This is a genomic window from Pseudomonas sp. P4795 (genome assembly GCF_048822895.1).
Lineage (GTDB): Bacteria > Pseudomonadota > Gammaproteobacteria > Pseudomonadales > Pseudomonadaceae > Aquipseudomonas.
This window is the reverse complement of sequence record NZ_JBMFBT010000002.1, coordinates 228,226-277,870: the sequence shown is the minus strand read 5'-3', so window position 1 is coordinate 277,870 and position 49,645 is coordinate 228,226. Positions and strand designations below refer to the sequence as shown.

General features: G+C 58.3%; 81 protein-coding genes, 2 tRNA genes and 1 pseudogene (1 of these 84 cut by a window edge). 53 read left to right on the top strand and 31 right to left on the bottom strand.

Translation table 11 applies throughout. The features are described from left to right. The first annotated feature begins 10 nt into the window (after positions 1-10). The 3 genes from ACOI8A_RS05700 (at position 11) to csrA (ending at position 1,560) form a co-directional block, all read left to right on the top strand. Positions 11-826 (top strand): SDR family oxidoreductase, encoded by an 816-nt coding sequence (locus ACOI8A_RS05700; protein WP_420646567.1) that lies wholly within the window; start codon positions 11-13, stop codon positions 824-826. Positions 827-889: 63 nt separating this feature from the next. Further along, complete coding sequence (locus ACOI8A_RS05695; RefSeq protein ID WP_420646568.1) at positions 890-1,222, top strand: YnfA family protein; 333 nt, start codon at positions 890-892, stop codon at positions 1,220-1,222. Between the two features lie 149 nt (positions 1,223-1,371). Next, the gene (gene csrA / locus ACOI8A_RS05690; RefSeq protein ID WP_420646569.1) at positions 1,372-1,560 is read left to right on the top strand and encodes a carbon storage regulator CsrA; all 189 of its coding nucleotides are present in this window, start codon (positions 1,372-1,374) and stop codon (positions 1,558-1,560) included. A gap of 5 nt (positions 1,561-1,565) precedes the next feature. Here the strand turns inward: csrA and ACOI8A_RS05685 are convergent, their stop codons facing one another. The 11 genes from ACOI8A_RS05685 to ACOI8A_RS05635 all read right to left on the bottom strand — a co-directional run bounded on the left by ACOI8A_RS05685 (position 1,566) and on the right by ACOI8A_RS05635 (position 10,998). Further along, complete coding sequence (locus tag ACOI8A_RS05685; protein WP_420646570.1) at positions 1,566-1,793, bottom strand: YheU family protein; 228 nt, start codon at positions 1,791-1,793, stop codon at positions 1,566-1,568. 59 nt (positions 1,794-1,852) lie between these two features. After that, complete coding sequence (locus tag ACOI8A_RS05680) at positions 1,853-3,043, bottom strand: osmoprotectant NAGGN system M42 family peptidase (protein WP_420646571.1); 1,191 nt, start codon at positions 3,041-3,043, stop codon at positions 1,853-1,855. 169 nt (positions 3,044-3,212) lie between these two features. Further along, positions 3,213-4,961 (bottom strand): N-acetylglutaminylglutamine synthetase, encoded by a 1,749-nt coding sequence (ngg, locus tag ACOI8A_RS05675; protein WP_420646572.1) that lies wholly within the window; start codon positions 4,959-4,961, stop codon positions 3,213-3,215. A gap of 3 nt (positions 4,962-4,964) precedes the next feature. Further along, complete coding sequence (locus tag ACOI8A_RS05670; RefSeq protein ID WP_420657735.1) at positions 4,965-6,737, bottom strand: N-acetylglutaminylglutamine amidotransferase; 1,773 nt, start codon at positions 6,735-6,737, stop codon at positions 4,965-4,967. A gap of 38 nt (positions 6,738-6,775) precedes the next feature. Next, entirely contained in the window at positions 6,776-7,957 is a 1,182-nt protein-coding gene (locus ACOI8A_RS05665) for a tyrosine-type recombinase/integrase (protein WP_420657733.1), read from the bottom strand. Positions 7,958-8,144: 187 nt separating this feature from the next. Further along, complete coding sequence (locus ACOI8A_RS05660; protein ID WP_420657731.1) at positions 8,145-8,366, bottom strand: hypothetical protein; 222 nt, start codon at positions 8,364-8,366, stop codon at positions 8,145-8,147. 46 nt (positions 8,367-8,412) lie between these two features. Continuing rightward, on the bottom strand, positions 8,413-9,204 hold the full coding sequence (locus tag ACOI8A_RS05655; RefSeq protein WP_420657729.1) for a DNA-methyltransferase: 792 nt from the start codon (positions 9,202-9,204) through the stop codon (positions 8,413-8,415). Between the two features lie 49 nt (positions 9,205-9,253). Continuing rightward, on the bottom strand, positions 9,254-9,679 hold the full coding sequence (locus ACOI8A_RS05650; RefSeq protein WP_420657728.1) for a hypothetical protein: 426 nt from the start codon (positions 9,677-9,679) through the stop codon (positions 9,254-9,256). Positions 9,680-9,728: 49 nt separating this feature from the next. After that, positions 9,729-10,058: a hypothetical protein gene (locus tag ACOI8A_RS05645; protein WP_420657726.1), complete on the bottom strand. Its 330-nt coding sequence runs from the start codon at positions 10,056-10,058 to the stop codon at positions 9,729-9,731. Between the two features lie 47 nt (positions 10,059-10,105). After that, positions 10,106-10,426 (bottom strand): hypothetical protein, encoded by a 321-nt coding sequence (locus tag ACOI8A_RS05640; protein ID WP_420657724.1) that lies wholly within the window; start codon positions 10,424-10,426, stop codon positions 10,106-10,108. 14 nt (positions 10,427-10,440) lie between these two features. Next, positions 10,441-10,998: a hypothetical protein gene (locus ACOI8A_RS05635; protein ID WP_420657722.1), complete on the bottom strand. Its 558-nt coding sequence runs from the start codon at positions 10,996-10,998 to the stop codon at positions 10,441-10,443. 81 nt (positions 10,999-11,079) lie between these two features. Here ACOI8A_RS05635 and ACOI8A_RS05630 point away from each other — a divergent pair, with 81 nt between their 5' ends. After that, positions 11,080-11,262 (top strand): hypothetical protein, encoded by a 183-nt coding sequence (locus tag ACOI8A_RS05630; RefSeq protein ID WP_420657720.1) that lies wholly within the window; start codon positions 11,080-11,082, stop codon positions 11,260-11,262. A 96-nt stretch (positions 11,263-11,358) separates the two neighbouring features. Here ACOI8A_RS05630 and ACOI8A_RS05625 read toward each other — a convergent pair whose 3' ends face one another. The 3 genes from ACOI8A_RS05625 to ACOI8A_RS05615 form a co-directional block, all read right to left on the bottom strand. Beyond that, the gene (locus tag ACOI8A_RS05625) at positions 11,359-11,616 is read right to left on the bottom strand and encodes a hypothetical protein (RefSeq protein WP_420657719.1); all 258 of its coding nucleotides are present in this window, start codon (positions 11,614-11,616) and stop codon (positions 11,359-11,361) included. A gap of 86 nt (positions 11,617-11,702) precedes the next feature. After that, positions 11,703-13,784: a DNA cytosine methyltransferase gene (locus ACOI8A_RS05620; RefSeq protein ID WP_420657717.1), complete on the bottom strand. Its 2,082-nt coding sequence runs from the start codon at positions 13,782-13,784 to the stop codon at positions 11,703-11,705. 6 nt (positions 13,785-13,790) lie between these two features. Beyond that, complete coding sequence (locus tag ACOI8A_RS05615; protein WP_420657715.1) at positions 13,791-14,279, bottom strand: HNH endonuclease; 489 nt, start codon at positions 14,277-14,279, stop codon at positions 13,791-13,793. Between the two features lie 77 nt (positions 14,280-14,356). Here ACOI8A_RS05615 and ACOI8A_RS05610 point away from each other — a divergent pair, with 77 nt between their 5' ends. Both ACOI8A_RS05610 and ACOI8A_RS05605 read left to right on the top strand, forming a co-directional pair. Then, the gene (locus tag ACOI8A_RS05610; protein ID WP_420657713.1) at positions 14,357-14,527 is read left to right on the top strand and encodes a hypothetical protein; all 171 of its coding nucleotides are present in this window, start codon (positions 14,357-14,359) and stop codon (positions 14,525-14,527) included. A gap of 73 nt (positions 14,528-14,600) precedes the next feature. Further along, complete coding sequence (locus ACOI8A_RS05605; protein WP_420657712.1) at positions 14,601-14,978, top strand: hypothetical protein; 378 nt, start codon at positions 14,601-14,603, stop codon at positions 14,976-14,978. A 146-nt stretch (positions 14,979-15,124) separates the two neighbouring features. Here ACOI8A_RS05605 and ACOI8A_RS05600 read toward each other — a convergent pair whose 3' ends face one another. The 15 genes from ACOI8A_RS05600 to ACOI8A_RS05530 all read right to left on the bottom strand — a co-directional run bounded on the left by ACOI8A_RS05600 (position 15,125) and on the right by ACOI8A_RS05530 (position 21,601). Beyond that, the gene (locus ACOI8A_RS05600) at positions 15,125-15,436 is read right to left on the bottom strand and encodes a hypothetical protein (protein WP_420657711.1); all 312 of its coding nucleotides are present in this window, start codon (positions 15,434-15,436) and stop codon (positions 15,125-15,127) included. A 75-nt stretch (positions 15,437-15,511) separates the two neighbouring features. Continuing rightward, on the bottom strand, positions 15,512-15,973 hold the full coding sequence (locus ACOI8A_RS05595) for a hypothetical protein (RefSeq protein ID WP_420657710.1): 462 nt from the start codon (positions 15,971-15,973) through the stop codon (positions 15,512-15,514). Continuing rightward, entirely contained in the window at positions 15,970-16,212 is a 243-nt protein-coding gene (locus tag ACOI8A_RS05590) for a hypothetical protein (RefSeq protein ID WP_420657709.1), read from the bottom strand. Before ACOI8A_RS05590 ends, ACOI8A_RS05595 begins: the two co-directional genes overlap by 4 nt. A gap of 7 nt (positions 16,213-16,219) precedes the next feature. Further along, the gene (locus ACOI8A_RS05585; protein ID WP_420657707.1) at positions 16,220-16,783 is read right to left on the bottom strand and encodes a siphovirus Gp157 family protein; all 564 of its coding nucleotides are present in this window, start codon (positions 16,781-16,783) and stop codon (positions 16,220-16,222) included. After that, positions 16,780-17,514, bottom strand: a complete 735-nt coding sequence (locus ACOI8A_RS05580; RefSeq protein WP_420657705.1) for a hypothetical protein — start codon at positions 17,512-17,514, stop codon at positions 16,780-16,782. Before ACOI8A_RS05580 ends, ACOI8A_RS05585 begins: the two co-directional genes overlap by 4 nt. A 153-nt stretch (positions 17,515-17,667) precedes the next feature. Next, positions 17,668-18,039, bottom strand: a complete 372-nt coding sequence (locus ACOI8A_RS05575; RefSeq protein WP_420657704.1) for a hypothetical protein — start codon at positions 18,037-18,039, stop codon at positions 17,668-17,670. Continuing rightward, positions 18,036-18,239, bottom strand: a complete 204-nt coding sequence (locus tag ACOI8A_RS05570; RefSeq protein ID WP_420657702.1) for a hypothetical protein — start codon at positions 18,237-18,239, stop codon at positions 18,036-18,038. Before ACOI8A_RS05570 ends, ACOI8A_RS05575 begins: the two co-directional genes overlap by 4 nt. Further along, positions 18,236-18,904: a hypothetical protein gene (locus tag ACOI8A_RS05565; RefSeq protein WP_420657700.1), complete on the bottom strand. Its 669-nt coding sequence runs from the start codon at positions 18,902-18,904 to the stop codon at positions 18,236-18,238. The genes ACOI8A_RS05570 and ACOI8A_RS05565 overlap by 4 nt, the downstream gene beginning before the upstream one ends. Then, positions 18,901-19,116: a hypothetical protein gene (locus ACOI8A_RS05560; RefSeq protein ID WP_420657699.1), complete on the bottom strand. Its 216-nt coding sequence runs from the start codon at positions 19,114-19,116 to the stop codon at positions 18,901-18,903. Before ACOI8A_RS05560 ends, ACOI8A_RS05565 begins: the two co-directional genes overlap by 4 nt. Beyond that, positions 19,113-19,406: a hypothetical protein gene (locus ACOI8A_RS05555; protein WP_420657697.1), complete on the bottom strand. Its 294-nt coding sequence runs from the start codon at positions 19,404-19,406 to the stop codon at positions 19,113-19,115. Before ACOI8A_RS05555 ends, ACOI8A_RS05560 begins: the two co-directional genes overlap by 4 nt. Positions 19,407-19,426: 20 nt before the next feature. After that, positions 19,427-19,627 carry a DUF551 domain-containing protein gene (locus ACOI8A_RS05550; protein ID WP_420657696.1) on the bottom strand — a complete coding sequence of 67 codons (201 nt, stop codon included), beginning with the start codon at positions 19,625-19,627 and terminating at the stop codon, positions 19,427-19,429. 21 nt (positions 19,628-19,648) lie between these two features. Continuing rightward, entirely contained in the window at positions 19,649-19,966 is a 318-nt protein-coding gene (locus ACOI8A_RS05545; RefSeq protein ID WP_420657694.1) for a hypothetical protein, read from the bottom strand. 446 nt (positions 19,967-20,412) lie between these two features. Beyond that, positions 20,413-20,673: a hypothetical protein gene (locus ACOI8A_RS05540; RefSeq protein WP_420657693.1), complete on the bottom strand. Its 261-nt coding sequence runs from the start codon at positions 20,671-20,673 to the stop codon at positions 20,413-20,415. A gap of 64 nt (positions 20,674-20,737) precedes the next feature. Next, on the bottom strand, positions 20,738-20,944 hold the full coding sequence (locus ACOI8A_RS05535; protein WP_420657691.1) for a hypothetical protein: 207 nt from the start codon (positions 20,942-20,944) through the stop codon (positions 20,738-20,740). A gap of 456 nt (positions 20,945-21,400) precedes the next feature. Next, on the bottom strand, positions 21,401-21,601 hold the full coding sequence (locus ACOI8A_RS05530) for a hypothetical protein (protein WP_420657689.1): 201 nt from the start codon (positions 21,599-21,601) through the stop codon (positions 21,401-21,403). A gap of 214 nt (positions 21,602-21,815) precedes the next feature. Between ACOI8A_RS05530 and ACOI8A_RS05525 the strand changes: the two genes are divergently transcribed. Next, a complete protein-coding gene (locus ACOI8A_RS05525; protein ID WP_420657686.1) occupies positions 21,816-21,968 on the top strand; it encodes a hypothetical protein in 153 nt (50 codons plus the stop codon). 126 nt (positions 21,969-22,094) lie between these two features. Here ACOI8A_RS05525 and ACOI8A_RS05520 read toward each other — a convergent pair whose 3' ends face one another. Further along, positions 22,095-22,820: a LexA family transcriptional regulator gene (locus ACOI8A_RS05520; protein ID WP_420657744.1), complete on the bottom strand. Its 726-nt coding sequence runs from the start codon at positions 22,818-22,820 to the stop codon at positions 22,095-22,097. A 108-nt stretch (positions 22,821-22,928) separates the two neighbouring features. Between ACOI8A_RS05520 and ACOI8A_RS05515 the strand changes: the two genes are divergently transcribed. The 20 genes and pseudogenes from ACOI8A_RS05515 to ACOI8A_RS05420 all read left to right on the top strand — a co-directional run bounded on the left by ACOI8A_RS05515 (position 22,929) and on the right by ACOI8A_RS05420 (position 30,788). Then, complete coding sequence (locus ACOI8A_RS05515; RefSeq protein WP_420657684.1) at positions 22,929-23,156, top strand: helix-turn-helix transcriptional regulator; 228 nt, start codon at positions 22,929-22,931, stop codon at positions 23,154-23,156. 28 nt (positions 23,157-23,184) lie between these two features. Further along, positions 23,185-23,385, top strand: a complete 201-nt coding sequence (locus ACOI8A_RS05510) for a hypothetical protein (protein ID WP_210704505.1) — start codon at positions 23,185-23,187, stop codon at positions 23,383-23,385. Positions 23,386-23,405: 20 nt separating this feature from the next. Further along, positions 23,406-23,612, top strand: a complete 207-nt coding sequence (locus tag ACOI8A_RS05505; protein ID WP_210704506.1) for a hypothetical protein — start codon at positions 23,406-23,408, stop codon at positions 23,610-23,612. Between the two features lie 84 nt (positions 23,613-23,696). After that, positions 23,697-24,512 carry a Rha family transcriptional regulator gene (locus tag ACOI8A_RS05500; protein WP_420657681.1) on the top strand — a complete coding sequence of 272 codons (816 nt, stop codon included), beginning with the start codon at positions 23,697-23,699 and terminating at the stop codon, positions 24,510-24,512. Further along, on the top strand, positions 24,509-24,829 hold the full coding sequence (locus tag ACOI8A_RS05495; RefSeq protein ID WP_420657680.1) for a hypothetical protein: 321 nt from the start codon (positions 24,509-24,511) through the stop codon (positions 24,827-24,829). Before ACOI8A_RS05500 ends, ACOI8A_RS05495 begins: the two co-directional genes overlap by 4 nt. After that, on the top strand, positions 24,826-25,605 hold the full coding sequence (locus ACOI8A_RS05490; protein WP_420657678.1) for a YdaU family protein: 780 nt from the start codon (positions 24,826-24,828) through the stop codon (positions 25,603-25,605). The genes ACOI8A_RS05495 and ACOI8A_RS05490 overlap by 4 nt, the downstream gene beginning before the upstream one ends. Further along, complete coding sequence (locus tag ACOI8A_RS05485) at positions 25,595-26,407, top strand: ATP-binding protein (RefSeq protein WP_420657676.1); 813 nt, start codon at positions 25,595-25,597, stop codon at positions 26,405-26,407. Before ACOI8A_RS05490 ends, ACOI8A_RS05485 begins: the two co-directional genes overlap by 11 nt. Continuing rightward, a pseudogene (locus ACOI8A_RS05480) lies at positions 26,407-26,553 on the top strand (ClpX C4-type zinc finger protein); the annotation flags it as partial. The gene ACOI8A_RS05485 and the pseudogene ACOI8A_RS05480, both read left to right, overlap by 1 nt. Before the next feature lie 235 nt (positions 26,554-26,788). Then, complete coding sequence (locus ACOI8A_RS05475) at positions 26,789-27,388, top strand: hypothetical protein (protein WP_420657674.1); 600 nt, start codon at positions 26,789-26,791, stop codon at positions 27,386-27,388. A 94-nt stretch (positions 27,389-27,482) separates the two neighbouring features. Next, positions 27,483-27,884, top strand: coding sequence for a recombination protein NinB (locus ACOI8A_RS05470; protein WP_420657673.1), 402 nt, complete (start codon positions 27,483-27,485; stop codon positions 27,882-27,884). Next, on the top strand, positions 27,884-28,153 hold the full coding sequence (locus ACOI8A_RS05465; RefSeq protein WP_420657671.1) for a hypothetical protein: 270 nt from the start codon (positions 27,884-27,886) through the stop codon (positions 28,151-28,153). Before ACOI8A_RS05470 ends, ACOI8A_RS05465 begins: the two co-directional genes overlap by 1 nt. Beyond that, the gene (locus ACOI8A_RS05460) at positions 28,150-28,482 is read left to right on the top strand and encodes a hypothetical protein (RefSeq protein WP_420657669.1); all 333 of its coding nucleotides are present in this window, start codon (positions 28,150-28,152) and stop codon (positions 28,480-28,482) included. Before ACOI8A_RS05465 ends, ACOI8A_RS05460 begins: the two co-directional genes overlap by 4 nt. Further along, entirely contained in the window at positions 28,482-28,646 is a 165-nt protein-coding gene (locus ACOI8A_RS05455) for a recombination protein NinG (RefSeq protein ID WP_420657667.1), read from the top strand. The genes ACOI8A_RS05460 and ACOI8A_RS05455 overlap by 1 nt, the downstream gene beginning before the upstream one ends. Further along, positions 28,630-28,872: a hypothetical protein gene (locus ACOI8A_RS05450; protein ID WP_420657666.1), complete on the top strand. Its 243-nt coding sequence runs from the start codon at positions 28,630-28,632 to the stop codon at positions 28,870-28,872. The genes ACOI8A_RS05455 and ACOI8A_RS05450 overlap by 17 nt, the downstream gene beginning before the upstream one ends. Continuing rightward, entirely contained in the window at positions 28,869-29,168 is a 300-nt protein-coding gene (locus tag ACOI8A_RS05445; protein WP_420657664.1) for a DUF1364 domain-containing protein, read from the top strand. The genes ACOI8A_RS05450 and ACOI8A_RS05445 overlap by 4 nt, the downstream gene beginning before the upstream one ends. Continuing rightward, on the top strand, positions 29,165-29,527 hold the full coding sequence (locus ACOI8A_RS05440; RefSeq protein ID WP_420657662.1) for an endodeoxyribonuclease RusA: 363 nt from the start codon (positions 29,165-29,167) through the stop codon (positions 29,525-29,527). The genes ACOI8A_RS05445 and ACOI8A_RS05440 overlap by 4 nt, the downstream gene beginning before the upstream one ends. After that, on the top strand, positions 29,524-30,072 hold the full coding sequence (locus ACOI8A_RS05435; RefSeq protein WP_420657660.1) for a hypothetical protein: 549 nt from the start codon (positions 29,524-29,526) through the stop codon (positions 30,070-30,072). Before ACOI8A_RS05440 ends, ACOI8A_RS05435 begins: the two co-directional genes overlap by 4 nt. Before the next feature lie 109 nt (positions 30,073-30,181). After that, positions 30,182-30,257 (top strand) — tRNA-Thr (locus ACOI8A_RS05430). Positions 30,258-30,260: 3 nt separating this feature from the next. Then, a tRNA-Asn gene (locus tag ACOI8A_RS05425) sits at positions 30,261-30,335 on the top strand. A 255-nt stretch (positions 30,336-30,590) separates the two neighbouring features. Next, entirely contained in the window at positions 30,591-30,788 is a 198-nt protein-coding gene (locus ACOI8A_RS05420; protein WP_420657658.1) for a hypothetical protein, read from the top strand. On the opposite strand, the gene ACOI8A_RS05415 is transcribed toward ACOI8A_RS05420, so the two are convergent. Then, a complete protein-coding gene (locus tag ACOI8A_RS05415; RefSeq protein ID WP_108183187.1) occupies positions 30,744-30,941 on the bottom strand; it encodes a hypothetical protein in 198 nt (65 codons plus the stop codon). The genes ACOI8A_RS05420 and ACOI8A_RS05415 overlap by 45 nt on opposite strands. Positions 30,942-31,156: 215 nt before the next feature. Between ACOI8A_RS05415 and ACOI8A_RS05410 the strand changes: the two genes are divergently transcribed. From ACOI8A_RS05410 to ACOI8A_RS05285, 26 genes are all read left to right on the top strand, one after another. Further along, the gene (locus ACOI8A_RS05410) at positions 31,157-31,480 is read left to right on the top strand and encodes a phage holin, lambda family (RefSeq protein WP_101209879.1); all 324 of its coding nucleotides are present in this window, start codon (positions 31,157-31,159) and stop codon (positions 31,478-31,480) included. Continuing rightward, on the top strand, positions 31,477-31,854 hold the full coding sequence (locus tag ACOI8A_RS05405) for a hypothetical protein (RefSeq protein ID WP_420657656.1): 378 nt from the start codon (positions 31,477-31,479) through the stop codon (positions 31,852-31,854). Before ACOI8A_RS05410 ends, ACOI8A_RS05405 begins: the two co-directional genes overlap by 4 nt. Further along, positions 31,823-32,011 (top strand): hypothetical protein, encoded by a 189-nt coding sequence (locus ACOI8A_RS05400; RefSeq protein ID WP_420651114.1) that lies wholly within the window; start codon positions 31,823-31,825, stop codon positions 32,009-32,011. The genes ACOI8A_RS05405 and ACOI8A_RS05400 overlap by 32 nt, the downstream gene beginning before the upstream one ends. 53 nt (positions 32,012-32,064) lie before the next feature. Beyond that, positions 32,065-32,307, top strand: coding sequence for a hypothetical protein (locus ACOI8A_RS05395; protein ID WP_420651113.1), 243 nt, complete (start codon positions 32,065-32,067; stop codon positions 32,305-32,307). Continuing rightward, positions 32,273-32,896: a putative metallopeptidase gene (locus tag ACOI8A_RS05390; RefSeq protein ID WP_420651112.1), complete on the top strand. Its 624-nt coding sequence runs from the start codon at positions 32,273-32,275 to the stop codon at positions 32,894-32,896. The genes ACOI8A_RS05395 and ACOI8A_RS05390 overlap by 35 nt, the downstream gene beginning before the upstream one ends. Before the next feature lie 31 nt (positions 32,897-32,927). Beyond that, positions 32,928-33,389, top strand: a complete 462-nt coding sequence (locus tag ACOI8A_RS05385; RefSeq protein ID WP_420651111.1) for a DUF2280 domain-containing protein — start codon at positions 32,928-32,930, stop codon at positions 33,387-33,389. Further along, positions 33,376-34,677: a terminase large subunit domain-containing protein gene (locus tag ACOI8A_RS05380; RefSeq protein WP_420651110.1), complete on the top strand. Its 1,302-nt coding sequence runs from the start codon at positions 33,376-33,378 to the stop codon at positions 34,675-34,677. Before ACOI8A_RS05385 ends, ACOI8A_RS05380 begins: the two co-directional genes overlap by 14 nt. After that, positions 34,674-36,089, top strand: coding sequence for a DUF4055 domain-containing protein (locus ACOI8A_RS05375; protein WP_420651109.1), 1,416 nt, complete (start codon positions 34,674-34,676; stop codon positions 36,087-36,089). Before ACOI8A_RS05380 ends, ACOI8A_RS05375 begins: the two co-directional genes overlap by 4 nt. Continuing rightward, positions 36,064-37,149 (top strand): minor capsid protein, encoded by a 1,086-nt coding sequence (locus tag ACOI8A_RS05370; RefSeq protein WP_420657654.1) that lies wholly within the window; start codon positions 36,064-36,066, stop codon positions 37,147-37,149. Before ACOI8A_RS05375 ends, ACOI8A_RS05370 begins: the two co-directional genes overlap by 26 nt. A gap of 82 nt (positions 37,150-37,231) precedes the next feature. Next, complete coding sequence (locus ACOI8A_RS05365; RefSeq protein WP_420651107.1) at positions 37,232-37,960, top strand: hypothetical protein; 729 nt, start codon at positions 37,232-37,234, stop codon at positions 37,958-37,960. A gap of 12 nt (positions 37,961-37,972) precedes the next feature. Further along, entirely contained in the window at positions 37,973-38,923 is a 951-nt protein-coding gene (locus tag ACOI8A_RS05360) for a major capsid protein (RefSeq protein WP_420651106.1), read from the top strand. A 46-nt stretch (positions 38,924-38,969) separates the two neighbouring features. Next, the gene (locus tag ACOI8A_RS05355) at positions 38,970-39,578 is read left to right on the top strand and encodes a hypothetical protein (RefSeq protein WP_420651105.1); all 609 of its coding nucleotides are present in this window, start codon (positions 38,970-38,972) and stop codon (positions 39,576-39,578) included. Positions 39,579-39,639: 61 nt separating this feature from the next. Continuing rightward, positions 39,640-40,143, top strand: a complete 504-nt coding sequence (locus ACOI8A_RS05350) for a DnaT-like ssDNA-binding protein (RefSeq protein WP_420651104.1) — start codon at positions 39,640-39,642, stop codon at positions 40,141-40,143. A gap of 40 nt (positions 40,144-40,183) precedes the next feature. Further along, positions 40,184-40,408: a hypothetical protein gene (locus ACOI8A_RS05345; protein ID WP_420651103.1), complete on the top strand. Its 225-nt coding sequence runs from the start codon at positions 40,184-40,186 to the stop codon at positions 40,406-40,408. Between the two features lie 46 nt (positions 40,409-40,454). Then, the gene (locus ACOI8A_RS05340; protein WP_420651102.1) at positions 40,455-40,823 is read left to right on the top strand and encodes a hypothetical protein; all 369 of its coding nucleotides are present in this window, start codon (positions 40,455-40,457) and stop codon (positions 40,821-40,823) included. Next, positions 40,820-41,476: a hypothetical protein gene (locus ACOI8A_RS05335; RefSeq protein WP_420651101.1), complete on the top strand. Its 657-nt coding sequence runs from the start codon at positions 40,820-40,822 to the stop codon at positions 41,474-41,476. The genes ACOI8A_RS05340 and ACOI8A_RS05335 overlap by 4 nt, the downstream gene beginning before the upstream one ends. Further along, positions 41,473-41,889: a phage tail terminator-like protein gene (locus ACOI8A_RS05330; RefSeq protein WP_420651100.1), complete on the top strand. Its 417-nt coding sequence runs from the start codon at positions 41,473-41,475 to the stop codon at positions 41,887-41,889. Before ACOI8A_RS05335 ends, ACOI8A_RS05330 begins: the two co-directional genes overlap by 4 nt. Positions 41,890-41,904: 15 nt before the next feature. Continuing rightward, on the top strand, positions 41,905-42,429 hold the full coding sequence (locus ACOI8A_RS05325; RefSeq protein ID WP_420651099.1) for a phage tail tip fiber protein: 525 nt from the start codon (positions 41,905-41,907) through the stop codon (positions 42,427-42,429). Between the two features lie 69 nt (positions 42,430-42,498). Beyond that, positions 42,499-43,155 carry a phage tail protein gene (locus ACOI8A_RS05320; protein WP_420651098.1) on the top strand — a complete coding sequence of 219 codons (657 nt, stop codon included), beginning with the start codon at positions 42,499-42,501 and terminating at the stop codon, positions 43,153-43,155. 3 nt (positions 43,156-43,158) lie between these two features. Further along, positions 43,159-43,548, top strand: coding sequence for a phage tail assembly chaperone (locus ACOI8A_RS05315; RefSeq protein WP_420651097.1), 390 nt, complete (start codon positions 43,159-43,161; stop codon positions 43,546-43,548). Positions 43,549-43,565: 17 nt separating this feature from the next. Further along, positions 43,566-43,859 (top strand): DUF1799 domain-containing protein, encoded by a 294-nt coding sequence (locus ACOI8A_RS05310; RefSeq protein WP_420651096.1) that lies wholly within the window; start codon positions 43,566-43,568, stop codon positions 43,857-43,859. Between the two features lie 10 nt (positions 43,860-43,869). Next, a complete protein-coding gene (locus ACOI8A_RS05305) occupies positions 43,870-47,316 on the top strand; it encodes a phage tail tape measure protein (protein WP_420657653.1) in 3,447 nt (1,148 codons plus the stop codon). Between the two features lie 2 nt (positions 47,317-47,318). Beyond that, complete coding sequence (locus ACOI8A_RS05300) at positions 47,319-47,657, top strand: phage tail protein (RefSeq protein ID WP_420651094.1); 339 nt, start codon at positions 47,319-47,321, stop codon at positions 47,655-47,657. Between the two features lie 9 nt (positions 47,658-47,666). Beyond that, on the top strand, positions 47,667-48,416 hold the full coding sequence (locus ACOI8A_RS05295) for a phage minor tail protein L (RefSeq protein ID WP_420657651.1): 750 nt from the start codon (positions 47,667-47,669) through the stop codon (positions 48,414-48,416). A gap of 99 nt (positions 48,417-48,515) precedes the next feature. Beyond that, a complete protein-coding gene (locus ACOI8A_RS05290) occupies positions 48,516-49,151 on the top strand; it encodes a hypothetical protein (RefSeq protein ID WP_420657650.1) in 636 nt (211 codons plus the stop codon). Positions 49,152-49,180: 29 nt separating this feature from the next. Beyond that, positions 49,181-49,645: the 5' portion of a C40 family peptidase gene (locus ACOI8A_RS05285; RefSeq protein ID WP_420657649.1), read on the top strand. It continues 303 nt past the right edge of the window; 465 of the gene's 768 nt are visible here — the first part of the coding sequence; its start codon is at positions 49,181-49,183; its stop codon lies beyond the right edge, outside the window.

Here is a 49,645-nt window from a genome sequence, read left to right as displayed (position 1 = left end):
GCTGTCCGCTATGCAAAATCGCATGATGATCACTGGTGCAGGCTCAGGCCTGGGTCGCGAAATCGCGCTGCGCTGGGCGCGTGAAGGCTGGCGGCTGGCCTTGTCCGATGTCAGCGAAGCCGGTTTGCAGGAAACCCTGAAACTGGTGCGCGAGGCCGGTGGTGACGGCTTCACTCAGCGCTGCGATGTGCGCGATTACAGCCAGCTCACCGCATTCGCTCAATCGTGTGAAGAGAAACTTGGCGGCATCGACATCATCGTCAATAACGCCGGTGTGGCCTCGGGCGGTTTCTTCAGCGAGTTGTCGCTGGAGGACTGGGACTGGCAGATCGCGATCAACCTGATGGGCGTAGTCAAGGGCTGCAAGGCGTTCCTGCCGCTGCTCGAGCAAAGCAAGGGCAAGATCATCAACATCGCCTCGATGGCCGCGCTGATGCAGGGGCCGGCGATGAGTAACTACAACGTGGCCAAGGCCGGCGTAGTTGCATTGTCCGAGAGCCTGTTGATCGAACTGGCGCAGCAGGAAGTCGCGGTACATGTGGTCTGCCCGTCATTCTTCCAGACCAACTTGCTCGACTCGTTCCGCGGCCCGACCCCGGGGATGAAAGCCCAGGTCGGCAAGTTGCTGGAAAGCTCACCGATCACTGCTGCGGACATTGCCGACTACATCTACCAGCAAGTAGCCGCTGGCGAGTTCATGATCCTGCCCCACGAACAAGGACGTATGGCCTGGGCGATCAAACAGAAAAATCCACAACTGCTCTACAACGAAATGATTTCCATGGCCGAGAAAATGCGCGCCAAGGCCAAGCACAGCCACAGCTGAACTTGCTCTGCTGTAGTTGCATCGTCAGGATGGCCGCAACGGTCACCCTGACGAGACGTGTACATGCTTAATTACTTATGGTTTTTCCTCGCCGCGCTGTTTGAAATCGCCGGTTGCTTTGCGTTCTGGATGTGGTTGCGTCAAGGCAAAAGTGCCTTGTGGGTGATCCCGGCACTACTCAGCCTGACGTTGTTTGCGCTGCTGCTGACCCGGGTTGAAGCGACCTACGCCGGGCGTGCCTATGCCGCCTACGGTGGCATCTACATCATTGCTTCGATTGGCTGGCTGGCGGTGGTCGAGCGTATTCGTCCGCTGGGTTCGGACTGGATCGGCGTGGCGTTGTGCGTGATCGGCGCCAGTGTGATTCTGTTCGGGCCGAAGTTTTCCGCCAGCTGACTCGCGGGAAAATTTACCGGGCTTGCAGGAAACGTCTGAAGGCTATCGCGCGAGCCTGTGTAGGGCATGACTGATTTGCCCGCAGCGCATTGTAGAGCGGCCGCAAGCCGCGCATCTTCAAGGCTGGCAAACCTTGAAGGACGATCCCCATGCTTGTACTCAGTCGGGTTGTAGGCGAACTGATTTCCATCGGCGACAACATCACTCTGCGCGTGCTCGCGGTCAACGGCTCCAGTGTGCGCTTCGGTGTCGAAGCGCCGCAGCACGTCAACGTGCACCGCGCCGAAGTCTATGACCGCATCCAGCGCAAAAACGCAGCCAGCGCCAAAAGCAGCTGACAGTTTCAGTCGAACAGATGCTTGGGCACGTCGTGCTTGAGCATCAATTGGCACTGCTCGCTTTCGGGGTCGAATACGATCAGTGCCTGGCCTTTGCTCAATGCCTGACGCACCCGCAGCACGCGGGTTTCCAGCGAGGTGTCGTCACCGTTGTCGGTACCGTCGCGGGTGACGAAATCCTCGATCAGACGGGTCAGGGTGTCGACTTCAAGTTGGTCGTGGGGAATGAGCATGGGCACCTCGGTCAAATCAATCTCGCGATGCTACGGCGAATGATCGCCGAGGGCCAGACTCAACTGTCCGAGCGTTGCCCGACCAGGCTGTCCACCGGCGGCACGCGGGTATCGCTTTCCATCTGCGTGTCGTGCTCGATCTGGTGACTGAAGCGGTCCAGTGAGGCATTCGCCGGTTGGGCATCGCTGGCGAATACCGGCGGGCTGAGGATGTACGCGCCCAACAGGCGACTCAGCGCCGCGAGACTGTCGATGTGCGTGCGCTCATAGCCGTGAGTCGCGTCACAGCCGAAGGCGAGCAGGGCAGTGCGAATGTCGTGGCCGGCGGTCACCGCCGAGTGCGCATCGCTGAAGTAGTAGCGGAACAGGTCGCGGCGCACCGGCAGCTCATGTTCACCGGCCAGGCGCAGCAAGTGTCGCGACAGGTGATAGTCATAAGGCCCGCCCGAATCCTGCATCGCCACACTCACTGCGTGTTCGCTGGAGTGTTGACCCGGTGCGACCGGTGCGATGTCGATGCCGACGAATTCGCTGACATCCCACGGCAATGCCGCCGCCGCGCCGCTGCCGGTTTCTTCGGTGATGGTGAACAGCGGATGGCAATCGATCATCAATTCCTGACCACTGTCGACAATCGCTTTCAACGCCGCCAGCAGCGCGGCAACCCCGGCCTTGTCATCCAGATGGCGGGCGCTGATGTGGCCGTTTTCGGTGAACTCCGGCAGTGGATCGAATGCCACCACGTCGCCGACGTTGATGCCCATCGACTCGCAATCGGCCTTGGTCGCGCAATAAGCATCCAGGCGCAGTTCGACGTGATCCCAGCTGATCGGCATTTCATCGACAGCGGTGTTGAACGCATGCCCGGATGCCATCAACGGCAACACGCTGCCGCGAATCACACCGTTGTCGGTAAACAGGCTGACGCGGCTGCCCTCGGCGAAACGGCTCGACCAGCAGCCGACCGGGGCGAGGGTCAGGCGACCGTTGTCCTTGATCGCCCGCACGGCGGCGCCAATGGTATCCAAATGCGCAGACACTGCGCGGTCAGGGCTGTTCTTGCGGCCCTTGAGCGTGGCGCGAATGGTCCCGCGTCGAGTCATTTCGAACGGAATGCCGAGTTCTTCAAGACGCTCGGCGACGTAGCGCACGATGGTGTCGGTGAAACCGGTGGGGCTGGGAATGGCGAGCATTTCCAGCAGGACTTTTTGCAGGTAGACCAGATCCGGTTCGGGAATTTGGGTGGTCATGGAAACTCCTGATGGGTTGGGCACATCGATGGTTTCGATGAGGAGGGAGGACTTGTGGCGTCTGTCAGGGCCTCATCGCTGGCAAGCCAGCTCCCACAGGTTCGGCGGCGCCCACAAAACCTGTGGGAGCGGGCTTGCCCGCGATGAGGCCATAACGAGCACTACATGCTTACGAGACTGCCGGCTGACTGTGCGGAAACAATAAATCCACAAAGCGCTCAGCCGTCGGCTGCGGTTCATGGTTGGCCAGTCCGGCGCGTTCGTTGGCTTCGATGAACACGTACTCCGGCTGATCCGCCGCCGGCACCAGCAAATCGAGGCCGACCATTGGAATATCCAGCGCTCGTGCCGCGCGTACTGCGGCGTCGATCAGCGTCGGATGCAGAATCGCCGTAACGTCTTCCAGGGTGCCGCCGGTGTGCAGATTCGCCGTGCGCCGCACGAACAGATGCTCGCCAGCCGGCAGGATGCTGCTGTAGTCGTAACCCGCTGCGTGCAGGGTGCGCTGGGTTTCGTGATCCAGCGGAATCTTGCTCTCGCCGCCGGTGGCCGCTTGCCGACGCCGGCTCTGCGCTTCGATCAGCGCACCGATCGAATGCTGACCGTCGCCGACCACTTCCGCCGGACGCCGAATGGCGGCAGCGACTACCTCAAAGCCAATCACCAGAATCCGCAGATCGAGGCCTTCGTGGAAGCTTTCCAGCAGCACGCGGGTGTCGAACTGCTTGGCCGCTTCAATGGCCTGCTGTACGTCTTCAATACTTTGCAAATCGACCGCTACGCCCTGGCCCTGTTCCCCGTCGAGTGGCTTGACCACCACTCGCTGGTGCTCATCGAGAAACGCCAGATTGTCGTCGGCATTGCCCGCCAATTGCTGCGATGGCAGTTTCAGTCCGGCAGCCTTCAGTACCTTGTGCGTCAGACTTTTGTCCTGACACAAGCTCATGCTGATCGCGCTGGTCAGGTCGCTCAGCGATTCGCGGCAACGCACGCGGCGCCCACCGTGGCTCAGCGTGAACAGCCCGGCATCGGCGTCATCCACCTGCACATCGATACCGCGCCGATGCGCCTCTTCAACGATGATCCGCGCATACGGATTGAAGTTGGCTTCCGGCCCCGGCCCGAGAAACAGCGTCTGGTTGATGCCGTTCTTGCGCTTGACGGCGAACGTCGAGAGCGTGCGAAAGCCGAGCTTGTTGTAGAGGTTTTTAGCCTGTTTGTTGTCGTGCAAAACCGACAGGTCGAGATAGCTCAGACCACGGCTCATGAAGTGCTCAATCAAATGGCGGACCAACACTTCGCCGACACCCGGCCGCGAGCACACAGGATCAACGGCCAGGCACCACAGACTGCTGCCGCGTTCCGGGTCGTTGAACGCTTTGTCATGATTCAGGCCCATGACGCTGCCAATCACCGCGCCGCTGTCTTCGTCCTCTGCCAGCCAGTACACCGGCCCGCCCTGATGCCGAGGCGTCAGGAGGGCAGGGTCGATCGGCAACATGCCGCGCGCCTGATACAGCTGATTGATCGCCTGCCAGTCGGTTTCGCTTTGCGCACGACGGATGCGGAAGCCGCGAAACACCCGCGTCGCCTGGCGATAGTCGCTGAACCACAGACGCAAAGTGTCGGATGGGTCGAGGAATAACTGCGTCGGTTCCAGCCCGAGAATCTGTTGCGGGGCGGCAACGTACAGTGCGATGTCGCGCTCGCCCGGCTGCTCGTTGAGCAGTTCCTGAGCCAGACTCGCCGGGTCGGGAAAGGTATGCCCGATCAGCAACCGGCCCCAGCCGCAGTGGACGGCAATCGGCTCGGCACTCAGCGCGCTGCCGTCTTCGGCCAGACGCGCCTGCAAGCGTTCGTAGGACGGTGTCTGACCGCGCAGCAGGCGTTGGTTGATCGCCGTGGCGTGAGGTTTCATCGATCAGATTCCTTGTTCGCTGAGCCACAGGTTCAGGGCAGCCAGTTGCCACAACTTGGAGCCGCGCAACGGGGTCAGTTGACCTTGTGGATCGGTCAGCAGTTTGTCGAGCATGGTCGGGTTGAACAGGCCGCGATCCTGACTCGGATCGAGCAGCAGGTCGCGTACCCAATTCAACGTGTCGCCCTGCAAATGCTTGAGACCCGGCACCGGGAAATAGCCTTTCTTGCGATCGATCACTTCGCTTGGAATCACCAGTCGCGCGGCTTCTTTCAACACTTGCTTGCCGCCATCGGGCAGTTTGAACTGGCCGGGAATGCGTGCCGAAAGCTCGACCAAGCGATAGTCGAGAAACGGCGTGCGCGCTTCCAGGCCCCAGGCCATGGTCATGTTGTCGACGCGTTTTACCGGGTCATCGACCAGCATCACCGTGCTGTCCAGACGCAGCGCTTTGTCGACCGCTGCGCTGGCGCCGGGTTGGGCGAAATGTTCCTTCACGAAGTCGCCGGCAGCGTCATTCGCGGTCAGCCATTTCGGTTGCACAGTGGCTGCGTAGTCGTCGTAGCTGCGATCAAAAAACGCATCGCGATAAGCCGCATATGGATCGGCCGCGCCGTCAACTTGCGGGTACCAGTGATAACCGGCGAACAACTCGTCGGCGCCTTGTCCGCTCTGCACAACTTTGCAGTGCTTGGCCACTTCGCGCGACAGCAGATAGAAGGCGATGCAGTCGTGGCTGACCATCGGCTCGCTCATCGCGCGGAACGCGGCGGGCAGTTGCTCGATGATTTCTTTTTCGTCGATACGCAATTGATGATGCTGAGTGCCGTAGTGCTTGGCGATCAGATCCGAGTATTGAAACTCGTCACCGCGCTCGCCGCCGGCATCCTGAAAACCGATGGAGAAGGTCGACAGATTCTCTACGCCAACGTCGCGGAGCAGGCCAACGAGCATGCTCGAATCGACACCGCCCGAGAGCAGCACGCCGACATCCACTGCCGCACGTTGACGGATTGCTACCGCTTCACGGGTGCTGTCGAGCACACGGTCGCGCCAGTCTTCCAGCGTCAGGTTTTTCTCGTCGTCATGCGGGCCGTAGGGCAGGGTCCACCAGGTTTTCTGCTCGGTGCGACCATCCGCTTCAACGCGCATCCAGGTGGCTGGCGGCAGTTTCTCGATACCGGCCAGCAGGGTGCGCGGCGCAGGCACCACCGCGTGAAAATTCAGGTAATGGTTGAGCGCCACCGGATCGAGGATCGGGTTGATGTCACCGCCCTTGAGCAGCGCCGGCAAAGCCGAGGCAAAACGCAGGCGCTGACCGGTACGTGACAGGTACAAAGGCTTCACGCCGAGACGGTCGCGGGCGATGAACAGCCGCTGCGCATCACGTTCCCAGATCGCGAAAGCGAACATGCCATTGAGTTTGGGCAGCAGCGCTTCGCCCCAAGCGTGGTAGCCCTTGAGCAGCACTTCGGTGTCGCCACCGGAATAGAACGCGTAACCGAGCGCTTCGAGTTCGGCACGCAGTTCCGGGAAATTGTAGATCGCGCCGTTGAAGGCCAGGGACAAGCCCAGTTGACTGTCGATCATCGGCTGCGCCGAGCCGTCCGACAGGTCCATGATTTTCAGCCGCCGATGGCCCAGGGCAATCGGCCCTTGAGCATGGAAGCCCCACGCGTCAGGCCCGCGAGGCGCCAGGTGATGGGTGATTCGTTCTACTGCTGCAAGGTCTGCAGGTTGATGATCAAAACGTAACTCGCCAGCTAATCCACACATATTCCTAAAAGCCTTGTGTTTGCTGGGTCTAGGCGCATCTACCTTGAATCAAGTACCAATTTCGTACCGTTTTTAGGTAAATCCAGCTTTTCAAGCTCCGCGAAATCACTCGAAGAGCTGATCCACTTGGCATAGGTTGAAAGCAAAACTTGGACGCTGTGTCCGAGTTGCGCGGCAATGAATGCCGGGTTCATTCCTGACATCAGGCACATCGTTGCATACGTGTGTCTGGTGTCGTACATCCGACGGTATCGGATTCCCGACTTGCGCAGCGCCGCCAACCAATAGCGCTTAGCCCCTGTTTCAGAACGGATGTACAGCTCTGATCTTTCACCCGAACCTTCAGGCGCGAAAACATAATCAGAGCGCGCCGCTGTAAGAGGTCTGGCTTTTTCGAGTGCCTGCAAGGCTCGATCGTTCAATAAAACTTCCCGCGACACCTTCGTTTTGGTCCTCTCCTTGATCTTGCCGTACAGCCTGATGCGGCACACCTTCGCGCGCCTTGAGCGCGTATCAACCTCGCTCCAGCGCAGCGCCATCGCTTCGCCCGGACGCATTCCTGTATAGAAAGAAAATTCAAAAAAACACGCATAAATAGACTGCATACCACTGGTCACCTCGTACAGCTTGGCGATCAGATCGTCCGCTTCGTCGCGACTGAATGGATCGATCTCGCGCTTGGTGACCCGGGTCGGCGGGATCGAGTTGGCTGGATTCCTCAGTATCAATTCATCGTTCACAGCCTGGGTCAGCAGTCCGGTAACCAACCGGATGGCACCCTTGCGACGGATTGGCGAAGTCCACGAGATCCCGTTGACGATTTTCCGCATCAGAACCGGTGTGATCTTGTCGAGGGGGTACTGGGCCAAGTGCGGCACCCAGTAGGTTTGCATGGTGCTTCGGTAGTTCTTGCGAGTGCTGTCTTCAATCTGCAGGCTGTCCAGCCAGTCCTGGGCGTAGTCGAAAAATATCGGCATTTTGCCGGCCGAGTCGCACCGGCTATTCGGGAACAGCTCCCTGTATTTCTCAGGCGTAAGCGCGCCCAGCTTGGCCAGCTGCATTACTTGAGAACGTAAAGCCTCGGCTGTTGCGATCCCCCTTGCGGTTTGCGAGAGATTGAGCGTTTCGCAGTGCCGCTTCTTGTTCCAGGAGAACCTGATCCTGATCGATTTCCCGACAAGCTCAACTCCGGCGGGCAGCTCCATTGGCTCTCTAGCCATTCGTCATACCTCCATTTGCTGTACATGATTCGTCCGTCGATCTTCGACCAGACGCCGGCGGGGATGATGTTACGTTCTCGTTTGCGCTGCAGGGCTTTTGGTGTGGTGCCCAACAACTCGGCCATCCTCTTTTCGGTGACCTTATCGTGACCGGACTCATCGCTAAGTTTTTCGGCTACTGCCATAACTACCTCCCGCCGGCCGCCGTGGGCCGCGCTGTCTTGATGATGTGAACGATGAAACCGAAGGTGATCAGCAGCCAGGCGCAGGTGCCGGCGAACGTGTAGAGGATGTCGGCTGTTTCGCCGTCGGCCAGAAGGCGCGGCGCGATCCAGAAGAACCAGCAGCCACTGCCGACCAGGTACAGCAAAGCGCCCAGCAGGATCAGGGTGAGTTTGAAAGCGAACATGGGGTGTCCTTGCCGCGCTGGGCGGCAGAAGGTGGGGTTGGTAAGGTCAGGCTGTTGCGAACAGATCGATTTGCGGTACCGGCGCGTCGCGTTCGGTAATTTCGTCTGTGATTCGTTGATGGGCGATATCGAAGTAGCCGAGGCGGTTGCCGTGCTCGTCGAGATCACGCTCAATGCCGATGAACTGCCGGCCCAGTTGCATGCAAGCGACACCGGTGGTGCCGCTGCCCATGCTGTTATCCAGAACCACCTGGCCAGGCCGGGTGTAGGTGCTGACTAGGAACGACATCCACGCCACTGGTTTCTGCGTCGGGTGAAAGCTGCCGGTCTGCTTGTCGCTGGAAAAGAACTGCACTGAGCGCGGGTACCGCTCTGTCGAGTCGTATTCGGTCAGGGCCAAGGCCTTGCCGTAGCACTCCGAGTTAACCGTCTTGCGCTTCGCTGTCTTGCGTTCGTGCCCGCTGGACATCTGCGGGTTGTACACCGGCTGCTTGCGATAGAAGACCTGGGCGCTTTCGTGCGCCCGCAGCGGTTGCTTCTTGGCGTTTAGGAAGCCGGTGGCGTTGCCTTTCTCCCAGATCCATTCGTACCGGTAGAGCTTCGGGTTGCTCGCCACCAGCAGCGATGCGAATGGTTGAGCCGCACACAGCACGATTGCGGCTTCCGGCTTGGCGATCCGCAAGTACTCCTGCCAGAGCGGCTCTAGCGGGATGATGGTGTCCCAAGCGCATTGAGTGGTGCCATAGGGCAAATCGGCCAGCACCATGTCGACGCTGGCGTCTGGCAACTGCTTCATGATCTCCAGGCAATCGCCAAGATAGAGCTGGAATTCGCTCATGGTGATACCTCGCCCGCCGCTCACCGGCAGGCATGTAGGGGGATTGGGGTTAGACTGTTGCGTCGGAAGCTTGTGGGGACTTCTGCCATTCGATGACATCGGCGCCGAAGTCCGTGCGGGTGAAGTCGATAGCGCCGAATTGCCAGTGGTAGGTGAAGGGCAGTTGGCCTGGGCCGCGCTCGCATCGAGCTAGGACCGACCCGCAGGAAAGACGTAGGTCTATCGTCTGGTGGCCTGGATCTTCATCTGGCTCGGCATCTTCCCAGTCACCTCTGAGCTTTCGTACCGCATCAACCACCTCGGCTATTTCAAACTCGCCGCGACTCGACCCGACGATGCCTTTGATCTGGTGAATGCCTGTTTCCCACCGATCCTTTCTGACCACCTTGCCGTCTGCGCGGATTTCGTAGTCCTCAACCTTGGCGTCCCGGAACTCGGGCATGCGGAAGTCGCGCTCTGTGACTTGTCTGCTCATGGCCTTGGCCCCTTGTAGATGAAGACGTAGGCGAACCAGAGGGTGGCGATCATGGCGTCACCTCGCGGCGTGCCCACCAGCAAACCGGGCCGTCGTCCGTGTCGTGAATGGCCAGGCAGAACCAGCCTTCGCCATCAGGCCGATCCGGCTCCCAGTAGCTGCAGTCTGGGTCGCCTGCTTCGAAATAGCGCTCAGAGACCGCTTCGTCGCTGTGGTATTCGAGTGACACCATCTTCACCTGCAAGCCCTGTGCAGCGATCCAGGCCTTGCACTTATCACCGTCGCCCTCGTCGAAGTCCGGCATGTCGGGGTGGGCGAACATGCCGTATTCATCGCGCACGACCGGGGCCGGCTGGATCAAAACAGTTTCTTCAGGCATGACAGTTCCTTTGCCGCTATAGCGGCTGACTTTGAAGGGGGAGGGAGTTACTGCTGGATTTTGCGAAGGGCGGCGTCGTATTCGAGAGGATCGCCGTTCGGGTAATTCTCGATGACTGCCATCAGGCGCTGGCGCTCTGCTTCAGAAGGCTTGGAGGTCATCTCATCAATCCGCTGATCCGCTGCGTTCAGTCGCTGCTGCAGGGCGTCACGCTCGGCGGTGACCCGGTCGAGCTCAGTGCTGGCGACGAATTTCACTGACGTGTGACCGCATTCGCAGGGCTGCCAAACGTCATCCTGGCACCACTCGTGCCCGTCGCCTTGCTCTTGGCAGGCTGGGCCGAGGTAGATCACTTTGAGTTCGCTCACTTCGAATGCCCCTTTCAATTGTCGGTACCGGTGTAGGTGCGCCAAGGCACCTTCACGCCGTTTACGAGGAATCCCCAGTCACCGCGCCACTTGCTGGTGATGAAGAGTGTGATAACGCCGCCGGGTGATACTTCGTCGATCCGGTGGTATTCGCCGTGCAGCAGTTGCGCGGTGTCACCTGGTTGGCGGTCGATGTATTCGGTGGCTTGGGCGCTGGCCGGGACATTCAGCCCGCACAGTGCCGGGTCGTCGTGATCAAGCAGGCGCTGCTCCGTGTAACAGCCGCGCAAAATGATCGTCCGGGCGTTCCACGGGTGATCGTGCAGATCCCGGTCTTCATCCGGTCGCATGATGTGGTGGATACGGAACGACCACGGGCACCACCAAAGCGCAGGCTTGTGCGTGTCACGGGAGTAGGGGTTGAACAGCCACCAGCGGCCCATGTACATCTCGGATCCGTCGGCGGACATGATGTGCTGGTACGGGGTGAGCTTGGCGCGGGCGATGAGCCGGTCGGCGATTGCCGGGCGCGCGAGTACCTTGGCGATGATTCGCCAGAAGAGATTGATCACGTTTGGCGTCCTATGCCGGGGCATGCCCGGGCGGTGGAGGGTCTATAGTTCTGGTTCGGCGCAAACACTGAGGTGACAGGTATGAGCGCGAAAACCGATGTTCAGGCGTTACGGCTGATCGGCGACGAGGTCGTGCGACTGCTGAGCCTTCCTGAAGAACAGTTGGAGACTGAGGCGAAAGAAGGGCTTCGCCTGATTGCTGATCTTGCTCGGTGGCGGGAGACGTTAAACAGCCCCGTCCCAAGGGTTTATCGCAATAGGTGAGAACACGAAACAAATTCAGCGAACGCCGAGACTTGCTGGCCAACCGCTAGTTTTGTTATTGAAAAAAATGGGCCGATCAAGTCAGCCCATTTTTTCCTAATTCCTGCTCTGTATATCTTTAATTTTCTTCAGCGCTCTGTTCGTCAGCGCGATACATTTTTCTTTATCTCCAGCCTTCTGTGCCTTCTCCGCCTCCATTCTATCCTGCTGAATTTGGCCTAGCTGTGGTTGCCCCATCACTGCTGTTTGCTTCAAGTCGCTAATTTTTTGCAAGTTGACTGCGCATAAATCGTCTGCAGCAAAAAGCGGTGTCGCGATAACGAAAGCTACGATAAACAGACCTAATCGTTTCATAGGAAACTCCACCTGTTTGTGTTTGGATTTTTCACTATAGTCGCAGAGCGGCCGTGCTGCATTTCTGCCAGGCGGGCGAGGGTGGGTTATGCGGCTTCGGCTTGGCGTTCGGCGGCGCGCCACGGATCGTTGGCCCGTGCCAGTGCAGCCATCGGCGGCGGACTGACGCTGTTGCCGCACATGTGAACCTGCTGGGTTTTGGTGAACGGCTTGCCGTCGGCACCGTGGCTGATGATGTAGTCGGCGGGGAAGCCCTGAGCTTTGTACAGCTCGGCTGGTTGCAGCATCCGCAGGCAGATGTCGACGATCACGTAAGGCGTTCCCTTGATGGTCACCGTGACCAGGCCCAGACGATCCTTGGTGGTGATCGTCGGTGCTGGCGCGTCGGCGGCGCTCATATTTTCGGTGCCGTAGTAGCTGATCAGGAATGCCGCGACGCGCAACGCACCGGCTTCAACCTCCGGCGAAAGCTGGAATTCAACCAGTGAGCTCTTTCCACCGCCGCCCGCCGTGATAGTTGGCGCCGGCTCATCAACCGCCTGGCCTACGCTGGCGCCGAACTGGCGCTCCATGAAGGCGGTGACCAGTCCGTGGTGGGTGCCGCCGGCGCTGATGGTGTGTAGCGGATCGGCAGTGTCTCGCGCATCGCAATTACCGCGAAGGTGCACCAAGTTGGCGGTCACCAGCTGCTGCTGGCTGCCGGTGTTGGTCACCGTGGTCATTGGGTCTGCGATGCTCTTGGCATCGGTGGTATTGAAACCTCCGTTCATTTGGGCCATGAACACCGTTGAGATGCCCATGGCGTGAGCGGCGCCGGCCGGGCGCTGGTAGTTGCCGCCGCTGGTGATAGTTGGCAGCGGCTCATCGAGAGCTTTGCCCTCATCCGCAAACCTGAACTTCACCAGGTGCGCCGCGGCGATCGCGCGGTGGTTCTGCGTCATCAGTGTGCCGGCCGGCTGATCAACGGCTACCGGCTTTCCGCTGTACTCAGGTCCACCGGCACCGACCAGCACCGGGCTGATCAACGTAAGCTCACCGCGGTTGGCGCAGGTCACCGTCGGCAGTGGGGCATGCGGGTCGTTGATCCGGTCGCTACCCTGGTGCGTGGCTGGCGCGATAATCGGGCTGGCCATGGCGAACGATCCTCCGCGCGGCCAAGAGGTGACTGTGCGCAGCGGGTGGTGCGCTGACTGCACGCTTTCGCCGGACCAGTTCGCGATCGGCACGATGAACGGGTCCGCAGCATCGATAACGAATTTCTTCATGCCCTTGGCGATTCGCCGCAGGGTGGCCGGTGCCAGTGGCTTAGGCCGGTCGAAAATGCTTTTGCTTGGGATGGTCCAGTCAATGCACTCCGCGGCGGTACGCCACTTCTGCTGGCCCTTCACTGGATGCTTGGCGTGGGTCGCCGCCGGCCAAACAACCGGCTCGCCGTCGCAGCGAGCGATCATGAACAGGCGTTCGCGGCTAGTCGGCGCGCCGAAGTCGCAGGCCTTGATGACGCGCCATTCGACCACGTAGCCGAGGTGCTGCAGTTCGGCGACAAAGGTTGCCCAGGTCTGACCGCGGCGTTTCGGATCGGGTATAAGGAACTGCTGGTGGACTGGCACGACTTCGCCTGGCTCAGCAATGCGGTTGATCATGCTTTTAGGTTTGGTCGGGTTCGGCACCAGGTCCAAAGTCATAACCCGCCCGGTCGACTTGCAGCGCTTGGCGATCAGCGGCCCCCACTGGAGGATCTGTTTCACATTCTCCAAGCTGATGACGCGGGGCTTCTTCTTGCCGGCCCACTTCAGGCCAATCCACGACAGGTTGCGGATCTCGCGCTTACGCGGTTGGCCGCCGGCCGCTTGGCTGTGATGCGTGCAATCCGGCGACATATGGAACCAGCCAACGGCCTTACCGCCGCACTCGGTATCCGGATCGCCCTCGAACACATCGGTGGTGTAGTGCACGGCGCCTGGGTGGTTGACGGTGTGCATGCTGATAGCCTGAGGGCTGTGGTTCTTCGCCACAGTCACCGCGCGACCCAACCCCATCTCCAGCCCCGTACCGGCGCCGCCGCCGCCACAGAAGAAGTCGACAACGATCTCATCGTCCTGAGTGCTGAAGCCGAGTCCGTATTGTGTTTTGAAATCGAAGGGGTGTTTCTTCTGTTGTGCGGACATAGGGGCTTATCTCCCGTGATTTTCGTGATAGCCGAGACTGTTTTCGAAGGATTTTCTGGCGGCCGCTGCTTCAAACTTTGATGAGTAGCGGCCGAGGGTTATTTGTTTGCCTGCTAGGTATCCGAAGGATCGCCATAAGCCTCGCGAATCCCACGAGACACCGGAGATTCCGCTGGAGTTTTTGCAACTGCGCTTTTGGTTTCTTGCGTTTTCCACTGGGCTCGCCGCGCGGAGGTTGATCCAGCGGTTGTCAGTCTTCTGGCCGTTGATGTGATCTACGAACTCGGGCGGGTGCCGGTCGAGCATGTAGACGAATGCAAGTCGGTGCAGGTTGTGCCGTTTCCTGTCGATCATCACCGTCAGATAACCACTGGAAACCAAGCTCCCAGCTATCGAACCCGCGGGTGTTCGGCTTCTGCTCACCAACCAGGTGAATACACCAGTCTCAGGGGAGTAGGCGAGAATCGACTTCAGGTATTCCGGGGTAATAGGCATAGCTTCGCCTCGCCGGCTGGCGTGAAGTGAGTTTGTGGTTTATATGAATCTCGAATTCAAACTGGCAGGAGGCCAACATGAGATTGCAAAGCCATATCGACGCTCTCGCGGCGATCGAGGAAGACGCTCAAACGATGTTGAAGCGGTTGGGTATTCCCGACGACAAGCAGAAGCTTGAGGTCGTGATTTGCTTGCGGCAGATCATTGAGTTGGCGGGGTATAGGAACGATCAGACCTCAGTGCAATAACCCGGCTGGCGTGATTCGTTCAAGTGGGGTATTGGTATAGGGCTCGACATTACGTCGATTGGAGCGCTCAAGAATGGCTATGAAGATTACGATGATCGGCACCACAATAAAAAAATGTGGAACTGTGTTTTCGGTGGGCGATGGAGATGTGGATATAAAGCTGGTCCGCACAAAGATTGTAGACTGCGAAACGGCGATTTTGCAGAGGGATCCAATAGGCGCTTTAACCGCGCTTGGTCTCCCGTCCAATGTCCCACACGAGCTAGTTGTGGAAGCGCTTAATGCTCTTTATATAAAGCAGCCTGCATCGGTTGAGGAAAAGGCCGAAGTAGTTAAATCCTCTAGGCTTGGCGCTTTTATACAACACGCTGCGAACGCGACAGCAATAACTCAAGGGCTGGTGGCCTTAAGTCCTGCCCTCATTCAAAGTCTTTTGCCTATGCTCAATTGAGTGCAGGCTCGTTCAAGGCTGTTTAGTGCGGAGCTCTCCGATTATCTTTCGGTCTACGCTCTCATACCCGGTTAGATGGGGTGATTGAACCGGGTTAGATACCAAGCACAAGCTACCATCTGACCGGCATTGGTAATTAAATCGGATTATTCGTCGTGGCAGATGCGCAGCTCTTCGCGCCGGTAGGCGAGCTCAAGCTTTGCGCGGCACGAATCTGAAATGGTTATTTTGTGTCGCGGCGGCGTGAGCAGCGGCAGCGCGCCGCCCGGGCCAAGCTCATGCAGATGGTGAATCATCAGCGTGATCGCCTCGCCCTGTTCCTCGATGCCGCTCCAGGCCATCAGCTCAGCCAGTGCTTGGCGGGTGCCGGCCATGCAGTGCAGCCTGATTTCTTCCTCGCCGCGAGTCTTTCGCCTCGCCGCAGTCTTTGCTGATCGATCTTTCTGCGCGGCTGCCATGGCCTACCTCTTCAATGCCGCTGGCCGGGATTCCCAGCCAGGCTTGTCGTTTGCGTTGCTTGATGCGGAAACGTCTCACGCTGCAACCTTGACCTGATTCCAGGCACCAACCGCTTCGAAAATCCGCGCCGCGTGAGCTTCGTCCAGCGATAGGGCGTCGGGGATGGCGATCCAGCCCGAAGCAACCATCTGGCTTTGATTGGCCGAGTCGCGCAGCTGCTTGTAGCAGTGCTCGATCACTTCCTCCAGGTGGTCGGAGAGGTAAACGCCGTCGGGCGCGACCTCGACCGACTTGCTGTACCGGTCGCCGCGAGCATCAATGCAGAGCGCGCTGAGATAAATCGTCCAGCGATGGGCGATGCCGCAGACAGCCTGCCCGATCTTTCCCGGTGCGATGTTTTTCAGCGACTTGTAATTGATCATGCCCTGCCGGCCGCTGGGGTCGATGTTCACCACCGCGACGTGGTTGGTGGTCAGCAGTGCCCGGCAGGACCGGTCAACGCGAGCCTTGAAGTTATGCGGTTTGCGCTTGCTCATAATGAGCCCGCCATTTTGCGCAGAGCATTTCGATCAGCGGCCGACAACGCTTTTGGCTTGCGCTTGAGGACCGTGTCGGGGTCGATTTTCTGTGAGCGGAGAGGCGGCAGCGGGTTGCGCGGCGGGCTCTTGAGTTGATCGATCTGCCCGCCGTTGGCCAAAAACTCGGCGGTCCGGGCGGAGATCGAATCGGCGTTCTGCCGCATGGCTTCGACCATGCTGAGGTGATTGCTGATCATGCTGACCTCACTTGATACGGATCGAACTTTCGCCGCGCTCGAGGTGAGCCCAGGACGGTTCTGGGATAAGTTCGTGTTCCGCGTCTTCACCCGCGTCCATGCGTTTCCGCACGTTGGTGTTGTGATCGCGGATTTCCTTGAGCTTGGCGGCGATGGCCTTCTTGTCCGGGGAAATGCTCGACTTCACCGAAGTCAGTTCATCTGGCACCGCGTCTTCGTTATCCACGATCACCCGCTCGCTACCCATGGCCAGGGTGATGGAGAAGAGCGGGCGCTTGATCGACTTGATGTTGGCTGCTTCCATGTTTCGGCGCAGGTAGTCGCTGATCTGCGACACACTGTTGGACTTGATCCGCTTGAGTTCAGCCAGGCGCTCGATTTCGATGTCGATGGCCGTCACATCGCTTTCGATATTTCGGCGCAACATAACGATGTTGTCAGCCTTGATGCTGAAGTCGCCTTGAACTTCGTCCATGGCGTACTGCAAGGCCTCTTTAAGTCCCTCATCATCGGTATCGGCCATGGCCTGAAGTTCGGCGAGCTTGCCGGTCAGTGCGTAGAGTTGGGTCATGCTGCGTTCTCCTTGCCGGGCTCAAGAGCCGCTTTGCGTTCTTCGAAAGCGCGAGTGATTCGGGCGATAAACGTCGGCTCGTTCCGGCGGGTCGCCTCGCGGATGTATTTGACGTTCAGCATCTTCAGTTCGTGGGCGGTCACGGCCTTGCCCATCGTCTCCACGGCTGAGTTAAGCCAGTCGAGTCGTTCCTGCTTCTGACGCAGGATCTCTGCGTCCTTGTCTACTGCAAGCTCGATCGCCTGTTCTTCTTTGAGCTGCTCGACATATGTGTGATCGTCGAACATGCCGAGGAACACGTCGGCGCTGAAGCCGAGCATCGACAGGGACTTCTTGATGGCATCGGTCAGCGACTTCTTCGGCGCTTCGCCGTCGGTAGTGGTGCCGAACTTCGATTTGTAGAGGTAGCGCGTGCAACCGTACTGCTCGATCTCTCCGCGCTTTCCGTCAAGTTCGAACCAGAAACGAATCTTGATGGTGTGATTCAGCTCGCGGCCGAGTACCAGGCGCTTGTCACCCTCGCCGCTGACCATTTCGGAGCCTTCGTCGAAGCGCTCTTCAATGATTGACCAGCCGAACCCGATGCCAACCGGGCCGAACACCTCAGTCGCCTTCATGATCATCGCGGTGCCGTTGAGGCTGGTGATCTTCTGCCCGCCAACCTCGGCAGCCTTGGTGTATCGGGTGTCGGTCGTGCTGACTTTGTCCCAGATTTGCATGTTCGTAGACATGAGTTATCTCCGCGCCACCGGAGAGGGGCGCCGTAAGGTTTTAGGAGGTGATTCGATCAGCGAGTGCGCTGAGCACCATCACGAAGGTGGTGCCGAAAAGAACAATGGCCGAGCCTCGCCAGAGGTAGAGGCGTTTGGCGCGCTGGTAGGAGGTCATGGCCAGGGCCTCAACTGCTGTAGCACCAGCTCATGCAGTGCTTTACCGTTACGACTCATGCGCTGGCCACGGAGCTGCCATTTCTTTGTGCTGGGCCAGCAGTCGATCATTCGCCCATCTGGAAGCGTCAGCACGACGTGATAACCGTTGTTGTGCTTCTTGTGGGCAATGCCGGTGCGGGCCAGCCAGCCATCAAAGCGCTGCATGGCTTCTGCCTTCATGCGCTTTTTGTGGCCCTCGGGGTTCGGCTCGCTTCCTTTGCCGCCGCAATTTCGGCAGCAGCGCGGATGCCCAACATCCTCACCGATGAACTGGCAGCAGCTCATGCAGTGGCTGCCGTCCTCAACGCTGTCCTCGTAAAAGCTCAAGCCTTCACCTCATAAGCGACAGTCCACTCACCGCACAGGCAAGCCCGGCCGCTCCAAGCGTGAACGTTAGGGATGCCAGCGTCATGAGCCAGCGACAGGGCGCCCAGCCACTTTGTGTGAGTGAACGCGAGGATCATGCGGTCGGCGGGCAGCTCGTCAATCTGCTCGTCGAGCAGCGATTTAACAGGGGAGGTCGTCAAAATTTACTCTCCTTCTCATGCAGAAGATCGAATTCAAGTCGGGTCGCAATGCCTTCAAGCGCCTGCTTTCCTTTCAGAAGATGGCCTGGCAATTCCTCGGCAGCTTGCCGAATTGTGCAGGCCTTAGCCGCCTGCCAAGCGCGATGAGCCAGCATCGGATCACGAAAGTAGCCAAGGTAAATCGTTGCGCCGTCAGGACCGCTAAGATACGCAGTAAACTGACGAACTCTCTTATGAAAAGAACAGCCGATGGGGAGATCTGACTGCTTTCTGGAGGAAGGAAAAACCATCAAAAGGTTGGCCTTTCGCGGAACAAAACAACAAGTGTCACTCGAGTAGATTTTGTTTCCCGGAATCAGCAAATCTTTATCCAGGTGAAAATGGCTTCCAGATGAATCGATATCGAAGTGCCCCGGCTCTTCTTGGCACCAATTTGCGAAGGACTGGAAGTCCTTGAAGCCATTTGCGCACCCAATGTATGTAGGCCTTATCCTTTGAACGTGACCGCCGGGCCTGCAGCGGTTCTGGATCCCCCTCCATCGCTGCGATGAGAGTGTGTGGTATTGCACCCGTCCGCCTGCCTCACTCTCCATCCAACTCTTTAGCCAGTCACCGCTTGCAGCTTTTACGTCCTCCTTTAGGTAGACGTTTTGCTGAATGCTCATGCAACCCTTCCTTGCCGGCGCTCGTAAACACGGCGCAGGCGTTCGTTGTAGTGGGCTTCTTCGTCCGCAGTGATGACGCTCAGCGTGCGGAAGATCAGTAGAGCGGTATTGGCCGAAGCCCTCACCGCGATTGCACTGCATTGCGTATCAATCATGCTTTCGACATAACCGTCGAGCATGCCGATGGCCAGATCGTGGCTGCTGGTACTCATGCTGCCCACCGACCGCTCTTGCGGCGTTGCAGGGCGTCAATCTCAACCCACAGGGCCGTTTCGATCTGCTTGCCAAACTGGTGAGTCAGCACTGGAAGTTGGTGCGCTTCGACATCCATCCGCACGCCGTCATCGTCGTAGCAGATGGCGGACTCGACTTTGAACTCGAGTTCGCGGCTGCCGTAAAAGTCCCAGTCGCTGTTCCAGCTATTGAGCGCTGGCGGGATGTTCTCGCAACGGGTCACCTCCACTTGGAGGACGAACCCTTCAACAATCACTTCGTAAGTCATGGTCGCCTCCAGTGGCGGGGTTATTCGGCGGGCGGTGCTGGCGTATCAAACCAACGGACAGGTCGACCTGCGTACTGGTGTTTGCACTTCTGGTAGCTGGCAAGAAGCCAAGTACCCATATGGTTCAGGCGTCCAACACGCTGCGAGCCATCCTCAAGCTGAATTGGTACGTCCCTGTATTGCTCTGGCAGCCTATCGCTGCACTTGATCCAATCGCTCATGGCGACCTCCAGTGTTTGGGGTTAGGCGGAGCGGGCGGCTATATGCGCTGACCGGTCTGGCATCCTGCAAATCAGGCCGAACTCTTCACCAATTTCGATTACTTCGTGGAACGGAAGGCCGTCATCGGAAAGCCATCCGCCGTGATCCGCGTCGAATTGCCAGATCAAGTCCATTAGGCTGTCGCAGCCCATGCGGGTCTTGACTGCGTAAAAATCGCCATCCCACTTCCCGGCAATGTTGATGTAGTGCTCGCAGGGGTTGATGGTCCGGCGACAGCATTCGCAGCTGTGAGGGCTTCGCGCCTTGACGATGTTTTTGCTTTGGAATGAATCGCTCATGACTCTCTCCATTCGTTGATCCAACTAAACTCGGCTGCACTCATCCGTTCCGCTGGCTGCCGTTGGGCGCGGAGGGGAGTGCATGCGGATTTGGTCGGGGAGGGTGGGTGCCGGTCTTTCCCGGCTGCCAGTGATTGAGTTATCGACGCTTCACACGCCGTCGGTTGATGACACCGAACGCCTGATGCAGGGGGCCGCATTGCGCGATGCAGAAGTCTTCCGCATCGGAGATAGCTCGAATCCTCTCCAGTGTTGCCCTTATCTACGGATGCCCGGCAGGAACAAGGTGGCCACCCCTCTGTCACGAGGAAAAGCCGAGCTATCTCCGATGCAGCCTCTTTCGAGGTGGTCGGGTGGGTTCAAGGCAGCTTTCAGCGTGACCACCCACGCTCTCAACCATCGCTGCATAAGGGCAGTTTTCGTCAGGCTGACGTGGCGCTGGTTGGTCAGATTTCCTGAGCTTCGCCGGATTCGATTTTTGCTGCGCAGATTGCATCAGCTCTCTCCTCGTCAGCCTCATCGGTGCCGAGAAAGGTGAAGCCGTTTTCTGGAACCTCTTCAAACTTGCAATAAAGCCCCGGTCCGCTGTGCGCGCTGTTGTCTTTGACGAGCACGAGCGTCATCTCGTCGTAGCACTCAGGATCGCCGCTGGATTCGCTCAGCTCCAGCAGGGACTTGATTTGAAAATGGTTCAGTGTGATTTTCATTGCTATGGCTCCCGGTTGTTTTCCCGCTGCCCACCGCTCTGGATGGGCATCAGGAAAAGGACCGTCATGCTGCGCTGCGTTCAGCCTCGCGTCTGGAAATTGCTTCGTGCCGCTCGGTCATCAGTTTCAACACTTGCTCCCGAGTGAACTTGTCGCCAATAGCGCTGAAGGTTTCCAGCGCAACGCCAGCGATGGTTCCCTCGACATCTGAAATCATGTTGGGCATCCAGATTTTCACCTTGGCGTAATCAGTGCGTTTGCTTCTGGCCATATCTATTGCTCTCCGTTGATTTCCAATGCCGCCTCATCGAAGCGGCATCAGTAAATCTGTGGCGCCGAGACCCGCTACTGGCGTCGGTCACCGGCTTGAATCAAATGTGGACGCCTGTTTTTGCAGGGGCAGGCTCCCTGTTTCCTCGCTTTCCACAGTCGAGGGAAACCCATATGCTTCGACTTCCACAGTCGAAACAAGGAATGTCGTAATGGCCGAATATATGGTGCGAGTTGAGTTACTAAAAGCCGGATGGGATGACTACGAAGATCTTCATGATGGAATGAAGGGGCTGGGGTTGTTGAAAACCATCCCGTTCTCCGACGGGACAACTCGAAAACTCCCGATCGGCACCTACTATGGATCTAGTAGCTTGGAAATCACCGCCCTTCGTGAACGGATAGTTGGACTTGCAACTCCACTATCTGGCTACGGCGGTCCGTGGGTTTTTGTATCTCAGTCGGAAACTTGGTCAGCCTGGCTGCCTTCAACCTGATGCTTGCTGCAACCAGATGCTTCCCGCCCTTTAGGCATTTCACTCACCCAATAGGCCAGGTAGTTCGACGCGATTGAAAACGCCTCATCAAAAGTTACTTTTTCATCTGTCGAAACCTCCTGAACGATCTGACGAAACCGTTCGATCTGCTCTTCGTTCATCTCACTCTCCTGCTTTCCGCGTGGTCCTGAGTAGGGCCACCTGGAGAGCATCCTGCCCGCTGGTAACGGGCAGGTAATCTCTATTCCTTGCATAGGCCAACGATCGCTTTCCTGTCGATGTCTTTCAGCGCGACACGGGATCAAGGTCCCAAGGCCAAACGCTTACTCACCACCACGCAGCTTCTCCAGCTACGCCCTCCGAATGAGGTCTCCTATGCCCAGCGCCGACATGAGGTCGAATCGCTGCGTACCGTTGCGCGGTACGTCCGCTGGCTATGCATCGGCCAGCTCGGCGTTCATCAAGTTGTTAAAGAGCGGTTCGCAGTGGCTGTGTGTCGCTGCGATGGGTGAACATTACGCCCTGTAATAATTATGGTCAATACTCCGCGTAATGTTTTTTTTGAGAAATCGTAATAAATTACGGACGGTATGTTTTTTTACTATGGCGGATCAAATCGCGGACACAAAAAAGCCCGCGCTTGGCGGGCTCTGTCTATTTGCGTTTGGGTGATCGTCGGACGGTTGACCACCAGAAGACTCGACCAAGCATTTTGACCTCGTCGCGGTATTGCTCTGGGGTCATTACCTCGTCAGGAAACTCATCATCGTTTTCGCTTCGAATCCTCACGGAGCCGCCCGGCAACCTATATAGGTACTTCACCCTCAGCATACCGCCGTGGTTGAACGCGTAAATCTCACCATCGATGATGCTGGTGTCGGCAAGGTCAAAACCAATCGCGGCCCCATCAAGAATCAGCTTCTCCATGCTCCTTCCGCGAAGCCGTGCAACAGCGGCGCTCTTGCAGTCAACACCAGCAGCTCTAAGCGTAGCGTTGCTGAAGCGAAGCGTTCTATCTGCAACCTCCATAACCTCAGTCATACCGTCTCCGCCGGCAAATTCGACTTCCGCATAATAAGGAACTTCGCAATCATCCTCGTCCAGAGGATCGCCGTCATCCCAAACCACCATTTCGCCAAGGTACTCGGCATTTGACTCGATAGGGCCAGGTAAGGAGAGCAAGGGTGGTGGAGCCATCGATAAGGGCGGCAGGTCAAGAAATTTCAAGACGTGCGCGATCTGCTCGAGCGAAGGCTCGCGCCGACCACTCATCCAATGTGCAACACCGCCCTGAGTAACCCCCATTTCTATGGCGAGTTTCTCCTGGGTGATCTTGCGCTCTTTCATTCTGGCTTTCGCCAACTCGTACCATTTCTTCATCGCCACATAATTACGCTCTGTATGCCTGATCGCCAGTGACAGGCTGTAATGTTGCTTGCGCTATAAAATTACTGAACGTAATATCTGCGCAAGATGATGGAGAAACCTATGTCCAATATGAAGTCGATTCGCGAAAAGGTCGGTGTTACCCAGGCCGCCCTGGCCAAAACGGTAGGGCTGACCCAGGGCGCTATCGCTCATTACGAGAACGAGCGCCGCAAGCCTGGGCTTGATGAGTGCCGACGAATTGTCGACGCACTCAATACCAGCGGCGCCGCCGTAACCCTGGATGACGTATTCCCACCAACAGTTATTCCGGCCCAATCCGCCGCCTAACCACTTCATCAGCCGCAAGGAGCAACACATGTACGCCGACCAATCACACAAGCGTGACACGCCTCGGAAGGTGCGTTTCAACAAAACCCTTGACCGAATCCTGCACAGAGCAGCGGAACGCGCAGAGATGCAGCACGCCACCTACCTGTACGAAATGATCGAGTGGGCTGTTGAAAACGGTGCAATCGAAGCGCTTAGCAAGGACGAGAAGAAGTCTAGCGCTGCATAGAGGCCCTTTGGAGGTGACCAGTGCCTGAAATTGACTACGAGCACCTGAGTGATGGTGCGAAGCGGCGAGTCGCGGCCTTTGCACTGAAGAAGGGCTTAGGCATCGACGAAGCACTCGAGGCGATTGCCATCGAGTTTCTGGCAATGGGAGGACCCTCACTCATGAGGCGACCCAAAGCCAAGCTGTACCAATTGACGCCCAAAGAGGGCCTCAAAAGTGACACTTAAAGATCCCAAATCGCAGGCACAAAAAAGCCACCGGGCAATGGTGGCTTCTTGTGCAGCACTTAATACAACGTTCTGGAGCGAATAATGCCCACTTCCCAATCAAGCGTCAACTCTCACGAATCCGCGACACGTTTCCTGCAAACGCAAAACGTGGCGCGAGAAGTTTCGATGTCCAGTTCCGAAATTGCGGACCTGACCCGGAAGCTGCACAAAAACGTCATCCGTGACATTCGAGAGATGCTCGACGAGCTGAAAAAGGATGGCTCAGATGTGAGCCATATACGTAAAGACCTGGATTCACGTGGCTACACATCAAATCTTCACCTTGATCGCGAACTGACTGAGCTGCTGCTGACCGGTTACAGCGTTCCTTTGCGTCTCAAAGTGATTCGACGCCTGAATGAGCTTGAGGCTCAGAACAGGAAGTCGGTCGCACTCCCATCCTACGCTGAAGCCCTGCGTTTGTACGCCGACCAGATCGAGCAAACAGAGGTGCTGCGAGTCGAAAACCACCAACAAGCCGAGAAGATCGCCAGCCTTGAATCCATCTTCCAGGTTGGCATGACCCCTACGCAGTTCTGCAAGCGCCTGAATGGCGTGAACTGTCAGCAGGTCAACAACGCGCTGTTGGCCCGCAGGTGGATCTTCAACTCGGAGCGAGATGAGAAACGCTCGGTCAAGTTCCGGGTCGGCTCGATCGCCCGCGACAAATACCTCACAGAGAAGGTGACCACCATCTCCAACGAGGGGATGGATTCCTTTGCTAAGTACACGCCGATCCTTCTGAAGGAGGGCGCCAAGCGTCTGCACGATCTGTACATGGCTCAGAAGCTCCCCATGAAAAAGACCTGGGATGGTCAGTTCTGCCACTGCAAGGCGACAGAGGAGGACTTGGCATGATCGGTCCTACCTATCAGCAGCTTATCGAGCGCGCCGCCACTACTGCGCTTGATCACTTCAAGGCGCAGAACACTAAAAAGGCCCTGAAGGCCGAACTGCGCTCGCTGTACGACACCTACTTCGAAGCGCACGGCCGCCCCGCAGGAAAATTTGATCCGTACAGCGACGACTTCTTGCCTGTGATGAATTTCACCGAGGCTCAGTTCCAGCGTGTGCGTGCTGCGAAGAAGGCCGAGTACAACGCCTTGCGCCGTCACCACACTGCGCTGCGGGCTCTTGAGTCGTTCAACCCAGCCGATCTCAAGGGGGTCGCATGATGCATTACTTCAAAAGAAATATTGGCGACTACCACAAGAAAGCTGGGCGCCTGACGATGCTTGAGCACGGTGCGTACACGCTCTTGCTTGATGCGTGCTATGACCGTGAGCGCTTCCCTACTTTGGAAGAAGCGATTGACTGGTGCTGGGCACGCAACAAGGAAGAAATCGACGCAGTGGAGCTTGTTTTGCGCAAGTTCTTCGAGCTTGTCGATGGTGTTTACATCCAGGCGCGCATTCAGGATGAAATTGCCGCGTATCACGCTACAGCCTTGAAAAATAAAGAGATAGCGGAGAAGCGTGAGGAAGCCAAGCGCACGAAGCGTGCACCACTCGTGCACGAAGCGTGCACGGATGGTCACCTAACCAATAACCATAAACCACTAACCATTAACCAAGAACCAATAGATCAAAAGACTTGCGCACCTGCGGTGAGCGAGGCGCCGGATCTGTTCCCGAAGTTCTGGGCGCTCTACCCACGCAAGCAGGACAAGGCCAAGGCTCTGAAGGCGTGGACGAAACTCAAGGTCACTGACGAACTGTTCAACCTGATCGCCAAAGGGCTAGCAACGCAGGTCGTGTCTGCTGACTGGCTCAAGGACGGCGGCAAGTACGTCCCAATGCCGACTACCTGGATCAACGGCAAGCGCTGGGAGGACGAGGTCAAGCCATCCAACAACGTGCACCAGTTCCCGGCATCCCGCCACACCGGATTCGACCAGCGTGATTACAAGGCGGGCCTGACTGCTCGCGGGGACGGCACCTATGACTTCTAAAAAGATCGATCTCGACATCAACGACATCGAGCGCCGTTTCGGTGTGATCGCCAAGCAGCCAGCCGAATGCCCGATCCACGGCAAATACGCCGCAGTGATTCGCAAGACCAGCGACATCGCGTCCGGTTGCCCCGAGTGCGCCGCAGAAGCTCGGGCGCAGCGCGATCAGGAAGAGCAGCGGGCGATGTATGCCCGCATCGCCGAACAGCGCTTAGAACGCAAGCTGGGAGCCTCACTGATTCCCAAGCGGTTCATGGGCAAGAACTTCGCCGACTTCGTTGCTGACACTGCAGCGCAGAAAGCCAATCTGGCGAAATGCGTCGAGTACGCCGAGAAATTCCCGCAACACATGGAAGACGGTCGCTGCATCGTGATGACCGGCACGCCGGGTACGGGGAAAACTCATCTGGCGGCCGCCATCGCTGGTCATGTCATCGTCAACCACAACGCTACAGCCGTGTACCGCACTGTCGGCGGACTGCTCCAGTTCATCAAGGGCAGCTACGGCGATCGTGCCGAATACACCGAGTCCGAGGCATTCGCCAGTCTGGTCGAGCCATCGCTGCTGATCATCGACGAAGTGGGCGCCACCAAGCCGACCGAGTTCGAGCTCGCCACCTTGTTCGCCGTGATCAACGGACGTTACGAGGCTCAGCTGCCGACCATCGTGATTTCCAACATCGACGCCAAGGAGTTGGGCGCGGTGCTGGGCGATCGTTCGGTTGACCGTCTGCGTGAGGGTCGTGGCATTGGTCTGGTGTTCGAAGGCGCGTCTGAGCGCAGCAAGCGGAGGGCTTCGTGATGAGCAATGTCGAGCGAATCCTGTACTGCAGCTTTTGCGGCGAAAGCCAGCACAAGGTGGACCTGCTCATCGCAGGGCCAAGCATCTTCATCTGCAACGACTGCGTGGATCTTTGCGTTTCGATCCTGCGTGAACGCCGGCCTGAGAAGTACTGCGCTCAGCGTGACGCCCTGGTCCAGATCATCGAAATGAACCGTCAGCATGCTGAAGACCAATACGGCGATGCAAACAAGGCCGAGTCCTGGGGTTGCGTAACAGTCGCTCGCCAGGGTCTGAAAGGAGCTAAGCCATGACCACCAAAACCCAAATCGGATTTGCTTGCACCTGTGCAGGCTTTGGCATTGGCGTGTTCTGCGTCCTGATCACAATGGCGGTGACAGCATGAGCGATTACAGAAAACTGAAGCGGCTGGCTCAGCGCGTAATCGACATCGAGGCGCGTGATGGCGACGAGCCGATTGGCGAGGCTTGGGACGAGTTTGGAGCTGTCGCAACGCCTTCGGTAGTACTGGCCCTGATCGCCGAGAACGAGCACCAGCTTTGCGAGATCAAAGGGCTCAGACATGGCTGGTACTCCGACGAGTGCTGCAATATTCGGTTTTGGCCAGAAGAGATGGAAGAGGCTCACAAGGAGATCGAAAAGCTCGAGCACGAGCGCGACCAGATCAAGGCCGAAATTGCAGGCTACAAGACCGGCTACGAGGCGTATGAGGCGCAGAACGCGGCGTTGAGGGCTGAGGTTGAGGCGCTGCGCCAGCGTATCGGCGATATGTCGCCGTTCAAGGGCGCTCCACTTACCGGTCCGGACCTCAAGTGCTTGGCATGCGGCGGCTACCACTACGGTATGGGTGGCCTGCCATGCCCGAAGATGTCAGTCACTGCTCAGGCTTTGTCGATGGAAAATCAGCGCATCACACCTGTCGAGCCGCTGCGCATTCCTCACCCTCTCGACGCCGCCATGGGCAAGGGAGAGCAGTCATGAGCGGGTTTATCAAGTTCGCCTTCTGCGTGGCGGTTTTGTATTGCGTTGTGGATACGCTGGTCTATGCCGCGAGCTGCTTGCTTGGAGCGTGTACATGAGCACCGAGTTCGCAATCCGCGACCAGCGCGACGTCAACCGGCTGATGGGCTTCCTTCACGCATCCGACTTCACCAAGCCGAAGATGGTGGTGATCAAAGACGAGAAGCGCCCTGACGTCTGCAACCGGAAAATGTGGGCAATGCTCAAGGACGTATCCAGCCAGGTCGAGTGGTACGGCAAAAAGCTCTCCGACGAAGACTGGAAGCACGTCTTCAGTTCCGCGCTCCAGAAGCAAGACGTCGTGCCAGGGATTGATGGCGGCTACGTCGTGCTGGGCGTCTCGACGCGCAAGCAGTCGCAGAAGTGGTTCAGCGATCTGTTCGAGCTGATGCATGCCTTTGGCGCCGAGCACGGCGTGAAGTGGACCGAGCAGGACAAGTGGGGAGGGCGGTACTGATGAGCCATAATTTCAAGCCGGGGGATCTGGCGCTTACGCTTATCGCTGCATACGGATTCGCTGCGATGACCGAAGTCACCATCGAAGTATTCCTTCACAAAGGGCAGATCGCGCAGGAGCCATGTGGCGACCTTTTCACCGCTCCGTTCGATGGGTGGGTGGTCTACAGGCTCCCGTGGCCTGGAAGTGGATTTTTCAGAGCAAAACACCTGATGCCCCTGCGCGGCGACTTCACCCCAGAGCAGCAGAAAGCCAAGGAGGCTGTATGAAGAGTTTTTACTGGAGATGGGCGACATCCACGCTTTTCGGAGCGCTGTACTTCAAAAAATACTGCCCGGAATGGGACGCAGCGCTTAACCGGCTGATCGACAAGCATTGGGAGTCAATTGATGTCGGTCCTAACACGGCAACGCTTGGCGATGCGCAAGTTTGGATCAGCAACGCATTTTATTCTTATGGGACGCAGTATGGCGGCGCAGCCGAATTCCGCCCCTCGGTCCGAACAATGCGCCGCCTGGACAGCCTGATCCGGTACATACAGGACAAGCAAGAGCAAGGGAAGCGCCAAGAACACCTCAAACAGATGGAGGGGTTCTAATGCTCACCGCCAAACAACCCAAGCCCAAGACCTGCAAGAGCTCGGTATGCAGGGCCTCATTCGTCCCGCAGCGCCTCGGGCAGTCAGTTTGCAGTCCGAAGTGCGCGCTGGCCGTCGTCGAGGTGAAGAAAGCCAAGGAGGTGTCTGATGTGCATCTGGTTTGAAGTAACCCCACTCCATGACAACCCTGCCGAAGTGCATAACGCTGACGGCCTTGCTGATGCTGTCGGCTGTGCTGTTCGCGATCTACCCACGATCAGCGATACCGCCATGGAGCCAGGTGAATGTCTGTGCGATCTGGACATTGAGGCATTTGAGTCGAAGTTCGGCTACCGGCACGAGGTCGGTGAAACCTCCTTAGATAATCGTCTGGTCGAGGTTTCTGCATGAGCAAGCAAACCAAGCTCACAAAATCGGCGCGAGGCCGGGACTGCATGGTTCGCCTTCCAGGTTGCCCCAACAACACCGAAACCACTGTGCTGGCCCATTACCGCCTGGCCGGAACCTGCGGGATGGGTATCAAGCCAAACAACCTACAAGGAGCCTGGTGCTGCGCCTGGTGCCACGACCGCATAGATGGGCGGGCCAAGCACGACATGCCGCGTGACGAAATGCGGCTGTACCACGCCGAGGGCGTAATCAGGACGAACGACATCCTGATCAGCGAGGGGGTGATCGCAGCATGACCGATCTATTACTCCCATGGCCACCAGCCGCGTGCAGCCCGAATGCAAGGGTTCATTGGAGCAAAAAGAGCAAGGCAGCTAAGGCCTATCGCGCTGCCTGCTTCCTCCTTTGCCGCGAGGCCAAGATGAAAGCTCCTACAGGTGAATTGATCTTGAGCCTTGAATTCATGCCGCCCGACTTCCGCCGCCGCGATGACGACAACCTGGTCGCCGCATTCAAATCGGGCAGGGATGGGGTTGCTGAGGCGCTGGGGATCGATGACAACAGGTTTGCGACCCTGATCAAGCTCAGCAAAGAAACGTTCAGGGGCGGCGCTGTACGCGTCCGCATCGAATCAGTAGCAGGGGAGGCCGCATGACCTATCGCAATGTTGTGTCAGCAGTAGTTCGGGCGCTCGCCGCCGAAACCATCAACTCCGCCGGCGGCTGCGACTTCGAGCCCAAGGTGCAGTGCGCCAAGCAGAAGGGGGAGATCGTCGGCAAGGAGGCTGCATTCTTGGTCGATTGCATGGTCTTCAGCCGGCTTCGTAAAGGGCTGGCTCCTGCGCATTGGCTTGCGCTGCTGGCTCAGTACTCGACACACACCGAACGCAAGCATGATGCGATCGTGGTAATCGCAAAGTCGATCAAATCGCCAGCGCCTGAGCGCTTCCGCCATGCAGCGGTAGTCACCTGGGCAATGCCGAAGCTGCCCGGTCAGGAAGGCAAGCGCTCGACCAGTGTCCTGCCGTGTGGCTGGTACTGCATGGATAACTGGCTCGACGAGCCAACCGCCGAGCGCACTCAATACCGGTGGAAGTCGGCCATCTACAAGAAGTTGAAAGGCATGGTTGATGCCGCGCTGGCGGAGGCTCAAGGCATCCTTGATGCTGAAGGCCTGATCGAAAGTGAAATTGCTGCTTGACGGATAGTGGCAGAGTGGCATAGATTAATCCCTATCTTGTCCTTCTTGCGTGTTAAGAATGACAAACAAAACCCGACCACCGCGCCGGGTTTTTTATTGCCTGAATCCAGCCGTCATAGCTCCAGCGGTAGAGCAGTCGCCTTGTAAGCGAATGGCCCGGGGTTCGAATCCTCGTGGCGGCACCAAATTGGTGAGTAGCACAGCGGTAGTGCAATCGGCTGTTAACCGATCGGTCAGTGGTTCGATCCCACTCTCACCAGCCAGTAACACCTGTAGCCAGGACAGCCTTCGGGAAGGCCGGACGTCGATAGCCGGTAGTGCGACGTACGTAAATAACACCGGCAGCCCGCGTACCTTGTCCTCACCATGCTTACGGGGTAGCGCGAGACTGGATCAGCGAGATCGATGCAAAGGGGCTGTCGACGTTGAGAAGGCCTTTGGCGGACAGCACGGAAAGACGAGCGCACCTATTCAGGGCCTCTGCATTCGCAGAGGCTTTTACGTTTGTGGAGGTCGAGATGGCTGATATTGAAAATCGGCTTACGAGCCTTGAGTCTTCCGTAAATGAGATCCTCGTTGAGATTCGAGGAATCAAGCTCGAGATATTGGCGGCAAAGGGTGAATCCGATGCCGCCGCGCCATTGCTGGAGCAGCGGCTTCAGAAAGTCGAATCAGCCGTTGGCCTTTTCGAACTCGGCAAGGGCGTAAGCCTTTAACTGAGCCAGTGTCAGATCGTCAGCGTTGTCTGGTATCGCGGGATAGTAAGTCGTTGTGGTTCCGGCTGGCAGCATGATCGTTGCGATCAGGTTCCAGTGCGGCCATTGATTGATGTTCCCGCAGTTCAAGTGAACGAGTTTGTATTTGCTCATACCAATTCCTTTTGTGGCTTTTTCGAGAGTGGAATTTCGATACTAGCCGCAAGCCATGACCCGCATCTAGCGGGTCTTTTCGTTTTCGGCTCCACCACACCCATCGCTCTGAGCTGGGAGTGCTGCTGGAGCTGATTCAAATCACCGCTGCTCCCCAGCGTTTGGCCGCTCACACCGGCCTTTTTTATTAATCCCCCGAAAGGGAGCTCACCGGAATGTCGACCATGCCTGAAAAACCAGACACATGGGCCGCACTCTGGGTGGCTCTCAGTAATCCACTGTGGCAGGGCGCAATCATGGCGATCCTCATCTCCTTACTGCGCGTGCTGTACGACGCCAAAGAAACCAGCAAGCGCCGGATTTTCTTCGAGGCGCTGATCTGTGGTGGGTTGAGCTTGTCTGCCAGTAGCGTGATTGAGTGGATGGCATGGCCATCGAGTTTGTCGGTTGCTGCTGGAGGGGCTATTGGGTTCCTCGGTGTTACTGCCATCCGCGAACTGGTGACCCGCTTCCTGGGTCGCAAGGCGGATTCAGCATGAAGGCGTTCGCAGCAGCAATCATCATCGCTTTGGTCGGCCTGCTACTGGTGGGCATTCAGCAGTCCCGCGTCATTGCGCTGCGGGGTGAGGTCGCGTTCGAGTCCGGCGAGAAGACAAAAGCCTTCGCTGCCAACGTCGAGAGCCAAGCCACCATCACCACGCTACGGGCCGAAGCCCAGCGCAACGCTGACTACCTGAAAGACCTGAACAAGCGAATCAAGGCCAGCGAAGACAAAGCCAAAAAGGCGAGGAAAGACTTTGAAGATCTCAAGCGCAACAGCAAGCCTGTTCGTGATTGGGCTGCTCAGCCTTTGCCTGACGGCCTGCGCGGGAAAGCCGCCAGTGGTAACAAAGACGCAGGCCGTAAGAATTGAAGCGCCTGAGCTGATCCCCTGCGAGCGGGTAGATCAAGACCAAGCCGACCTTCGCCTTAACGGTGACGTGTGGGAGCTGAAGGATCAGGCCATCAAGCTGCTCGACACGTGTGCCGACCAGGTGGATGCGCAGATCAAGCGCAGCCAGAGCAAGTAATCCGCGACACGTTTCGCGAATCATCAAATTGTGTCGCGACATTGGAGTGAGCCATGAGTGACGAAGCAGGTGAGCACGTCCATTGGGCGGATGATGGCCGAGGTCAGCGAGAAGTGTTTCTCGACGGTCGGCGCATTGACTGCGTGACGTACTGCGACACCAAAGCCGGTATCGCTGTCGTGGCCGACATGCCTCTGCGCAGCACTGACGGTAAGCACATCGACTATCGCCCCGTGTGGGGTGAGATCAAGGTGATCTCCATTGAACAGGCCACAACCCCCAGCGAGCCTGCTTGAGCTGGCTGACCTGAGCGACTTCGGCATTCGCCTGATCCCGGCACCCGAAGTGTGGGAGTGGCTCCAAGCCGAGATCCTTGCCGACACCGGCAGCATCCACAACGAAGACCACGCACACCTGATCGACGCTGACGTGCGGGTCATGTGGGCCTCTTCAGCCTTCGAGAAGCAGGGGCGCACAGTGCTTGGCCAGGCCGAGCAAGTAGCGTTCCGCGCCGGTGGTTGGCAGAGAGCCCGGATGGAGCAACAGATGCGTGATTGGTTTGGCGATGTGCCGGCCTTCATCATCACTCTGGCCGCTGATTACTGCGCCCAGTGCAGCGACCTTGAGTTCTGCGCGCTCCTGGAACACGAGCTTTATCACCTGGCTCATGCGACCGACAAGTACGGTCAACCAGCATTCACCCAAGACGGCGCACCGAAGATCAAGCTGCAGGGCCATGACGTCGAAGAGTTCGTCGGTGTGGTCCGCCGCTACGGTGCGAGCCCTGACGTTCAAGCGTTGGTGGACGCTGCAAACAGTCCTGCCGAGGTGGGGAAATTGAACATATCGAGGGCCTGCGGAACCTGTCTGCTCAAGTCGGCCTGATTTTTGACAGGCATTAGACGGAACCCAACCTATGGCAGCCCTGAAAAATGAGGTGAAAGGCTTCATCGTTCAGGCGTTGGCGTGCTTTGACACTCCCTCCCAAGTGGTGGAGCAGGTCAAACAAGAATTCGGCGTTGAGATATCTCGCCAGCTGTGTGAGTCGCACGATCCCACAAAGCGCGCCGGGGTGAACCTAGCGGTCAAGTGGGTGACGTTGTTCCACGACACCCGCAAGCGATTCCGCGAAGAGACTGCTGAGATCCCAATCGCCAACCGTGCCTATCGTTTGCGCGCGCTTGGGCGGATGGCAGTGAAGGCCGAGAACTCAAAGAACATGGCGCTGACTGCCCAGCTATTGGAGCAGGCGGCCAAAGAAGTCGGTGATGTCTACGTCAATCGTCACCGCAAGGAAGAGTCCGGCGATGAGCCGGCGACCCCGACCCGCATCCAGGTCGACGTGGTGGATGCGAGGAAGCCTGATGCCGTCACTTAACGTGCCTCAAGCAACGTTCTTGCAACTTCCCCACAAATTCCGCGCGTTCGTTGCCGGGTTCGGCTCGGGAAAGACTTGGGTTGGATGCTCGGCACTGAGCAAGCACTTCATGGAGTGGCCCGGCGTTAACGCTGGCTACTTCGCGCCGACTTACCCGCAGATCCGGGACATCTTCTATCCGACCATGGATGAGGTGGCCTACGACTGGGGGCTGAAGACCAAGATCAACCAGGCGAACCACGAAGTTCACATCTACAGTGGCCGGCAGTACCGCGGCACTGTGATTTGTCGGTCGATGGAGAAGCCGCAGACCATCGTTGGTTTCAAGATCGGCCACGCCCTGGTGGATGAGCTGGACGTGCTGACTGCCATCAAGGCGCAGCAGGCCTGGCGCAAGATCATCGCCCGGATGCGTTACAACTTGCCCGGGCTGAAGAACGGGGTGGATGTCACGACGACGCCGGAAGGCTTCAAGTTCGTCTTCCTGCAGTTCGTGAAGCAGCTGCGCGACAAGCCGTCGCTCAAGGAGATGTACGGCCTGGTGCAGGCCAGCACCTTCGACAACGAGCTGAACTTGCCGGATGACTACATCGCCTCCCTGATGGAGTCGTACCCACCTCAGCTGATCATGGCGTACCTCAAGGGCCAGTTCGTCAACCTAACGTCCGGCACGATCTACACGGCCTACGACCGCAAGCTCAGCGGGTGCTTCGATACTGTGCAGCCCGGCGAGCCGCTGTTTATCGGGATGGACTTCAACGTCGGCAAGATGGCGGCGATTACTCACGTTAAGCGCGACCAGGGGTTGCCCAGGGCTGTAGATGAGCTGATCGACGGCTACGACACGCCTGACATGATCCGCCGCATCAAAGAGCGCTACTGGCAGCACGACGGCAACGACTTCAAGAAGACCTGCGAGATCAGGATCTACCCGGATGCCTCAGGCGATTCGCGCAAGTCCGTGAACGCCAGTATCACCGACCTGGCCATGCTCAAGCAGGCTGGGTTCTCGGTCATCGCTCCAGCGGCAAACCCGCCGGTGAAGGACCGAATCAACGCAATGAACGCCGTCTTCTGCAATGCGCAGGGCGAGCGCCGCTACCTGGTCAACTCGTTCACCTGCCCAACCTACGCCGATGGCCTGGAGCAGCAGGTGTGGGGCGCGAACGGGGAGCCAGATAAAACCGCTGGTATCGATCACGCGAACGACGCCGGCGGCTACTTCATCCACCGCGAGTACCCGATTATCAAGCCGGTTACCGCAATCAAAATGGGATTCGCCCGATGAGCAACGACGTCTCCTTCAAGCGGGCGGACTACATCGAAGTGCTGGACCGTTGGGCAACCGTGCGCGATGTCTGCGCCGGCCAGCACCGAGTGGTTGACCGACTGCCGTACATCAATGCCCACGACAAGTCGCCGGAAAACAGCGACCGCAACAAGGCCTACCGTGAGCGAGCCGTGTTCAAGAATGCGACTGGGCACACACGCAATGGCTTGCTCGGCCTCGCGTTTCACAAAGACCCAACGCTGACCGCGCCCAAGAAGCTGGAGTACTTGCAAGACAACGCTAACGGCTCAGGGGTGAGCATCTACCAGCACTCCCAAGGGACCCTGGAAAAGGTGCTCGAGGCCGGACGTCATGGCCTGTATGTCGACTACCACCAAGATGAAGGTGCTGGCGGTCACTCGGTGATCTTGTCGTACTGCGCTGAGGACATCATCAATTGGCGCACTGGCATGGTGAACGGCCACAACGTCCTGACCTTGGTCGTGCTGCGAGAGATGCTTGAGGTTGAGGACGGCTTCGGCTTCAAGGTTGTCGAGCAGTTCCGCGAGCTTGCGCTCGAGACTGAAGGGTTTGTCTGCCGAGTTTGGCGCCGATCTGGTCCGAAAGGAGGTGGGCCGCTGGAAGTCATGGACACATTCACTCCAGAGGGCGTTACCGGCCGGCTGAAAGAGATCCCATTCACGTTCGTCGGGGCGCAGAACAACGACCCCACTATCGACGAGTCACCGCTGTACGACATCGCCATGATCAATCTGGGCCATTACCGGAACAGTGCTGACTATGAAGACAGCGTCTTCTGGTGTGGCCAAGCTCAGCCGTGGATTTCTGGACTGGATGAGCAGTGGCGCGATTGGATGGAAAAGAACGGCGTTTACGTGGGTTCACGCGCGCCGATGATGCTTCCCGCCGGCGGCCAATTTGGCTACGCGCAGCCACTGCCCAACACACTGGTCAAGGAGGCGATGGCCGACAAGAACCAAATGATGATTGAGCTGGGTGCTCGCATGGTGGTTGCTTCGCTGGCCACCAAGACCGCGACCGAGTCGCGCGGCGATCAGTCAGCATCGACATCGGTGCTCGCCGGCTGCGTGGCCAACGTCAGTGAGGCGTACACCCGAGCGATCATGTGGTGCGGTCAGTACATGGGAATCTCCGACAAGGTCGCTTATCAGATCAATCAAGAGTTCGTTGAGCTGACTGCCGATCCGCAGATGATCACAGCCTTGGTTGGCTTGTGGCAGAACGGCGGCTTCGCTAAAGCAGACCTGCGTGCCTACCTGCGCAAACTGGGCTTGATCGCGCCGGAGCGAACCGACAAGCAGATTGACGGCGAGCTGGAGGAGCAGGGCGATGGTCTGGGCCTGGAAGACGAGGATAAATTAGATGGCGGCAAACCAAGCAATCCTTGATGCCACGATCCGGCACGCGGTCTTCCTCGAAAAGCTGAAGGCAGGAGAGGTCGGCAAGTTCGCGCCTTTCCTCAAAGAGATTGACCGCTCGATCCGCGAGCGGCTTACACAGTCGGATCTGACCGAGTACAACGTCAAGCGTCTGGAGGCGCTGCTGAAGGAGGTGGATAGCCTGCTGCTGGGCATCTTCGACCGCTACAGCGCGCAGTTGAATCTCGACCTGATCGACATCGCCAACTATGAGGCTGAGTTCGAAGCGACGAGCTTGGCTAGGTCTGCACCGGTCGGTGTCTCGTTTGATGTTGCTGCTCCGACGGTGACTGCGATCAGAGCGGCGGTGCTGACCAATCCCCTCAGTGTGCGCGGTACCGGTGGCGGCAAGCTGCTGAAGTCGTTCATCAAGGGCTGGACCAGTGCCGAGCGCGAGCGCGTTACTGGCACGATCCGGCAGGGTTTCTTCGAGGGGCAGACGAACTTTCAGATCATCCGAAACATCCGCGGCACCAAGGCAGCAGGCTACAAGGACGGCATTCTCGCAACTACTAGCCGCAATGCCAGCACGGTGGTGCACACCGCAATTCAGCATGTGTCATCTCAGGCGCGTATGGAGGTGGCCAAGGCCAATACCGACATCGTGTCTGAAGTCGAGATGGTCGCCACGCTGGACAGCAAGACCAGCCAGCAGTGTCGGTCGATGGATAAGCGACGATTCCCGGTCGATTCCGGGCCGCGTCCACCGTTTCACCCGAATTGCCGTACTACGTTCATCCTGCTGACCAAGCTCAGCGAGATGTTCGCCAAGGGCGCTACCCGGGCCTCTGTGGGCGCAGACGGAGCAGGGCAGGTCAGTGCGAGCCTCGACTATTACCACTGGCTTAAGCAACAACCTGCGGCGTTTCAGGATGAAGCAATCGGGCCGGTGCGAGCCAAACTATTTCGCGAAGGGGGCCTGACAGTCGAGCGCTTCACCGAGCTGCAACTCGATCGCAATTTCACGCCGCTGACGCTTGCGCAAATGAAAGGGCTGGAGCCTTTGGCATTCGAGCGCGCCGGCATTTGACGCGACAAACTCAATCAGCCGCCTCCGGGCGGTTTTTTATTGCCTGCAAAGCGGGCAACACATACCCAAGGGGTGCATCAACGTGGCAGAAGAAAACGAAATCGACCTGGAAAACCCGGCAATCAAGGCCGCTATCGCGACTGCCGTTGAAGCATCCGTTTCGGGTTTGAAAACCAAGAATACCGAGTTGCTGGGCAAGCTGAAGGACACCACCGGTAAGCTCAGCCAGTTCGAAACCCAGTTTGAAGGCATCGACATCGACGCCGTCAAAGGACTGCTCAGTCGTGCCGGCCAAGACGAAGAAACCAAACTGCTGACCGAGGGCAAGGTGGACGAAGTCTTCAACCGCCGTACCGAGCGGCTCCGGGCCGACACTGACAAGCAACTGAAGGCGATCACCACTCGCGCCGAGAAGGCCGAAGCTTTCGCGGCCAAGTTCCAAGGCAAAGTCTTGGGCGACTCGGTGCGCGGTGCAGCGCTGAAAGCCGGCGCTCTACCGGAAGCAACCGACGACATCATCCTGCGCGCCAAAGGCGTGTTCTCGTTGGATGAAGAGGGCGAAGCGGTCGCCGTTGATGAATCCGGCCAGGTCATCCTCGGCAAAGACGGCAAGACACCTCTGACCCCGCTCGAATGGGCGGAGTCACTGCGCGAAAGCGCACCTCACCTGTGGCCAAGGGCTTCAGGGACACAAGCCCCGGGCGGGGGTGGCGGCCAGGCTGCATTTAAGCGCTCCGAAATGACCTCCGAGCAAAAGCGCGACTACCAGCGCAAGCACGGCCAAACCGCATATCTGCAATTGCCCAAGTAAGGGGATCCACCCATGGCAACGACTGTTAACAGCGACCTGATCATCTACAACGATGAGGCGCAAACCGCATACCTGGAGCGCGTCCAGGACAACCTCGACGTGTTCAACGCATCGTCCAACGGCGCGATCGTGCTCGACAACGAACTGATCGAAGGCGACTTCCGCAAGCGCTCGTTCTACAAGATCGGCGGCTCGCTGGAGCATCGCGACGTCAACTCTACTGGCAAAGTGACCGCGAAGAAGATCGGCGCCGGTGAAGCCGTTGGCGTCAAGGCTCCGTGGAAGTACGGCCCGTATCAGACTACCGAAGAGGCGTTCAAGCGCCGCGGCCGTCCGGTGGAAGAGTTCTCCCAGATTATCGGCGCCGATGTGGCCGATGCAACGCTTGAAGGCTTCATCCAGTACGCCACCGCTGCATTGCGTGCCGCCATCAGCTCGAACGCCGGCATGGTGGTCTCCGCCAACATTGAAACCGACGGCAAGAAGACCCTGACCCGTGGCATGCGCAAGTTCGGCGACAAGTTCGGCCGCATTGCCCTGTGGGTCATGCACTCCAGCGCTTATTTCGACATCGTCGATGAAGCCATTGCCAACAAGGTCTATGAAGAAGCTGGCGTCGTGATCTACGGCGGCCTGCCGGGCACCCTCGGCAAGCCGGTACTGGTGACCGACACCGCTCCGGCGGATGTGATCTTCGGTCTGCTGCCGAATGCTGTGGTGATCACTGAATCCCAGGCACCGGGCTTCCGTTCGTACAACGTGGATGACGAGGAAAACCTCGGTATCGGCTACCGCGCCGAGGGCACCGTCAATATTGACGTGCTGGGTTACAGCTGGAAGGACGCCGTCGGCGGCGCAAACCCAACCTTGGCAGCCGTAGGTTCGGCGGCCAACTGGGTCAAGCACTCCGACAGCAACAAGGTCACCGCCGGCGTGATGATCACTCTGACGCCTGCGCCTTAAGGCTCACCCCTGACAGCGGCCAGCAATGGCCGCTACGGAGATTTCCATGGAACTCATTTACTCCACTCAAAGCTCAGGCTTCGATCCTGAAAAGCGTTATCGCAACCCGGAGCACTTCGACCGACCAGAAGCGGGCGTGACCGGTGTTGTCGTCCTTGGCGCATGGCCGAAAGTGGTTGAAGCCTACGAGCGTGCCGGCGTCGAAGTGACGGCGATTCAAGCAGAGTCGCGCCAAGTTCTGATTGTTGGTGCTGGTGATAACCAGATCGAACTGGAAGCGCTGGTCGGCAAGCTTCGCATCGAAAGCGATGCGGTCCGCGCTGTTATCGACGGCCTGGACGCTGGCGAGATTGAAAAGCCCGAAGCTGGCGAACTGGCGATCCGCTTGTTTCATTCGCTCGATGCCATTCGCCTCCAGATGGCTGACCTGGTCTATCAGCGCAATGCTGAAGCTGAGCGTGCGAGCAATCTGCAAAAGCAGGTGGACGACCTCTTGGCTCAGGCCGCTCAGGCTCGGCTGGAAACGGACGAGACCAAGGAGGCGAAGGAAATCGCCGAGCTGAAAGCTAAACTCGATGCGGCCACCGTGCCTTACCGGGCAAATGCCTCGAAAGAATCCTTGGAAAAGCTCGTCGCTGATCTGCCCAAGGCGTGATACTGCTGGCTGCCGGTAGACGGCAGTCAATCATTCAAAACTCAATCCAGCGAGTTGATCCATGACACTCATCATCGAGGACGGCACCGGCAAACCTGACGCCGAAAGCTACGCCAGCGCTACGGACTTGGTCATGTACGCCGGCAAGTTCGGCGTCACCATTCCTGCGGAGGAGCCAGCGCAAGAGGCACTGCTTCGTCGAGCTGCTCTGGCAATGGACGGCAAGACCTGGAAGGGGCGCAAGTCGAGCAGCGAACAGGCGTTGTCTTGGCCGCGCCGAGGTGTTGAGCTGGATTGCGAGATCAAGCCCGACAACTATCTGCCGGCGCGAATCCAGTATGGCCAGATGGCCTTGGCTGCCGAGATCCATCAAGACGATATCGATCCGGTCGAGAAACGTAAAGGCGCTGTAACGCTGGAGCGCGTCGAGGGTGCGGTAACTCGCGAATACGCGACGATCCCTAACGCCAGTGGCCGACTGTTACCGGCGGCGCCGGACCGGCCGAGCGCAACGCAGTTTGCTGACTACTTGCAGCGTCGGGGGCTGTTTGCCGTTCGTGCCTGATTGGCGATACGCTACTCCTTTATTTTGGAGAGCTTGATCAATGGCAACGGAAAATAGGTACGTGACAAAAACCAAGGATTGCGATGAGAAGGACGCTTGGGATGCATATGCATCTGCCGCGCTCGCTAGCTTGATTACTCCTGGTGTTGTGGATCAACGCGTTGCCGCCAAAGCAGGACAATATGCCACGCTGATGCTGGAAGAGCGGAGACTGGCTTTCCCCGATCCGCTCGCAACAGCCTCTAGCAGCTCTCTTAAAATTTGAGCTTAAGCCCAGCCATCGCGCTGGGCTTTTCGCATCTGGAGCCATCATGGCCTTCTACGACGAAATGGCCGTGATGGCTCTGGAGATGATCACAGAGTTCGGCCAGCCCGTGATCATCCGGGAAACAACCGTCGGCGAGTACGATCCGGACGCCGGTACCGCGCCGCCTGACACTACGAAAGAGCAAACCGCCCAAGGCATCTTGCTCGACTTCACCGGCCAGGAATTCCAGAACAACAGCCTCATCAAGCAGGGCGACAAGAAGCTGAAGATCGCGGCGCAGGGGCTGGAATGGGTTCCGGATCTGCTGAACAAGGTGATTATTCAGGGGCGCACCTGGTCAATCGTCCCACCGCTGAAAGAGATCAACCCCGCCGGCACGCCGATCCTCTACGAATTGCAGGTTCGGTCGTGAGCCGCGCCGGCGCCGGTCAGTCCGGCAGCTTCGCCTTGAGTCTCGCCGAGTTCGCAGCGCAGGCAACGGCAGCCATCGACGCGAGTCTGCGCGAGATCATCATCGAAGTGGGCAACAGCCTAGTTCGCATGTCGCCTGTGGGTAACCCTGAAATCTGGGCCGCGAACGTCGCGCATCGCCAAGCCAACACGGCGGCGGCTGATGCCTATGACTTCAAGGTGGCCGTGCGCAATACGGTCATCAACCTGACCGACAGCAATTTCACCAAGGCTGGCAAGTTGAAGCGCGGCGTGAGGTACGCCAAACCGCTGACGAAGACCGAACGCGATCAGAACTACAACGTGAACGGGCTGGTCGCCGGCAAGGGATACGTAGGTGGGCGCTTTCGCGGCAACTGGATGTTCAGCATCGGCGCGCCGGACAGCAGCACGACCGAAGAGGTTGATCCGAGCGGAGCCAAATCAACGGCGCGGATCGTTTCCGGTGCAATCGAATTTAAAGCCGGCGACACCTGCTACATCACCAACAGCCTTGGGTATGCGATCCCGCTGGAGTTTGGGCATTCGACCCAGGCACCGAGCGGGATGGTCCGCGTTACCGTGGCCCGCTTCCAGCAGATCGTGCTGGAAGCCATCAGGAACAACCAGGTATGAGTCACAACGTCATCGCCTCGATCTACGAGGCCAGGCTGATCAACTGGGCGAAAGCATTGCCGGTACCGCTGAAGGTCGTCGTCGAGAACGAGACCTACACGCCCGTAGACGGCGCCACTTACCTGAAAGCTTTCACGCTACCGGCCGACACCGCGAGCAACACGCTGGCCGGTGACCACAAGCTGTACGCCGGCGTGTTTCAGGTCAGCATCGTGTCGCCGTCGGGCAAGTATCGGGGCGCGGCCGGTGCGCTGGCCGATCAGATCGCCGCGCTTTTCCCGCTGTACGAGCGAAACACCAAGGGAGCGTTGACGGTGGTGACCATGACGCCTGTCGATCCCGGCCCCGGCATTCCCGACGACACCACGTTCACCGTGCCCGTGTCGTTCATGTATCGCGCTGACACCAACTAAACCACGGAGACACAAATGCAAAGTTCCGACTACGTGCCGGGTGTTTCCGGCTGGAAGATCGACAAGAATTTGATGGAGTTCAATGGCGGGCCTTGGGGGCCGACGTACATTGGCGACCTCGGAAAGGCTCCGGCAGTAGAGAGTGATGCAGTTGAATCTTCACCCAAGCCATTCATCGTGGTCGATGGCGCGACCTACATCAGTCAGGCCGAGGTCGAGCGTGCGTCGATCACCAAGGCGCAGATTCGCGACATGTGGTCGCTGAAGATGCAGGTCAACGACCATGGCCAATATGTGACCGCAGGTATTGGTCTCGGCATCGAATCCCAGTTTCTGGCCTCCGCTGAAAAATTTGCCATCAAGGAACCGACCGATTTCGAAAAAGCCTTGGCCAAGGGGGCAGGCGCGGTGCTCGAGCTGTTGGCAAGCAGCATCAAAGACACTGATCTTGGTGCAGACTTTTTGACGCCTATCGCCGATCAGGTGCGTGACGTGATCCGTGACGAGATCAAGCCAGGCGGCCTCCTGCACCGCAACTAATTCGCCCATTGGGCAAACCCAGAACCCGCCATGAGCGGGTTTTTTCATGTCTGAAAAGAGGAAACACCAATGGCTGGCATTCAAATGCCCAACGGCGCAACGTTCGAAATTGCTTCCGCCTATGGCACTGCAATCCCGTTCACCTCGCTGAGCAACGCTAACCCGGCGGTTGCGACTGCCGCAGCACATGGCTTGGCCGAAGGCGACATCATCGCGCTTAACTCCGGTTGGACGCGCCTCGATGGCCGTGCCGTTCGCGTTGCCGATATCGCCAGCGGCACCTTTGCGCTGGGCGGCGTCAACACCACCAACGTTCAGCAGTATCCGGCAGGTTCCGGTGTTGGTTCGGCGCGCGAAGTGACCTCGTTCACCGAGATCTCGCAGATTACCGAGCTGAACTCTACCGGCGGTGATCAGCAGTTCCTGACCTTCGGCTTCCTGGCTGACGACGATGATCGCCAGATGCCGACCACCAAGAACCCGATCACCCTGAGCATCACGGTTGCCGACGACCCGTCCAAGCCCTATGTCGATGTCTGCGAAGCAGCGGACGATGACAAACAGGCCCGAGCTCTGCGCCTGAACCTGCCGGGCGGCAGCAGCATCGTTTACAACGGCTACGTCTCGATCACCTCGACCCCGACCATGTCGCGCAACAACCTGATGACCCGCGTCATCAGCGTTGCGTTGACCGGTCGCCCAACCCGCTACTCGGCGGTGGTGTAACTCATGGCCAAATTCAAGATTGCTCAAAACCCGACGTTCAAGGCTGTCGTCGACATCCCTCGCGTCGGCGGCACGGTGATTCAGGTGCCGTTCGAATTCAAGTACCGCGACCGTAAAGAGCTCGCGAAGCTGTTCTCAGGCTGGCAGGAAAGCGTGAAGGAAGACCAGGATCGGTTCAAAGCCAAGGGCGATGAGCTCACCTTGATCGAGATCACTGACTCGCACGTCGAGCGACAGATCGAGCAGGTAACGCAACTGGTCACCGGCTGGGGTTTCGATGACAAATTCAACGCCGAATCGATCCGCGCCCTGGTGGAAACCTCGGCCGGTGCCGGTGACGCGATTGTCGATGCTTACCAGAAGGCCTTCTCGGCGGCCCGCCTGGGAAACTGAGCAAGGTCGCCCGCCTGATGTACGAGCCCGGTCCGTCTGAGGCGGATCTGGCGGCGTTCGGCTTGTCCATGGCTGACATTCCCGAGGAAGAGTGCGAGGTGCTGGCCGAAAACTGGCCTGCCTTCGTTCTCTTCAACGCCATGTCCACCCAGTGGCGCAGCGGTATGGGCGGGGCTACCGGCCTTGATTACACGGCACTCCGCGACGTCTCGGAATTTGTCGGAACCAGCAAAAAACAACTCAGAGAGATTTTCCCCGACCTTCAGGTGATGGAGGTTGCGGCCTTGCTCGTCATGAGCGAATCGAAGTAATGGAGCACTCATGTCGGGCACAATCGCGCAATTAGGCATCGAGGTAAATTCGGGCGATGCCGTCCAGGCCGCGACGGATCTGGATCGCCTGACTCAGGCTGGCGCCAAAGCCGAGAAAGCGGCCGAGGGAGTGGCCGCTGGCTTCGATAAGGCGGCGACTGCGACCACTGGCTTGGCCACGGCCGAAGGCAAGCTGTCCGAATCCACCGAAGACGCGATGAAGCGCCTCACGGCCATGGCCAAGGCGTCGCTTGATTCGAGCGAGTACTACCAGACCCTCACGACCAGCGTGAACACCAACTCAGCGGCACTGGAAAATTCCAGTTCCTCTGTGAGCAGTTTGGCCGCGCTTCAGCGGCGACTGCAGGCTGAGTCAGATGCGCTGGTCGGCACGACTGATCGGCAGGCTGAATCGGCGAAGAAGGCAGCAGCAGCGACCGGTGTTCAGGCTGAAGGGCTTCAGGCCCTGCTGGCCAAGATCAATCCGGCCGTTGCCGCGCTCGACAAACTCGACCAGCAGCAGGCTGACCTCCAGAAGTACAAGGCCGCCGGCCTGATCGATGCGGAGACCTTCCGCGACTATTCCACCCGCATCGATGCATCCCGGCAGAAGCTGGGCGACTTCGATGAGGAGTTGCGCAAGACTGGCGTTTCCTCGGCGCAAACCCAAGCAGCGCTGCGCCAACTGCCGGCCCAGTTCACTGACATCTTCACCAGCCTTGCGAGCGGTCAAAGCCCACTGATGGTACTGATCCAGCAGGGCGGCCAGATCAAGGATTCGTTCGGCGGTGTCGGTGCAACCTTCGACGCCCTCAAGGACAAATTCCGCTCGCTGTTTTCTGGTGGCGCGGGCGCGGCAGTGCTCGGCGAATCCCTCGCGGGTATCGCCGCCAACTCAAAGGACGTGGCCGACAGCGCTGGCGAGGCGGGCGAGAGCCTGTCCAGCCTGGCTGAAAGCTCCAACACGGCGGCCGAAGCTGCTGAGAATGCGAAAAAAGCATACGGCGCTCTCCCGCCAAGCGTGACCGGCGCGTCGGCAAGCGTGGTCGGCATGGCCGCCGCAGTACTTACGGCAGCCGCTGCGATAGGCGTGCTGATCTACGGCTACAGCCAAGGCAGTCAAGAAGCAGATGAGTACAACAAGGCTCTGATACTGACCGGCAATTACGCTGGGACTTCGGCTGATCAGTTAGCCAGTTTGGCCCAGCAGGTCAGCGCTACTAACGGCACTACAGGCGAGGCGGCTGAGTCGCTGGCCAAGTTGGCGGCGAGCAGCGTAGTTGCGGGTGGCAGCTTCAAGGAGATTGCTGAAGCAGCAGCGGCCATGGAAGACGCCACCGGCAAATCGGTTGACGCAACCATCGCCGAGTTCGTCAAGATCGCCAAGGATCCGGTCGGGGCAGCGAAAGAGCTGAATGACCAATATCACTTCCTGACTGCCTCGGTTTACTCGCAAATCACCGCACTCAAGGAGCAGGGCGACACGATCGGTGCCACCCAACTGCTAACCGACAGATATGCCGAAACTGTTAAATCCCGCTCGGCTGAGATCACCGCCAACCTGGGCGCTGTAGAGCGAGCCTGGAAAGGAATCAAAGAAACGGCGGCGGGAGCGCTGGACGGGATACTGAATGTCGGCAGACGCGACATCGAGTCGGAAATATCCGGCGCAGAGGCAGGGCTTGCTCGGGCTCAGAAAGGCGACGTTGGCCTGTTTCAGAACAAGCAGGAGATGATCGATTATTACGACAACAAGCTGAACATGTTGCGTGATGAGAAAGCAGCTAAAGCTGACATCGCGAAATATGACTCAGACCAAAATGTTGCCGAACAAAAGTCTATTCGGGCGATGGAGAATGTTGACCGTCTCAACAAATCCGCAGCCACCAACGCCGAGAAAAGGAAGAAGGACCGGGAAGATTATCTTCGGTGGATCGACGAGATTCGCGTGAGAGCACCGAACGATCCGCGCCTTGACCAGGCGCTGATCAACAAAAGCCTCGCCAACATCGATGCCAAGTACAAAGATCCAAAAGCGAACGCCGGCGCGGTGGACCTGACGGCCTATAACGCCGCGCAAAATGCGCTCAAGGAGCTGCAGGCCGAGTACGCGAACACCCAAAAGCAATTGGATGCCGCGCAGAAGGCCGGGCTGATCTCGCAAGAGAGTTATGCCTCGCAGCGTTCAGTGCTGATCAGTGCAGAGAAGGAGGAGGTCACGGCGGCTTATCAAGCCGAGATCGACGCCCTTGAGGCAGCCAAGGCCAAGAAAAGCACGACGGCCGAGCAGTCCATTGAGCTCGACAATAAAATTGCCGATGCAAGATCGGACATGCTCAAGGCGCAAAAGGCTGCTGACAGCCAGCAGGAGGTGTTGGCCACCGCTGAGGAGGGCCGGCTTAAGCAGCTCAGGGTTGCTTCCGAAGCTTATGTCACGCAACTGGAGCGGCAGCGCGCAGCACTTGATAACTCGGGTACGCGCGCTGCTCAGGCGCTCGGCCTTGGCGACCGTCAAGCCGGACTGCAAAGCAACTTGGACGGCGTAACGGACAAGTTCAACGACGAGCGCGCGAAGCTGCTTGATCGCCGTAAAACCGCTCCAGACAAATACAGCAGTGCAGAATACGAGAAGGATCTCGCGATTCTGGAGAACGCCGAGAACAAATACCGCGACACGGTGATCGAGAATTACGAAAACATCTCTGCTGCTCAAGGAGATTGGCGCGCCGGCGCAACGTCGGCTTTCCAGAACTACATGGAATCGGCGCGCGACGTTGCCGGGCAAACGAAAAGCCTGTTCACCAATGCCTTCACCTCGATGGAGGACGCGATCGTCAACTTCGCCATGACCGGGAAGCTGTCGTTCGCGGACTTCACCAAGTCGATTCTGGCGGACATGGCACGCATCGCCACTCGGCAAGCCAGTTCGGCATTGCTGAACAGTCTGGTGGGCGCCGCTGCAAGCTACTTCACGGGAGGTGGGGCAACAGCTTCTGCAACGGCTGGCGCGGCGGAGTCTGGTGCCCAGACCTTCGGAAGTCAGTTTGATGCCAGCTCTGCATCCGTGTCCTTCGGTGGTGGTCGTTCTGTTGGCGGTGGTGTCGAACCGAACACTTTCTATGAAGTGAATGAAAAGGGGCCAGAGCTGTTCAGTCAGGGCGGCAGGTCTTACCTCATGACTGGCGCGAGTGGCGGTAGCGTCACCCCGCTGACATCTGGCGGCGGGCCTGCGCTGGCCGCAATGTCCGGCAGCGGAGGAGGTGGGGCCACCTACAACTTCCCGGTGGCGGTATCAGTGCAAACAGCCGGAGCAGCGGAGTCACCCGCAACCAGCCAGCAAGCGTCGGCCGATCTCGGCAAAGGCGTGCAGCAAGTTGCGCAGTCCGTGGTGGATAAAGCGATTGCCAAGGAGTTGCAGCCAGGGGGAGCGATCTGGCAAAGGATCAATCGGAGATAGTAATGGCGATCGAGAAATTCACTTGGCCAACCCAGCACGGCGACTCACCCGAGATCACGTATCGAGTGCGAACGGCGCAGTTCGGCGACGGCTACAAGCAACAGACCGGAGACGGACCCAACAACAAGGAGGACTCCTATCCAATCTCATTCACCGGCCAAAGAGCGAAGGTCTTGGAGATCATGGCGTTTCTTGACCGGCACGCCGGTGCAAAAGCGTTCCTCTGGACGACGCCTTTGGGTCAGCTCGGCCTGTTCACCTGCAAGAACCCCGTGCCCACTCCGGTGGGCGGCGGCGTTTTCAAACTCACCGCCACGTTCGAACGTGCATTCCAACCATAAGGGGCAACCATGCCGCTGATCAGTGACATCCAGGTGCTAGAGCCTGGCAGCGAAGTGCTGCTCTTCGAGTTGGACGGCACGGACTACGGTGCGGACGTGTTGCGCTTCCACGGGCACGCGATCCCGCACACGCCGGCCGAGCTGATCACAGCCGGCGCCGATGCCGATCAACTACCCGCCAAAGCCATTTACTGGCAGGGCAACGAGTACGGTGCCTGGCCAATGCAGATCGACGGCATCGAGGCCAACGGCGATGGTACGGCGGTACGACCATCGCTGTCGGTGGGCAACGTCAATGGGCGAATCACGGCGCTATGTCTTGCGTTCGATGATTTGCTCGAGTTCAAGCTGACGATGCGTCACACGCTGGGCACCTATCTCGATGCTGAGAACTTCCCGGCGGGCAACCCAACTGCTGATCCGACGCAAGAGACGATCGAGGTCTGGTACATCGACCAGAAGATGAACGAGGACGGTGAGACGGTTTCCTGGGAGCTTGCGAGCCCTGGCGATGTCGGCGGCGAATCCGTTGGCCGGCAGGCGACAACGCTGTGTCATTGGGCATTGACGGGGGGTTACAGGGGGCCAGATTGCCAGTACACCGGCCCGTATTTCGATATTGATGGGGCTCCCACCGACGACCCCGAGAAAGATCAATGCAACGCTTTGCTTACTACGGGCTGTGAGTGTCGGTTTGGGGCCGGCAATCCCCTTAATTTCGGGGGTTTTCCTGCAGTGAGTTTGATTGCAAGGAGCTGATATAATGGGTCTGTGCGGCTAGGTTGATCCCCGAAGAGCCGGCCCCTAACCGGCCTGCCGCACTCCATTAGTTAGGGCTTCATACTGTAGGGGTGTGAAATGCCAAAGCTCATTGATTTGACGGGAGAGCGGTTCGGCCGGCTCACCGTGGTCAGGAAGTCTACTGATAAAGAACAGTTCAAGAGCACGTCAGCAAGATGGTATTGCTTGTGTGAGTGCGGCACTGAGAAAACCTTTGCTGCGCAGGCGCTTAGCAGGGGCTTTACTAAATCATGTGGCTGCCTTGATGCTGAAGTAAAGACAAAGCACGGGATGTACGGCACGCCAACGTACCGCTCTTGGAATAGCATGATCGCTCGCTGTACAAATCCAAAGGCCCCGAATTTTGCCAATTACGGCGGCGCCGGGGTCACGGTTAATGAGCGGTGGAAAGACTTCGCCAGCTTCTTCGAAGATATGGGGCAAAGGCCGATTGGCGCCACTCTCGACAGGAAAGACTCGCGCGGCAACTATGAGCCCGGCAACTGCCGATGGGCTACTGACACGCAGCAGCAAAGAAACAAAAGCAGCAATCATATGCTGACAGCTAATGGGGAAACTCGGTGCATATCGGAGTGGGCTGAGCTTACCGGAATCAAAAAAGTAACTATACGAGCCAGAGTCCGGAAGGGCTGGACTCACACTGCTGCGGTCAACACGCCGCCAGAGCCAAGGCGAAGCCGAAACGCCGAATGAAAAGGAGCCCACAGAAATGTGGGTTTTTTATGCGTAAACACTTGTTAAAAGCCATTCAACTGCATGCCGAGCAGTGTTATCCCGAAGAGTCCTGCGGGCTTTTGCTGGCGATCGGGCGAAAACAGCAGTACTGCCCTTGCCGCAACGTCTCGACGGAGCCGAACGAAGAGTTTCGAATCGATCCTGAGGAATACGCCGCCGGTGAGGACATTGGCGAGGTCATCGGCATTGTTCACTCGCACCCTGACGCCACCAGTAGGCCTTCCCCGCATGATCTGGCCATGTGCGAGGCCACTGCGTTGCCCTGGCATATCCTGAGTTGGCCGGAAGGCGATCTGCGTAGCATCACCCCGACCGGAAGCACACCGCTGCTGAAACGGCCCTTCGTGCACGGCGCGTGGGACTGCTGGCAGGTCTGCGCCGACTGGTACAAGCGCGAGTGGGGGCTGGAGTTCGAGGCTTTCAAGCGCGCCGACGGCTGGTGGGAGAGCAAA

Coding starts and splice junctions, on each gene's coding strand:
- ACOI8A_RS05315 (WP_420651097.1), top strand. CDS start 43,159: ATGGCCAAATTCAAGATTGCTCAAAACCCGACGTTCAAGGCTGTCGTC.
- ACOI8A_RS05375 (WP_420651109.1), top strand. CDS start 34,674: ATGAGCAACGACGTCTCCTTCAAGCGGGCGGACTACATCGAAGTGCTG.
- ACOI8A_RS05490 (WP_420657678.1), top strand. CDS start 24,826: ATGATGCATTACTTCAAAAGAAATATTGGCGACTACCACAAGAAAGCT.
- ACOI8A_RS05580 (WP_420657705.1), bottom strand. CDS start 17,514: ATGTCTACGAACATGCAAATCTGGGACAAAGTCAGCACGACCGACACC.
- ACOI8A_RS05535 (WP_420657691.1), bottom strand. CDS start 20,944: ATGGCCAGAAGCAAACGCACTGATTACGCCAAGGTGAAAATCTGGATG.
- ACOI8A_RS05550 (WP_420657696.1), bottom strand. CDS start 19,627: ATGAGCGATTGGATCAAGTGCAGCGATAGGCTGCCAGAGCAATACAGG.
- ACOI8A_RS05460 (WP_420657669.1), top strand. CDS start 28,150: ATGAAGAGTTTTTACTGGAGATGGGCGACATCCACGCTTTTCGGAGCG.
- ACOI8A_RS05555 (WP_420657697.1), bottom strand. CDS start 19,406: ATGACTTACGAAGTGATTGTTGAAGGGTTCGTCCTCCAAGTGGAGGTG.
- ACOI8A_RS05620 (WP_420657717.1), bottom strand. CDS start 13,784: ATGTCCGCACAACAGAAGAAACACCCCTTCGATTTCAAAACACAATAC.
- ACOI8A_RS05440 (WP_420657662.1), top strand. CDS start 29,165: ATGACCGATCTATTACTCCCATGGCCACCAGCCGCGTGCAGCCCGAAT.
- ACOI8A_RS05330 (WP_420651100.1), top strand. CDS start 41,473: ATGAGTCACAACGTCATCGCCTCGATCTACGAGGCCAGGCTGATCAAC.
- ACOI8A_RS05605 (WP_420657712.1), top strand. CDS start 14,601: ATGGCTATGAAGATTACGATGATCGGCACCACAATAAAAAAATGTGGA.
- ACOI8A_RS05685 (WP_420646570.1), bottom strand. CDS start 1,793: ATGCTCATTCCCCACGACCAACTTGAAGTCGACACCCTGACCCGTCTG.
- ACOI8A_RS05395 (WP_420651113.1), top strand. CDS start 32,065: ATGAGTGACGAAGCAGGTGAGCACGTCCATTGGGCGGATGATGGCCGA.
- ACOI8A_RS05525 (WP_420657686.1), top strand. CDS start 21,816: ATGCCCAGCGCCGACATGAGGTCGAATCGCTGCGTACCGTTGCGCGGT.
- ACOI8A_RS05615 (WP_420657715.1), bottom strand. CDS start 14,279: ATGCCTATTACCCCGGAATACCTGAAGTCGATTCTCGCCTACTCCCCT.
- ACOI8A_RS05590 (WP_420657709.1), bottom strand. CDS start 16,212: ATGATCAGCAATCACCTCAGCATGGTCGAAGCCATGCGGCAGAACGCC.
- ACOI8A_RS05670 (WP_420657735.1), bottom strand. CDS start 6,737: ATGTGTGGATTAGCTGGCGAGTTACGTTTTGATCATCAACCTGCAGAC.
- ACOI8A_RS05610 (WP_420657713.1), top strand. CDS start 14,357: ATGAGATTGCAAAGCCATATCGACGCTCTCGCGGCGATCGAGGAAGAC.
- ACOI8A_RS05695 (WP_420646568.1), top strand. CDS start 890: ATGCTTAATTACTTATGGTTTTTCCTCGCCGCGCTGTTTGAAATCGCC.
- ACOI8A_RS05510 (WP_210704505.1), top strand. CDS start 23,185: ATGTACGCCGACCAATCACACAAGCGTGACACGCCTCGGAAGGTGCGT.
- ACOI8A_RS05625 (WP_420657719.1), bottom strand. CDS start 11,616: ATGAAACGATTAGGTCTGTTTATCGTAGCTTTCGTTATCGCGACACCG.
- ACOI8A_RS05445 (WP_420657664.1), top strand. CDS start 28,869: ATGAGCAAGCAAACCAAGCTCACAAAATCGGCGCGAGGCCGGGACTGC.
- ACOI8A_RS05345 (WP_420651103.1), top strand. CDS start 40,184: ATGGCAACGGAAAATAGGTACGTGACAAAAACCAAGGATTGCGATGAG.
- ACOI8A_RS05370 (WP_420657654.1), top strand. CDS start 36,064: ATGGCGGCAAACCAAGCAATCCTTGATGCCACGATCCGGCACGCGGTC.
- ACOI8A_RS05380 (WP_420651110.1), top strand. CDS start 33,376: ATGCCGTCACTTAACGTGCCTCAAGCAACGTTCTTGCAACTTCCCCAC.
- ACOI8A_RS05310 (WP_420651096.1), top strand. CDS start 43,566: ATGTACGAGCCCGGTCCGTCTGAGGCGGATCTGGCGGCGTTCGGCTTG.
- ACOI8A_RS05455 (WP_420657667.1), top strand. CDS start 28,482: ATGCTCACCGCCAAACAACCCAAGCCCAAGACCTGCAAGAGCTCGGTA.
- ACOI8A_RS05410 (WP_101209879.1), top strand. CDS start 31,157: ATGTCGACCATGCCTGAAAAACCAGACACATGGGCCGCACTCTGGGTG.
- ACOI8A_RS05305 (WP_420657653.1), top strand. CDS start 43,870: ATGTCGGGCACAATCGCGCAATTAGGCATCGAGGTAAATTCGGGCGAT.
- ACOI8A_RS05295 (WP_420657651.1), top strand. CDS start 47,667: ATGCCGCTGATCAGTGACATCCAGGTGCTAGAGCCTGGCAGCGAAGTG.
- ACOI8A_RS05435 (WP_420657660.1), top strand. CDS start 29,524: ATGACCTATCGCAATGTTGTGTCAGCAGTAGTTCGGGCGCTCGCCGCC.
- ACOI8A_RS05355 (WP_420651105.1), top strand. CDS start 38,970: ATGGAACTCATTTACTCCACTCAAAGCTCAGGCTTCGATCCTGAAAAG.
- ACOI8A_RS05520 (WP_420657744.1), bottom strand. CDS start 22,820: ATGAAGAAATGGTACGAGTTGGCGAAAGCCAGAATGAAAGAGCGCAAG.
- ACOI8A_RS05645 (WP_420657726.1), bottom strand. CDS start 10,058: ATGCCTGAAGAAACTGTTTTGATCCAGCCGGCCCCGGTCGTGCGCGAT.
- ACOI8A_RS05665 (WP_420657733.1), bottom strand. CDS start 7,957: ATGGCTAGAGAGCCAATGGAGCTGCCCGCCGGAGTTGAGCTTGTCGGG.
- ACOI8A_RS05385 (WP_420651111.1), top strand. CDS start 32,928: ATGGCAGCCCTGAAAAATGAGGTGAAAGGCTTCATCGTTCAGGCGTTG.
- ACOI8A_RS05655 (WP_420657729.1), bottom strand. CDS start 9,204: ATGAGCGAATTCCAGCTCTATCTTGGCGATTGCCTGGAGATCATGAAG.
- ACOI8A_RS05560 (WP_420657699.1), bottom strand. CDS start 19,116: ATGAGTACCAGCAGCCACGATCTGGCCATCGGCATGCTCGACGGTTAT.
- ACOI8A_RS05340 (WP_420651102.1), top strand. CDS start 40,455: ATGGCCTTCTACGACGAAATGGCCGTGATGGCTCTGGAGATGATCACA.
- ACOI8A_RS05530 (WP_420657689.1), bottom strand. CDS start 21,601: ATGAACGAAGAGCAGATCGAACGGTTTCGTCAGATCGTTCAGGAGGTT.
- ACOI8A_RS05470 (WP_420657673.1), top strand. CDS start 27,483: ATGAGCACCGAGTTCGCAATCCGCGACCAGCGCGACGTCAACCGGCTG.
- ACOI8A_RS05680 (WP_420646571.1), bottom strand. CDS start 3,043: ATGACCACCCAAATTCCCGAACCGGATCTGGTCTACCTGCAAAAAGTC.
- ACOI8A_RS05540 (WP_420657693.1), bottom strand. CDS start 20,673: ATGAAAATCACACTGAACCATTTTCAAATCAAGTCCCTGCTGGAGCTG.
- ACOI8A_RS05630 (WP_420657720.1), top strand. CDS start 11,080: ATGAGCGCGAAAACCGATGTTCAGGCGTTACGGCTGATCGGCGACGAG.
- ACOI8A_RS05700 (WP_420646567.1), top strand. CDS start 11: ATGCAAAATCGCATGATGATCACTGGTGCAGGCTCAGGCCTGGGTCGC.
- ACOI8A_RS05350 (WP_420651104.1), top strand. CDS start 39,640: ATGACACTCATCATCGAGGACGGCACCGGCAAACCTGACGCCGAAAGC.
- ACOI8A_RS05595 (WP_420657710.1), bottom strand. CDS start 15,973: ATGAGCAAGCGCAAACCGCATAACTTCAAGGCTCGCGTTGACCGGTCC.
- ACOI8A_RS05565 (WP_420657700.1), bottom strand. CDS start 18,904: ATGAGCATTCAGCAAAACGTCTACCTAAAGGAGGACGTAAAAGCTGCA.
- ACOI8A_RS05290 (WP_420657650.1), top strand. CDS start 48,516: ATGCCAAAGCTCATTGATTTGACGGGAGAGCGGTTCGGCCGGCTCACC.
- ACOI8A_RS05415 (WP_108183187.1), bottom strand. CDS start 30,941: ATGAGCAAATACAAACTCGTTCACTTGAACTGCGGGAACATCAATCAA.
- ACOI8A_RS05320 (WP_420651098.1), top strand. CDS start 42,499: ATGGCTGGCATTCAAATGCCCAACGGCGCAACGTTCGAAATTGCTTCC.
- ACOI8A_RS05515 (WP_420657684.1), top strand. CDS start 22,929: ATGTCCAATATGAAGTCGATTCGCGAAAAGGTCGGTGTTACCCAGGCC.
- ACOI8A_RS05465 (WP_420657671.1), top strand. CDS start 27,884: ATGAGCCATAATTTCAAGCCGGGGGATCTGGCGCTTACGCTTATCGCT.
- ngg (WP_420646572.1), bottom strand. CDS start 4,961: ATGAAACCTCACGCCACGGCGATCAACCAACGCCTGCTGCGCGGTCAG.
- ACOI8A_RS05325 (WP_420651099.1), top strand. CDS start 41,905: ATGCAAAGTTCCGACTACGTGCCGGGTGTTTCCGGCTGGAAGATCGAC.
- ACOI8A_RS05495 (WP_420657680.1), top strand. CDS start 24,509: ATGATCGGTCCTACCTATCAGCAGCTTATCGAGCGCGCCGCCACTACT.
- ACOI8A_RS05420 (WP_420657658.1), top strand. CDS start 30,591: ATGGCTGATATTGAAAATCGGCTTACGAGCCTTGAGTCTTCCGTAAAT.
- ACOI8A_RS05545 (WP_420657694.1), bottom strand. CDS start 19,966: ATGAGCGATTCATTCCAAAGCAAAAACATCGTCAAGGCGCGAAGCCCT.
- ACOI8A_RS05660 (WP_420657731.1), bottom strand. CDS start 8,366: ATGTTCGCTTTCAAACTCACCCTGATCCTGCTGGGCGCTTTGCTGTAC.
- ACOI8A_RS05475 (WP_420657674.1), top strand. CDS start 26,789: ATGAGCGATTACAGAAAACTGAAGCGGCTGGCTCAGCGCGTAATCGAC.
- ACOI8A_RS05405 (WP_420657656.1), top strand. CDS start 31,477: ATGAAGGCGTTCGCAGCAGCAATCATCATCGCTTTGGTCGGCCTGCTA.
- ACOI8A_RS05600 (WP_420657711.1), bottom strand. CDS start 15,436: ATGGCAGCCGCGCAGAAAGATCGATCAGCAAAGACTGCGGCGAGGCGA.
- ACOI8A_RS05585 (WP_420657707.1), bottom strand. CDS start 16,783: ATGACCCAACTCTACGCACTGACCGGCAAGCTCGCCGAACTTCAGGCC.
- ACOI8A_RS05450 (WP_420657666.1), top strand. CDS start 28,630: ATGTGCATCTGGTTTGAAGTAACCCCACTCCATGACAACCCTGCCGAA.
- csrA (WP_420646569.1), top strand. CDS start 1,372: ATGCTTGTACTCAGTCGGGTTGTAGGCGAACTGATTTCCATCGGCGAC.
- ACOI8A_RS05360 (WP_420651106.1), top strand. CDS start 37,973: ATGGCAACGACTGTTAACAGCGACCTGATCATCTACAACGATGAGGCG.
- ACOI8A_RS05500 (WP_420657681.1), top strand. CDS start 23,697: ATGCCCACTTCCCAATCAAGCGTCAACTCTCACGAATCCGCGACACGT.
- ACOI8A_RS05485 (WP_420657676.1), top strand. CDS start 25,595: ATGACTTCTAAAAAGATCGATCTCGACATCAACGACATCGAGCGCCGT.
- ACOI8A_RS05300 (WP_420651094.1), top strand. CDS start 47,319: ATGGCGATCGAGAAATTCACTTGGCCAACCCAGCACGGCGACTCACCC.
- ACOI8A_RS05650 (WP_420657728.1), bottom strand. CDS start 9,679: ATGAGCAGACAAGTCACAGAGCGCGACTTCCGCATGCCCGAGTTCCGG.